Genomic DNA, 55664 nt, shown 5'->3' with positions numbered 1-55664 from the left:
TCGAACGCGGGGTGGTCCGCCGCAACCAGGTTGCGCAGGCGCGAGGGCGGGCGCGGCCCGAGCGCGACTTGGACGACGCGCTCGCGACGCTGCGGAACCTGGCGCGCCAAGGCTGAAGGCCGGGCGGGATCAGCATTCCTCGACGGTGAGCGCCTCCAGCAAGACGTGTAACCGCCCGCGTTCCACGTCCCGGCTCGCGACGTGCAGATCGGCGACCAGATGCCCTCGCAGCGGCAGGTCCAGTTCCGGCAGCGCGGCGAGCCAAGCATAGGCTGCATCGGTCGCCGCCATCTCCAGCGCGATGCGGTGCCGTGCGCCGGTGAAGCTGACGCTGGCCCAGGGTTCCCAAGCTCCCTCCGACACCGCCAATGTGCACCCCTGTGCAGCCGCCGACGCCATCAGCGCATTTTCGAGCTTCGTCCCGACATCGCGCCGCCGCGCCGCCCGGGCTTCCAGGCCGGCGGGGCGGCGAGGAAGGCGCGCAGCCGGGCTGCCAGTACCGGCCCCGGCACGCGCCCCTGCCGCAGATCGCTGACCAGTCGCGGATCCCCCGCCGCCAGGCGACCGAACCGCGTCGCCGGCATCCGCGTCCGCACCAGGAACGCCTCGATTTCCACCTGCAAGGACATCCATGTCCTCCTCCTTCCGACTCGGATGATCACGATATGTTCTCATCTTGGTCTTGCGTAGGAAAAATCCTAAGTGTAGGAAAGAGGGTATGGAAGCCGATGTGCACAGGGCGAATTTCGCCAAGCTTGTGGCGCAGCGCGGGCTGCGGCTGGCGACGCTATCGCGCGTGCTCGGGCGCAACCCTGCCTATCTCCAGCAATATCTGATGCGCGGGTCGCCGCGTGAATTGCCCGAGCGCGATCGCGCGCGGCTGGCCGAATATCTGGGCGTAGACGAGACGGTGCTGGGCGGGCGGGCGCGGGGCGACCTCGTGCCCGTGCCGCGAATCGATCTGGCGGCATCGGCGGGGCCGGGCGGCTGGGCCGAGGAGGAGACGCTGCAGCTGCCCTTCGCCTTTCCGCCTGCGCTGCTGCGGCAGCTGGGTGTCCGGCCCGAAGCGGCGTCGATGGTGCGCGTGGCAGGCGATTCGATGGCACCGACCCTCAATGACGGCGACGAGATCCTGGTGGACCGCGATCGCTGCCGAATCGATCCGCGCGGCATTTTTGTCGTGCGCGTGGAGGGCGAACTGCTGGTAAAGCGGCTGCGAGCAGCGATCGGCGGCGTCGAGATGGTGAGCGACAATCCCCAGCATCCGGTGCGGCACGTGCGGTCGGGCAGCTTCCAGCTGATCGGGCGGGTGGCGTGGCTGGGCCGTGCGCTGTGACCGATCCGGCCGCGCGCGCCGACTTCATCCGCGCGCACCTGCCGGTGACGCCGGTTCCCGGCATCCCGTCGCTTCGGCTGCACAAGGCGGGGCCGGCGAGCGGGGTGGGGCGGCTTGGCGACGCGGCGCCCTATTGGGCTTATTGGTGGGCAGGCGGGCTGGTGCTCGCGCGCTATCTGCTGGCGCATCCGGAGCAGGTGGCCGGACGCCGAGTCTTCGATCTCGGGGCCGGCTCCGGCCTGGTTGGGATCGCCGCCGCGCGCGCCGGGGCGACACGCGTGGTTGCCTCGGAGATCGACCCGCATGCGCAGGTGGCGATCGCACTCAATGCGGCGCTGAACGACGTGCACGTCGCCGCGATCGAGGGTGACTGTACCGGCGGGGACGTGCCGCCGGTCGATCTGGTGCTGGTCGGCGACGTCTTCTATGCGCCGGACGTGGCCGCCCGCGTGACGGCCTTTCTCGATCGCTGCGTGGCGGCCGGGGTGACGGTGCTCGTCGGGGACCCAGGGCGGGCGCCGCTGCCGGTCGCGCGGCTAACCCTGCTTGCGCAGGACGCGGTGGCGGAAACCGGGACGGCCAGACCCGCCGCGGTCTACGCCTATCATGCGCCGTGAGGTGGCTGCAGGGGGCGCGCGGCCCCCTGCCTGTGCTTACCAGACGTGCACCCGCGCTTCGGGCGCGAGATACAGCGCGTCGCCCGGCTTTACCCCGAACGCGGCATACCAGGCATCCATGTTCCGGACGATGCCGTTGACGCGATACTTGTCCGGGCTGTGCGGATCGGAGAGCAGCTGCGCCCGCACCGCGCCCTCGCGGCCCTTGCCCTGCCAGCTCGCGGCGTAAGCGAGGAAGAAGCGCTGGTCCCCGGTGAGGCCATCGAGCACCTTGGGCTCGCCGTGCCGGGCGACATAGCGGCGATAGGCGGCATAGGCGACTTCCAGGCCGCCCAGATCGGCAAGGTTCTCGCCGAGGGTCAGCTGGCCCTTGATGTGGACGCCGGGGATCGGCTCATACGCGTCGAACTGCTTGACCAGTGCCTGGGCATGGGCGGTGTAGCGTTCGGCGGCCTGTGGGGTCCACCAGTCGCGCAGCTTGCCGCTGGCGTCGAACTGGCGCCCCTCGTCGTCGAAGCCATGGCCCATTTCGTGGCCGATCGTCGCACCGGTCTCGCCATAGTTCACCGCCGGATCGGCGGCGGGATCGAAGAAGGGCGGCTGGAGCTGGGCGGCCGGGAAGGTCACCTGGTTCATCACCGGATCGTAATAGGCGTTCACGGTCTGCGGGGTCATTTCCCACAGCGTGCGATCGACCGGCTTGCCGAGCCGCGACAGCTGCAGCTTCCACTCGAAGTCGTCCGAGGCGAGATCGTTGGCGAGCGGATCGGTGGCGCTGACCGGCATCGAGGCATAGTCGATATACTTGTCCGGATGGCCGATGCGCGGATCGAAGGCGGCGAGCTTGGCGAGGGCTTCCTTGCGGGTGGGTTCGTCCATCCAGGTCGCGCCCTTGATCTTGTCGGCATAGGCGGCGCGGAGATCCTCGACCAGTTCCTTGGACAGCGCCTCGGCCGCCGGGCCCCAGTGGCGCTCGGCGTAGATCTTGCCGATCGCTTCGCCCAGCGCGCCGTTCACGACGCGAACGCCGCGCTTCCAGCGCTCCGACTGCGCCTGCACGTCGCGCAGGGTGTGGCTGTAGAAATCGAACTGTGCGGCGTCGAACGCCTTGGGCAGGAAGGCGGCATGGTCGCTGACGAAGCGGAAGCGCAGCCAGTCCTTCCAGGTTGCGAGCGGCACGTCGCCAAGCCGCTTGGCGGCGGCAGTGACGGCGGTGGTCTCGCGCACGACGACGATCGGCATCTTGGCGAGGCCCTGATGGGCGAGCACCGCATCCCAGTCGAACTCGGGGGCCAGCTTGGCGAGCTGGGCCCGGTTCATCGGATTGTAGGTCTTTTGCGGGTCGCGCCGCGCCTCGGGCGTCCACTGGTCCTTGGCGAGGCTGGTCTCGAGCGTGAGGATCGCATCGGCCTTGGCCTCGGCATCGGGGATGCCGGCAAGCTGCTGGATCTTCACGATATAGGCGCGATAGGCCTTGCGGATCGTCTCGTACTTCTCGCCGGGCAGCAGATAATAATCGCGGGTCGGCAGGCCCAGGCCCGCTTGGCCCGCCATCACGGTGTAGCGGGTCGGATCCTTCTCGTCGGCCGAAATGCCGATGCCGATCGGGCTGGCATAGCCATGGTCGGCCATCAGCAGTTCAAGCCCGCGGCGGTCCTGCACCGCGTCGATGCGGGCGAGATAGGGCTTCAGCGGCGCCGTGCCGCGCGCCTCGATGCCGGCCTGGTCCATGAACGCGTGGTAGAAGGTCGCGACCTGGCGCAGCACCGGATCGCTGGGCGCCGGGCCCGCATCCTCGATCAGCTTGCGGATCTCGACTTCGGTCTCGTCGGGCAGGTCGTAATTATAGCCGATGCGTGCCTTGTCGGCCGGGATCGGCGCGTCGCGGAGCCAGCTGCCCAGCGCATAGCCGTAAAAGTCGTCGCCCGGCTTCACGCTGCGATCCATGGTCGTGAGATCGACGCCCCAAGGGCCGTACTTCGCTTGGGCAGTAGTCTGGGCGAGGGCAGGGGAGGCGAGCAGGGAAGTGCCGAGCAGCAGGGCTGCGAGACGCGCGATACGCATGGAGGGCGGGGTCCTTACTGGGTGATGTAGCTGGCTAGCACGGTGATCGGGCGCGCTCAATCGCCTCTCGCGACGTTGCGACTATCGAGAAACGAGAGCCTTCAAACACCATCGTCATCCCCGCGGAGGCGGGGATGACGGCATGATGGCAATGTTCTCGCAGCGGCGCTGCCGCACGCGCAACGGAAAAGGGCGCCCGGATCGCTCCGGACGCCCCTTCTTCAGCCGATCCCTATGGGATCAGCTCGAATAGTACATGTCGTATTCGACCGGGCTCGGGGTCATTTCCCAACGGGCCACGTCGGCGCGCTTGATCTCGATATAGGCCTCGATCTGGTCCTTCGAGAACACGTCGCCCTTCAGCAGGAAGTCGAAATCGGCTTCCAGGCTGTCCAGCGCCTCGCGGAGCGAACCGCACACGGTCGGCACTTCGGCCAGCTCGGCCGGGGGCAGATCGTACAGGTTCTTGTCCATCGGGTCGCCCGGGTGGATCTTGTTCTGGATGCCGTCCAGGCCGGCCATCAGCAGCGCCGCATAGGCGAGGTACGGGTTGGCCAGCGCGTCCGGGAAGCGGAACTCGACGCGCTTCGCCTTGCTGCCCGCGCCGTACGGGATGCGGCACGAGGCCGAGCGGTTGCGGCTCGAATAGGCGAGCAGCACCGGCGCTTCATAGCCCGGGACCAGACGCTTGTAGCTGTTGGTCGAGGGGTTGGTGAAGGCGTTGAGCGCCTTGGCGTGCTTGATCACGCCGCCGATGAAGTAGAGGCAGGTGTCGCTCAGGCCCGCATAGCCGTTGCCGGCGAAGAGGGGCTGGCCCTTTTCCCAGATCGACATGTGGGTGTGCATGCCCGAGCCGTTATCTTCCTTGATCGGCTTCGGCATGAAGGTCGCGGTCTTGCCATAGGCCTGGGCGACCTGGTGCACGACATACTTGTAGATCTGCATGCGATCGGCGGTGGTCACCAGCGTGCCGAAGGTCAGGCCCAGTTCGTGCTGCGCGGCGGCGACTTCGTGGTGGTGCTTGTCGCAGGGCAGGCCCATTTCGAGCATGGTCGAAACCATCTCGCCGCGGATGTCGACGGCCGAGTCAACCGGCGCGACGGGGAAATAGCCGCCCTTGGCGCGCGGACGGTGGCCGAGGTTGCCGGCTTCATATTCGCGGCCCGAATTGCCCGGCAGCTCGATGTCGTCGATCTTGTAGTAGCTGGTCGAGTAGCTGTTCTCGAACCGCACGTCGTCGAACATGAAGAACTCGGCTTCGGGGCCGACATAGATGGTATCGCCAATGCCGGTGGTCTTCAGATACGCCTCGGCGCGCTTCGCGGTCGAGCGCGGATCGCGGGCATAGAGTTCGCCGGTCGAGGGCTCGACGATGTCGCACACCAGGATCAGCATCGGGGTGGCCGAGAACGGATCGACCCACACCGCGTCCAGATCCGGCTTCAGGATCATGTCGGACTCGTTGATCGCCTTCCAGCCTTCGATCGACGAACCGTCGAACATCAGGCCGTCGGTCAGCTCGTCCTCGCCGAGGACCGACGCGACCATGGTCAGGTGCTGCCACTTGCCCTTGGGGTCGGTGAAGCGCAGGTCGATCCACTCGATCTCCTGATCCTTCACCATCTTCAGGATGTCACTGGCCGAATTCGCCATTGTAGGTGCCCTTTCGCTCTCTTTCGTCTGCCCGACGAATCGGGTAATAAAATTTCTTTCGCAGGTGCGTCATCGCGCCCGCTTTACGCTGCGTCAAACGGCGTTTTCGTTCCGCTCGCCGGTGCGGATGCGCAGCGCCGTCTCGACCGGGATCACGAAGATCTTTCCGTCGCCGATGCGGCCGGTCTGCGCGGCGGCGGCGATCGCCTCGACCACGCGCTCGGCCAGCGTGTCTTCCACCACCACTTCCAGCTTCACCTTGGGCAGGAAGTCGACGACATATTCGGCGCCGCGATAGAGCTCGGTATGGCCCTTCTGGCGGCCGAAGCCCTTGGCTTCGGTGACGGTGATCCCCGAGACGCCCACCTCGTGCAGCGCCTCCTTCACTTCATCCAGCTTGAACGGCTTGATGATGGCTTCGATCTTTTTCACGTTTTCCCCCAGGCAGCGGAAACGCCCGCGTCAGGTCTGATTCACTGGTGTTTAGCAACCTGCATGCCAGAACGGGAATAGCGAGCGTGGCCACACGCGCCGAACGGATTCCGGCGCGGAAAATTGCCTGATTATCGGGCAGCCGCTGCCCAATCGCGCGGCAGATCAGGCGGCGCGAATTTCGGTTAGAAAGCGGTCGATCCCGTCCGACAGGGCCTCGGCGCCCGAAAGCAGCTCAGCGGAGAGATCAGCGATCGCGCCGGCATTCTCGGATGCCGCATGCGCCGAGAGACGAACCTGCTCGATGTCATGCTGCACTCCCCGAGTGCCGGAGGCGCTTTCATTGACGTTGCGGGCGATCGCATGGGTTGCGCCGTTCTGCGCGCGCACCGCGTCTTCGACGCTGGCGGACACGTCGGCGATGCCGGTGATCGCCTGCTCTACCCGCGCATGGTTGACGGTCACGCGATCCACCACGCTGCGAATGTCGGTGACCTCGATGCCGATGCTCTGCGCGGCGCGGCGGACCTGATCGGCCAGCGTCTTGATCTCGCTGGCGACGACGGTGAAGCCACGCCCCGCCTCGCCGGCGCGCGCTGCCTCGATCGAGGCGTTGAGCGCCAGCAGGTTCACCTGGCCTGCGATCTCGCCGATGACCGAGGTCACGCTGCCGACGGTCTGGGCAAAGGCATCGAGCTCGGCCGTTCCCAAGCGGCTGTCGCCGACCAGCGCGACCGCTTCGGCGGCCGAGGCGCGCGCGGTGACCGTATCGCGGCCGATCGCATCGAGCGTGGTGGCGAGCGCATCGGATTCGCGGGCGATGACGGCAAGATTGTCATGGGTCTGCGCCACCGCGGCGGCCAGTGCCGTGGCCGACGCGCTGTTGGCGGTGGCGCGTTCGGCCGTGGCGGCGGCGCTGGACCGCAAGGTGCTGGCGAGCCCGCGCAACTGTCCGGCGAGCGCGCCGACTTCGGCCTCGATCCGGTCGCTCGCGGCTTCGATGCGCCGGGCCCGCGCCGTCTGGCGCTGCGCTTCGCGGATATGCTCCTCGGCGGCCAGCTGGATGAGCCTTCGGTTGCTGATGGCCGCGAACAGCTGGCCGCCGCGGGTGAGAATCATGCCCTCCTGGCCATCGGCCGCCGCATAGGCGTCCACCAGCGCGCGCGGCGGCTGCGCATAATCGGCGGTGGGGCAGGCGCGGACCATCGATTCCAGCCGCCGGCCATAGGCGGGGTTGCGCAGCAGCGCATGGCCATAGGGATTGAGCAGCAGGCGCCGCACGTCTTTCTCGAATACCGCCCCCAGCGGTCGCTGCGCGGCATCCAGCACCGGCAGCAGCCGCAGCGACGCATCGTCCTGGAAGCAGCGCACGGCCTCGCCCAGCGGCGTGTCGAGCGTGAGCCATGGCGGGTTCCGCTCGGCGGCGGTCAACCAATCGAGGAGGAAGCGAAGATGGGGAGACGTGTCGCGCATCGCCGGCCCCGGTACGACAGCGCGGTAAACGAGCGCTTAGGATTTGGTGACAGCTTTGTTACGCTCGGCGAACGCCGGCGCCCAGATCCCCTGTTATGGGACACCGCGGTTTACCCCGCCCTAGTGCTACTTTCTGGACGCGGGCGCCTTCTGATGGCAGAGGGCCGCCTTTCCTGTTTTTACCCCTGGCCCCGCCCGTGGCGGACCGGGGCGACCAGAGCGTAACGAGGACCCGCTTTCATGACCGTCGACACGCGCGCGCCCGCGCTGCTTCCCGAGCATCCCGCCTTCGCCACGGCCAAGGTGCTATGGGTGCGCCACTGGAACGAGCATCTGTTCAGCTTCGCGATCGAGCGGCCGGCCAGCTTCCGCTTCCGCTCGGGCGAGTTCGTGATGATCGGTCTGGAAGGCGAGGGCGGCAAGCCGCTGATGCGTGCCTATTCGGTCGCCAGCCCGTCCTGGGCCGAGGAGCTCGAATTCCTGTCGATCAAGGTGCAGGACGGTCCGCTGACCTCGAAGCTGCAGAAGATCGTGCCGGGCGACGACATCTATCTCGGCAAGAAATCGACCGGCACGCTGGTCGCCGATGCGCTGCTGCCGGGCCGCCGCCTGTTCCTGCTCTCGACCGGCACCGGCCTCGCGCCGTTCCTCAGCGTCGCGCGCGATCCCGAGATCTATGAGCGGTTCGAGCAGGTGATCGCGGTGCACAGCGTGCGCCGGGTGAGCGACCTCGCCTATCATGACGAGCTTGCCGGCAAGCTGGCCGACGATCCGCTGATCGGCGAGCAGGCCGCGCAGCAGTTCCACTATGTGCCGACGGTGACCCGCGAGCCGTTCCACACCAGCGAGCGGATCGGTGCGCTGATCGAGAACGGCAAGCTGTTCGAGGGCGTGCCGGGCGACCCGGTGCTGCATCCGGAGACCGACCGCGTGATGCTGTGCGGATCGATGGACATGATCCGCGAGTTCGCGGCACTGCTCGAGGGCAAGGGCTTCAAGGAAGGCTCAAACAACGCGCCCGGCGACTTCGTGATCGAGCGCGCCTTCGTCGGTTGAGATGTAGCGCTTCCGCCTCGGCCGGCGTTTCCTCTCCCGCGAATCGGGGGAGGGGGACCGCCGCCGAAGGCGGTGGTGGAGGGGGAACTTCCCTCCGCCACCGAATGCCCCCTCCACCATTTGCTGCGCAAATGGTCCCCCTCCCCCGGAGCTGCGCTCCGAGGGAGGATACGCTCAGGCGGCGAGCGCCGTCCCGCTGCTGACCGCGCGAATGTCCGCGGCCAGTTGGTCCACTCGCGCCGGATCGGCATCCCAGGCGAACATGAAGCGGGCGCCGCCGCCGATGAAGGTGTAGAAGCGCCAGCCGCGCGACCGCAGTCCCTCCAGCACCGCCTCCGGAGCCCGGACGAACACGCCGTTCGCTTCCACCGGGAACATCAGTTCGACGCCCGGCAATCCCTGAATCTGCCCAGCCAGCTGCTGCGCGCAGCCATTGGCGTGGCGTGCGTTGCGCAGCCAGGCGCCGTCCTCCAGCATGCCGACCCAGGGCGCGGCCAGAAACCGCATCTTGGACGCCAGCTGCCCGGCCTGCTTGCAGCGATAGTCGAAGTCCTGCGCCAAAGCGCGATCGAAGAAGAGGACGGCTTCGCCCACCGCCATGCCGTTCTTGGTGCCGCCGAAGCAGAGCACGTCCACCCCCGCGCGCCAGGTGATCTCGGCCGGATCGCAGCCGAGCGTCGCGCAGGCATGGGCGAAGCGCGCGCCGTCCATGTGCAGCTTGAGGCCGAGTTCGCGGCAGACGGCGGACAGCGCCTTCACTTCGTCGACGGTGTAGACCTGCCCGGTCTCGGTCGGCTGGGTGATCGTCACCACGCGCGGCTTGGGGAAGTGGATGTCCGAGCGGCTGGTCGCCACCGCGCGCACCGCGGCCGGCGTCAGCTTGCCGTCCTCGCTCTGCGCGACGAGCAGCTTCGAGCCGTTCGAGAAGAACTCCGGCGCGCCGCATTCGTCGGTCTCGACATGCGCGGCGGCCGAGCAGATCACGCTGTGATAGGATTGGCACAGCGCCGCCAGCGCCAGCGAATTCGCCGCGGTGCCGTTGAACGCGAAGAACACTTCGCAATCGGTTTCGAACAGCGTGCGGAAGGCGTCCGCCGCGGTGTGGGTCCAATGGTCGTCGCCATAGGCCGGCGCGTGGCCGCGATTGGCGGCTTCCATCGCTGCCCATGCCTCGGGGCAGATTCCGGCATAATTGTCGCTGGCGAATTGCTGGGCTTCGGTCGTCACGCTCTACTGCCTTCTTCCTGTTCCAGGAGGCGGGCGACGATCGGAGATGTGGCGTGGACACCGTGTTGCCGGGTTCGGCCACATCCCTCCATTCGCATGGAGGCACCACCTTGCACGGGGCAGGTTGGTGCCGGGCGTCGGCCCGACTCTTGATGCTGGCGCGGCGGATAGCGGAAGTTGCGGGGCGGCGCAAGATTGTTGCGGCGTTCCCCTCCCGCTTGCGGGAGGGGCTAGGGGAGGGGCTGACGTGGAGGTTCCAGCCAGACGGCGCCTCAAGCGACCCGCTGATCCCCTCCCCCGACCCCTCCCGCAAGCGGGAGGGGAGCGCAGAAGGATGGCGACGACCTTCGCTTAGTACGGCGGCTGATGCAGGCCCTTGGGGCTGAGCGTGAAGATCTCGCAGCCGGTTTCGGTGATCCCGATCGAATGCTCGAACTGCGCCGAGAGCGAGCGGTCGCGCGTCACCGCCGTCCAGCCGTCGTCGAGCAGCTTCACGTCGGGGCGGCCGATGTTGATCATCGGCTCGATCGTGAAGAACATGCCGGGCTTGAGCTCCGGCCCGGTGCCGGGGCGGCCGACATGCACCACCTCGGGCGCGTCGTGGAACACCTGGCCGAGCCCGTGGCCGCAGAAGTCGCGCACGACGCCGTAGCGATGCTTCTCGGCGTGGCGCTGGATCGCATGGCTGATGTCGCCGAGATGGTTGCCCGGCTTGGCCTGCTCGATGCCGAGCATCAGGCACTCATAGGTTACGTCGACCAGCCGGCGCGCCTTGATCGGCACGTCGCCGACCAGATACATGCGGCTGGTATCGCCGTGCCAGCCGCCGAGCAGCGGGGTCACGTCGATATTGACGATGTCGCCGTCCTTCAGCGGGCGGTCGCCCGGGATGCCGTGACAGACGACATGGTTGATCGAGATGCAGCAGCTATGGGTATAGCCGCGATAGCCGAGCGTCGCAGGCACGGCGCCCGCCGCGATCGTCAGCTGCCGGACGATGTCGTCCAGCTCCTGCGTCGTCACGCCGGGGACGACGTGCGGCACCAGCGCGTCGAGGATCTCGGCGGCGAGCCGGCCGGCCTTGCGCATCCCTTCGAAGCCTTCGGGGCCATGGAGCTTGATCGCATGGCTGCGCGCCTGCGGCATATCCGCGGTGACGGTCACATATTCGGTCATGCTGCCCATATAGGCGTTTGCACCCGGCTTTGCGAGAGCGTAGCGCTAGCGCCATGCACGAGCGGATCTGGACAGCGGCCCTGGTGGTGATCGGCGACGAAATCCTGTCGGGCCGCACCCAGGACAAGAACATCGCGCAATGCGCCACCTGGCTGAATGCGCAGGGGATCCGGCTCGCCGAGGTGCGGGTGGTGCCCGACAAGCAGGCGGCGATCGTCGAGGCGGTCAACGCGCTGCGTGTCCGCAACGACTATCTGTTCACCACCGGCGGGATCGGGCCGACGCATGACGACATCACCGTCGACGCGATCGCGGCGGCGCTGGACGTTCCCGTGATCGTCCATGCGGAAGCGCGGGCGGCGCTCGACGCCTATTATGCCAGCAAGGGCGGCCTTACCGAGACGCGGCTGCGGATGGCGCGGGTGCCGGAAGGTGCCGAACTGATCGTCAACCGCATGTCCGGCGCGCCGGGCATCCGCTGGGGCAATATCTTCATCCTGGCCGGCGTGCCACACATCGCCGCGGGCATGCTGGATGCCCTGACCGGCACGCTGGAGGGCGGCCGCCCGGTCGTTTCCCGCACGATCGGCTGCTGGGTCGCGGAAAGCGAAATCGCCGACCTGCTGGCGGAGACCGAGCAGGCGTACGAGGGTGTCGCGATCGGCAGCTACCCGTTCTTCCGCGAGGGGCGGGTAGGCGCCAACTTCGTCGTCCGCGCGACCGACGCGGCAGTGGTCGATCGGTGTGTCGCGGTGCTCGCCGAAGGGCTGGAGGCGCGCGGGCTGGAGGCGGTGGACGGGGGGATTTGAGGGGGCACCTCACGAACGTTCTGGAATCCCTCCACCCCAACCCCTCCTAAGGAGGAGGGGCTAAGATCGGAGCCAACGCAAGCCCCTCCCCTTCAGGGCAGGGCTATCGCATTTGGCAAATTTGCTCCGTCATCCCGGCGAAAGCCGGGATCCATTGCCCTCGACGCGGGGGGAAAGAACCGCCATTTCAGCGCGAATGGATCCCGGCTTCCGCCGGGATGACGATTGTTTTGGACGTGCCGTCGTCGCGAGGTTCCAAATGCGATTGCCCTGCCCTTCAGGGGAGGGGTTGGGGTGGGGCCTGACCGATCCGCACCACGACCCGGTCGCAACGTCACCCCTGCGCCAGAATCTCCCGCGCCCGCGCAGCATCCTTGTCCATCTGCACGGTCAGCGCGTCCAGGCTGTCGAACTTCGCCTCGGGGCGCAGATACGCGATCAGGTCCACCTCCAGCATCTGGTCGTAGAGGTCGCCGCTGAAATCGAAGAAGAAGCTTTCGAGCAGTTCGATGGGCGGATCGAAGCTCGGACGGATGCCGAGATTGGCGACGCCGTCGAGCACGCGGCCGTCCGGCAGGCGCCCGCGCACGGCGTAAATGCCGTATTTCGGACGCAGATACTTGCCGAGTCGCATGTTCGCGGTCGGATAGCCGAGCTGGCGGCCGAGCTTCGCACCGCCTTCGACAATCGCGGCGATCGCGAAGGGGCGGGTGAGCAGGGCGGCGGCGGCGCGCGGGTCGCCCGCTGCGAGGAATTCCCGTATGCGGCTGGAAGACACCACGGCACCGTCGAGATCGACCGCCGGCACCGTCTCCGCCGTGAAGCCGAGCTCTGCACCCAGCGCGGCAAGCATCTCGACATTGCCCTCGCGGCCCTTGCCGAAGGTGAAGTCCTCGCCGGTCACCACGCCCGCCGCGCCCACCGTCTCGACCAGCTGCTCGGCGAATTGCCGGGCGGTGAGGCGGGCGAGGGTGGCGTCGAAATGGAAGACCAGCATGCCCGCCGCGCCCGCCGCACCGAACAGCCGCTCGCGCTGGTCGAGCGTGGTAAGGCGGAAGGGCGGGGCGTCGGGCTGGAAGAAGCGGCGCGGATGCGGATCGAAGGTCGCAACGATCGCCGGGCGGCCCTCGGCGCGGGCGCGTTCGACCGCGCGGCCGACCACCGCCTGGTGCCCGAGATGGAAGCCATCGAAATTCCCGAGCGCAACGATCGCGCCCCGGAGAGGAAGCGGAACCGCCGAGCCGCCGTCCAGCCGCTGCATGGGGTGGCTATAGGGATTGGCCGGCGCGATGCCAATGGGGTGAGGTCGTGTCTCACCGGACCAACGGAGGTTCTGGAATCCCTCCACCCCCAACCCCTTCTCCAAGGAGGAGGGGCTACATGCGCTTAGGACCGCGCCGTCATTCCCGCCCGCAGCACCCGTAGCACATTACCCCCCATCACCTTGGCGATCTCCTGCTCGGAAAAGCCGCGATCGACCAGCGCCTGGGTGACCACCGCCAGCTGCGACGCGTCGAATCCGGTCGTCACCGCGCCATCGAAGTCCGAGCCGAGCCCGACATGGTCGATCCCGACCAGGTCGCGGACATGGGCGATCGCCGCCGCCACCGCCGCCGGGCTGGTCGAGCAGACCGCTGCCTCCCAATAGCCGATCCCCACCACGCCGCCGGTCCGCGCGATGCCGCGAATCTCCTCGTCGCTAAGGTTGCGGTTGACCTTGCAGGTCTCCTGCACGCCGCCATGGCTGGAGACGACGGGGCGTCGCGCCGCGGCGAGAATGTCCGCCACCGCATGGTGGCTGGCATGCGCCACGTCGACGATCATCCCCAGCGCCTCCATCCGCCGCAGCACCTGCAGGCCGAACGGCGTCAGTCCGCCTTTCGCCTCGCCGTGCATCGATCCGGCAACGCTGGTGTCGAAGAAATGCGCGAAGCCTGCCATCCGGAATCCCGCGGCGTAAAGCCGATCGACATTGGCGAGCTTGCCGTCGAGCACCTGAAGGCCCTCGATCGAGAGCAGTCCGCCGGTCACCTTCTCTCCGTGTTGGCGGTCGGCGAGCAGCCGGTCGAGATCGGCAGGGGTGCGGATCACGCGCAGCTGGCCGTTCGAGGCAGCGGCGGCGCGCGTCAGTTTCTCCGCATGCCACAGCGAGCGTTCGAGCAGCGACGTCCAGGTGCGCGGCGGCTGGAGCTGGGCGATCACGAGCGGGGTGATGTTGTCGCTGTCCGCGCCATTGGCGTCGTAATTCTGGTGGCGCGGCGTCTTGGTGACCGACGAGAACACTTGCAGCGCGACATTGCCCGCCTGCAGCCGCGGCAGATCGACCTGGCCGCGCTGGGCGCGATCGAGCAGGCTGCGGCGCCACAGCAGCGTGTCCGCGTGCATGTCGGCGATCTGCAGGCTGGCGTGGAGCGCGCGGGTCTGCGCCGTGACCTTGGGCAGGGGTGTCGGGACGACACCGTTCATGCTGCCTTCCACGAAGGCCGGTGCGATCCCGAAAAAGCCGATGGCGCCGATGAGAAGCAGGGCCGCCAGGCCGATCAGGATCGCGCGCTTCACCGGCGACGTTCCAGCGTCACAAAGGCGTAGGCGGGGCGATCGGCCTCCGCAGGGTGCCCCTCGCGCGCCGTTTCGCGCCACTGGTCCGGGTCGAAGGAAGGAACATGCGCGTCGCCCTCGGCATCGACATGGACTTCGGTAAGCTCGATCCGATCGGCGCGGTCGAGGAACAGCGCGAAGATCTCGGCGCCCCCAATCACCGCGGCGTCGTCGCCCGCCAGCGCCAGCGCGGCATCGGGACCATCCGCCACCTCGGCGCCGTCGGCCTGCCAGTGTGGATCCCGGGTCAGCACGATGTGGCGACGGCCGGGCAGGGGGGCGGGGAAGGATTCGAAGGTCTTGCGGCCCATGATCATCGGCCGGCCCATCGTCTGCGCCTTGAAGCGCTTGAGGTCAGCCGGCAGCCGCCACGGCAATTGCCCGTCGCGGCCGATCACGCCGTTGTCGGCGCGGGCCAGGTGGAAGCTGATCATACCGCGACCGGCGCCTTGATATGGGGCTGCGCGACATAGTCGTGGATCGCGAAATCCTCGAATTCGTAGCCGTCGATCGACGGCGCCTTGCGCAGGATTTCCAGCCGCGGCAGCGGACCGGGGGTGCGGGACAGTTGCTCCCGCGCCTGGTCGAGATGGTTGAGGTAAAGGTGGCAGTCGCCGCCCGTCCAGATGAAGTCGCCGACCTCAAGCCCGGCCTGCTGCGCGAGCAGATGCGTGAGCAGGGCATAGCTGGCGATGTTGAACGGCACCCCCAGGAAGATGTCGGCCGAGCGCTGATAGAGCTGCAGGCTCAGCCGGCCGTTCGCGACATGGCACTGGAACAGGCAGTGGCAGGGCGCCAGCGCCATCGCGCCGAGCTCGCCCGGGTTCCAGGCGGAGACGATCATGCGGCGCGAGGCCGGGTTGGTCTTCAGCGTCTCGATCAGTTCGGCGATCTGATCGACATGGCGGCCGTCCGCTGTTTCCCAGTTGCGCCACTGCTTGCCATAGACGGGCCCGAGATCGCCGGCCTCGTCGGCCCACTCATCCCAGATGCTGACCTTGCGCTCCTGCAGCCAGCGAATGTTGGTGTCGCCGCGCAGGAACCACAGCAGCTCGATCAGGATCGACCGGAGGTGCAGCTTCTTGGTGGTGAGCAGAGGAAACCCCGCCCGAAGATCGAAGCGCATCTGCGCGCCGAAGACGCTGCGGGTACCGGTGCCGGTGCGGTCCATCACCTCCACGCCGTCGTTGAGCGCGCGGGCCATCAGATCAAGATATTGACGCATGCCAACAACCTAGCGAGGCTGGGTGGCGGAGTCATCTACCTTCGTCTGAAACGATTCCGAAACGAATCATCTTCCCAGCGCCTTCGCATCGTGTTACCTATATAGTTATGAATATATGCATACATGCGTCGTATATATTGAGTTTCGATGCCGCGCATGCGCTGTTCGGTCCTTTAGCGCGGGCGGAGACGGAAGTTGCGGCGTTTGCCTTTCTGGCAGGGGATGGTCGGCTGCTCGGCATGCGGCACCTGCGCGGGAACTGCATCAGCGCGGTTGACGTGCCGGTGCGGCAGATCGTCGCGGACGCGCTGGCGTTCGACGCGGCCGGGGTGGTGATGGCGCACAACCATCCGAGCGGCGATCCGAGTCCCAGCGCGGCAGACCGGACGATCACGCGACGCCTGCTCGCCGCGCTCGATGCGGTGAACATCCGGCTGGTGGACCATCTCGTTCTCGCGGAAGACCGCGCCGTCAGTTTTCTGGCGCTTGGTTGGCTGTAAAAATGACAACGTTGTCATATTGCTACATACCGGCGGGTTCGCACTCGGCGGGCCGACCGGCGGGGCATGGGCCTGCGATCGGGGCGTCCTGCCGCGGAAGCGGTAGGGGGAGCGGACGCCGACATCCTCCCGTGATTGCAATCCGGGAGAGCGTTTCGGCCGCCAGGAAAATCATGCCCGATCGGTGGTTTAGTGCGGATCCTGGCACGGCCATCGGCAGCGCGTTGGCCGCGGCGCGAGCACGGCTGTCGCAGGTCGGCCGCGCTTCCCGCGGCACCGGAGCCCCCCGTCATGCATAACCCGTTGGCCATGATCCCGCTGGCGATCGTCCTTGCCTGCATCTGCGGCCTGGGGGCGCTCGCGCATCGGTGGCACCGCCATGGGCATCGACCGGGCATCTGCCCCTCGTGCAACATCACGCCCCTCGGGCCCGGGGAGTGCGCATGCGAGGATTGCGGCGATCGATGGGCGTGGTGAACGGGGAGGTTCGCGTCGTTTTGCGCGGGAGCGGCTGGAGCCTGGGTTCGCTACCCTCCAGCATAAGCAGGTATCGACGCATCGCCGCTGGGACGAGCGGTCACGAACCGGATGCCCTGAAAAATGCCGCAGATTTCTGCGATTTACAAAGCGGTATGGGATTTCTTGGGATCGGAAAATGGAGCGGGTGAAGGGAATCGAACCCTCGTCGTAAGCTTGGGAAGCTTCTGCTCTACCATTGAGCTACACCCGCGAAAGCCCAGAAAACCATAGGTTCTAGGTTCCGGCATCGGCCTGGATTGCAGTGCGATTTGCACGGCTCCGTACGATGCGCTCGCCGATTGCCACGACCACACCGCTGCGGTCAACACAAACCCGCCGGATTTGTGCAACCCTGCACCGCGCATGGTGGCAGACTGGGGCGGATGATGATGCCGCACGGAGCATGCGTGCGCTATGTCATGAAAAGTGAAACGTTTCACTAAGCCGTAACACCAGCCTGCGATGTGCGCCTCGACTCAAAAGGGGCAGGGACATGAACATCGGAAAACGGTCGCGCTGGGTGGTTTCGCGTTTCGGGGCAGGGGTGCTTCTCGCCGGCACGGCAATGCCCGCGCTGGCGCAGCAGTCGGGGGCCGGACAAGCGGCAGCGGAGACGGCGTCGCCGTCCGACGATGCCGACATCACCGTCACCGCGCGCCGCCTCGGCGCCGGCAAGGCCCGCGCGACCTTCGAGCTGGAGCGGGCGGACATCGAGGATCGTCCGCTGGGCGCCGACGTGACGCAGAGCCTCGCCAAGGTGCCCGGCGTCAAGGTCTCCACCGGCGATGCGCGCGGTGGCTCCTTCTCGTTCGAGCTCTTCCTGCGCGGGCTCAACAAGGAGCAGGTGGGGCTGACGCTGGACGGCATTCCCACCGGCGATGCCCGATTCAACGGCGGCTCGCCGCCGCAGCGCTTCATCGATTCCAGCAACATCGGCGGCATCATCGTGTCGCAGAGCGCCGGCGATATCGGCGCGCCGTCCCGCTTCGCGCTCGGCGGGTTCATCGACTTCCGCACCGACGATCCGGCAAAGCAAGCCGCGATCACCGCGGAAGCCGGCGTCGGCACCGACAATTTCACCCGCGAGTATGTGCGGGTCGACACCGGTGCTTTGCCCGGCGGCTTCGCGATGTACGGCAGCTATTCGCACCAGTATAACGACATCTGGGCAGGGCCGAAGGCGCGGCGCGCCTACCGCGATCACGGCGAGTTCAAGGCGGTGAAGACCTTTGCCGACGGCTCGTTCCTCAAGGCGCGCGCGTCGTACAACAGCCAGTTCGACAACGACTTCAACCTCGTCACGCTGCCGCAATTCCGCGCCAATCCGCGCAGCGACAACCTCAACGATGCGCTGACCGGCATCCCCAACCAGGATCTCAACTATGGCGGCACCTTCGGGGGCGCCCGCCGCGATTTCCTCGGCTACCTCAACGGCAGGCTGGTGGCGGGCGAGCAGGTGACGATCAGCGTCAATCCCTATTACCAGACGCTCGACGGCTTTTCGACCAGCTACCAGAACCGGCATCGCCAGCTCGCGGGCGGGGACCCGGCCGCGGTGCTGGGCTATACCGCCACCGGGGGCGCGATCCGGCCGTCGCTTGCCACCACGTCGAACCCTAACGTCTTTGGCGGCCCCGCCGACATGCGCGTCACCCCGCGCACGCGCGAACGCTATGGCACGACGGCGGAACTCGCGGTGCGCGACGTGCTCCCGCGCAACAGCTTCCGTCTCGGCATGTGGTATGACGGCGGCACCTCGACCGAGACGCGCAACTTCTACCCGATTGTTCCGTCGACCACGCAGCTGGCATGGAAGGCGGGGCGTCCGTCCTACGTGCTGTATGATCGCTGGACGTCGATCTCGACCGTGGAACTCTACGGGCAGGATTCGATCGACATCATCCCCGACGTGCTGCGGCTCGACGCGGGGCTGACCTGGTACACGATCCGCTACAAGGCGCGCTCGCCGCTCGAATATGCCGCACGCCTGAACTTCCGGCAGAACGCGCCGGTGCAACCCAAGCTGGCGCTCAGCCTCAAGCCCGCTGCGCACCTCGAAATCTTCGGCGGCTATGCGCGCAATTTCTCCGGCATTCCGGAGGACGCCTTTCTCGGATCGACCGCGGTCATCCAGCCCGGCGAGCTGAAGCCGCTCCAGTCGATCAACCTCGATGGCGGCATGCGCTACACGACGACGCACTATGCGTTCTCGTTGCAGGGCTTCCATGTGCATCTCAAGAACGGCGTCGGCATCGTGCCCAACGATCCGACCGTGACCGATCCCGTCGATATCCAGCGCGGCAACGTCGCCACGCGCGCGGCGACGATCCTGGGGCAGACCACCGACGGTGTGGAACTGACCGGGCTCGCCACCTATCCGTGGATCGACCTGTACGCGACCTATGCCTACCAGCGGGCGCGGTACGACGACGCCGTGGCCGGATCGCGCGATCGGCTGAACCTGGCATCGGTGGGCATCATCGCGGGCAGCGACGTTCGCGATATCCCGCGGCACAGCGTCTATGGCGAGATCGGGGTGAAGCCGCTTGCGGGCGTTCGCCTGCAGGGCAATGTCCGCTACGTCAGCAGCCGCGTCGGTGGGGACATCATCGCACCGACCAGCTTCGCCGAAATCGGCATCGAGCGGATCCCCGGCTATGCGCTGTTCGGCCTGTCGGCGCGCTACACGCTGCCGCGGCTCGGGGCGCTGCGCGAGAGCATGGTCCAGCTCAACGTCGATAACCTGTTCGACAAGGCCTATCTCGGATCGGTGAGCAGCGCGACGGCAACGGCCACCGAGACGGGGCTGCCGGGCCGATCGCTCGGGAGATACTTCCTGGGAGCACCGCGCAGCGTCACCGCCTCCTTCCGGGTCAAGTTCTGACGCCTGGGACGTGGATCGGCGCGCCGGCGGGCTTCTCGCTCGCCGCCGCGTAGCGGCTCGCTCGAAGCGCCCACCCTGCACGGATACGCCTTGGCAGACCGGGCCGACGAACCTAACCGACAAAGGATCGAAGAGACGGATGATACGTGGGCAAGTCGGACCGACCTAAGACAGCGACGTTGAAGGATCTGGCGCGGGAAGCGGGCGTATCGCTGACCAGCGCCTCCTACGCGATCAACGGCACCGGCTCGGTCGGCCCCAAGACCCGCGCGCACATTCTGGAAGTTGCCGAGCGGATTGGCTTCCGGCTCAACCTCAACGCCAAGGCGATGCGGTCCGGCCGCTCGGGCATGCTGGCGCTGATCGTCCCCGATCTCGGCAATCCGTTCTTCGCGGCGCTCGTCCAGGCGGTGTTCCGCGAGGCGCGGGCGGCGGGCTACCAGATCTACATGATGAACACCGAAGGCTCGGAGGCGCTGGAGGCGGAGGCGCTGGCGACCGCGGCGGGCCTGCGGGTCGATGGCGTCGTCTGGTTCTCGATCCGCGACAAGGACACCTCGGCCGGCGTTCTGGCGCGCACGCCGACGGTGGTGCTGGACCGGACGATCGACGGCTATGACATGGTGACCGTGGACTATCTCGCCGCCGGCCGGCTGGCGGGGCAGCATCTTTGGGATCATGGGCATCGCCGGATCGGCATCATCGCCGGGCCGCTTGACATCGCGGCGATGCGGGACCGGTGTGCGGGGGTGGAAAGCGTCTTTGCCGGGGGCGGCGAGATCGTCTTCAACCTCGAGAACGCCTTTTCGGTGGATCTGGAGCCGAGCGTGAAGGCGGCGCTGGCCAAGCGCGAGGTAACCGCGGTGTTTGCCGGCGCCGATCTGATCGCGATCGGCGCAATGCGCCATGCGCAGGACCTGGGCCTGGCCGTCCCACGCGATCTCTCGATCCTGGGCTTTGACGATATCGATCTGTCGGCGCTCACCCAGCCGGCGCTGACGACCGTCGAGCTGCCGGTCGAAGAAATGGCGCGCGAGGCAGTGGCGATCCTCGTCTCCCGCATCGGCACCAACAACGGAGACAGACGGCGGCTGTTGCTCGGTACAAGGGTAGTAGGCCGGGCCTCGGTGGGCGACCTGCCGCTCTAGCCTTCACCGGTGTTGTTCGTTCCACGCAGGCTGAAACGGCCAAGCATCGTGTCCCGTCATGCGGTCTGCCGCGGGCATGGCAAAAGATGGCACGCCCGGCGCCGTCGACCGCATGCAATTTCCGCCAGAAACGCTGCGGCATGACGCTGGCACGGGTTGAGAGTCCCTGGCGAAGGCTCTGCGATGGTTGGCGTCTTTGTAGCAACGCGGATGTTTTTCCAGAATCCGCATTGATGGAATTTCCCGTATTATTTCGGCGCCGTGGCGATCCGATAGATAGTCGATCTAATCGGAGAAGAATCCGGTGGCATGCGTGATTGAAATTATGGTACGACAAACGAGTCTTATCTGTCGAGCGCCGGGGGGCGTGGGGGGAAACCATGACGGGAAGCGCGTCTGGCAGTCGCCAGGAAAGTGCCGTTGGGTATCTGAATCAGATTCTCGGCCGGTCGGACAATCCGCTGGAGGAGGCGGTTGCGCTTGAGCCGGGGACTCTGATCCCGGCTTCTGTTGTCGACACGCCGCACCACGAACTGGTTGCGCGGACGGCGGAGAAGATCGCGCAGGGACAGCCGCTCGAAGCCTCGGAAGCGCTCGCGCTCGAGGCGATCATCATTCCGGACAAACGCCCGGCGATCGACATCGCCTCGGGCAACTTCAATGTCACCCATGCCGATTGGCTAGCGTTCAACCAGCCGCCGGTGCACCAGGCGATCACCGGGGCGCTGCCGTCGATCGGACGGATCGAGCTGCCGAGCCATCCCAGCCTGCCCTATGGCGGCACCGGCTTCGTGGTCGGGGACGGGCTGGTGATGACCAACCGCCATGTCGCCGAGCTTTTCGCCGAGGGGGCAGGGGCGGCGAAGCCGAGGATGCGACTGGGGGCGCAGGCGGCGGTCGATTTCCGCCAGGAGGCCGATGGCGGCAGCGCGCCCTTCGTGGTGCGCGACGTGCTGATGATCCATCCCTATTGGGATATGGCGCTGCTGAAGGTGGAGTTCACCAGCGAGGCGCGGCCCCCGCTGCGCATGGGGCTCGGCGACATCGATGCGGCGGCGCGCGAGGTCGCGGTGATCGGCTATCCGGCGTTCGATCCGCGCAACAATGCCGAGGTGCAGAACCAGGTGTTCGGCGGCCGGTACGGAATCAAGCGGCTGCAGCCTGGCCTGCTCGGCCCGCGCTGGACGATCGGGAGCTTCGGCAAGGACGTGTCGGCGATCACGCACGACAGTTCAACGTTGGGAGGCTGTTCTGGCGCGGCGGTGTTCCACCCGGCGACCGGGGCGGTGGTCGCCCTGCATTTCGGCGGCGTCTATCTGGCGCGCAACTACGCGGTGCCGACGGCCGATCTCGCCAAGGACGGGCGGGTGATCGATGCCGGGGTCAACTTCGGCGGCACCCCGCGCCGCCAGTCGGGCGCGTGGGATCAGTGGTGGTCGCCGCGCGAGCAGGTGACGCCGGCCGGTGCCCCTGCAGCGGCGCCTGCGCCCGCACCGACGGGAGCGCCGACGGTCGACGCCGCACCGGTGCCGGTCGACCCTTCGAGCAGGGCCACGCTGCGCCTCCAGATCCCGCTCGATCTCAGCATCACCCTGTCGACGGGCCAGATCGCCGCCGTGCGCGCCGCCGCCGAGAGCGAGAGCCTGGCCGGCGATGTGCTGGAACGCGCCGCCATGCCGCTGCACGACGGCCCGGAGGTGGTGCGGCGCGGCTATCGGTCCGATTTCCTGGGCATCGACGTGCCGCTGCCCGAGCCTGCCGATCCGGCGCTGGTCGCGCGGCTGGAGGATGGCGGCTATGTGATCCCCTATCACCATTTCTCGATCGTGATGGACAAGGCGCGCCGGCTGGCGCTGTTCACCGCCGCCAATGTCGATGCCTCGGCGGCGAAGAAGCGGCCCGAGGCAGGCCATGACTATACCCGCAAGGGGCTCACCGGGCTCGGGTCCGGCGATGTCGAGCGCTGGTTCAACGATCCCCGCCTGCGCGGCACCGAGCAACTGCCCGATCGCTTCTTCGAGAAGGACAACAAGGCGTTCGACAAGGGGCATCTGGTCCGCCGCGACGATGTCGCCTGGGGCGACAGCTTCGACGAGGTACGCGCCGCCAATGGCGATACCTACCATGTCACCAATTGCTCGCCGCAGGTCGCCGGGTTCAACCGATCGGACCATCGCAACAACTGGGGCGCGCTGGAGGACCTGGTGTTCACCCAGGCCAAGCTGGAGCGCTACTGCCTGTTCTCCGGCCCGGTGCTGGCCGGCGACGATCCCTGGTTCGCCGGCGTCGACGATCTCGGCGCGGTGCGCGTGCAGATCCCGCGGCGGTTCTGGAAGGTAGTGGTCGCGGTGAAGGAGGGGCGACTGCAGGCCTTCGCCTTTGTGCTCGAGCAGAATCTGGCAAACACGCCGCTGGAATTCATCGTGCCGGATAGCTGGGCCGACCAGCATGTGCCCTTCGCCCGGCTGCAGGAACTGCTCCCCGCCATCCACTTCCCGCCGGACGTGGTCGCGGCCGACCAGTTTTCCGCCACCGCGACCGCATAATACAGGAGAGGAACCTGCCATGGGGATGTGCCGCATCATCGCCGACGATCTGTTCAAGCCCGCCTGATCGGAGGGGATGATGCTCAGCCGCGACGCCTTCCGTGCCGCCTGCACCGCCGAACTCGGCAAGCCCTATATCTGGGGGGCGAGCGGCCCGGATGCCTATGACTGTTCGGGGCTCGCGCAGGCGATGCTCGCCCGGCTGAACCTCGATCCGCCGGGCGACCAGACCGCCGAGGGGCTGTATCGCTATTTCCTCAAGCCGGGCCGCAGCACGCCGGTGACGCTGGCCGACAGCCAGCTCGGCGACATCGTGTTCTTCGGCAATGCCGCCGCCGTCACCCATATCGCGCTCGCCTGGGGGCAGCAGCAGATGTTCGAGGCCGGGGGCGGCGGCCGCACCACCACCAGCGCGGCGATCGCGCGCAGCCAGCATGCCGAGGTGCGGGTGGCGCCGATCACCCGCCGTCGCGACCGCGTGGCGATCCTGCGCCCGACCGCGCTGGCATGGACGCCGGGCGTCGAGGAATCGGTGCTGGAGGCAGCCGCGGCGGTCGCGGGTTTCGGTAGTTTCGAAGGCACCTTGCTCACCCAGTGGCTGGAAGACGGGCGACACATGCAACTGAAGCTGCCCTATGCCTATCATGCCGAGAACGGCGTGGACTGGCCGGTGCCTTCCGACACGATCGTCGACGGTGCCTCGATCCCGCAGCCCTTCTGGTCGATCATCGGCGGGCCGTTCGAGGGCAAGTATCGCGATGCCTCGGTGGTCCATGACCATTATTGTGACAGGAAGAACCGGCCCTGGCGCGACGTCCACCGCATGTTCTACGAGGCGATGCGCTGCAAGGACGTGGCCCCCCTGAAGGCCAAGGTGATGTACTATGCGGTCTACCGCTTCGGGCCGCGCTGGAACCTTGCCGAGGCGGGGCTGGAACTGCCCGCCGCGCTGGAAGCGGTCGTGGCGGAGGCGCAGCCCCCGGTAGCGATCAAGCCGTTCGAGCCCGCCTCCGCCTCTGCCGATGTGCGCAGGATCGTCGAAACCGATCCGTCGATCGACGAGATCGAAGCGCTGGCCGATGCGCGCGGCTGATCCTCGATGGCGCCGTTCGACATCGCTCCGGAAGACCGCGAGATGCTGATCGAGGCGATCGAGGAACTGGGCGATCAGGTACCGCTGGCGATCATGTTGGCGGCGAACGGCGACACGATCGATCAGGTCTCCGCCTCGGGCAATGCGCTCGATCGGATCGCGCTGGATCTGGTGCCGCGCTATTGCGAGCAGCCCGAGAAGTTGAAGTGCTTCCTCGCCAGGTTCTGCGAGGATCGGCCGGCGATCGAGGCCGCGCCGCAGCTCAAGGCGCTGCTGGCGAAGGTTTCGCAGCACGTCGCCATGGCGCCCGAACTGGCGCTGACCCGGCTTAGCCAGTCGAAGGATCCCGAGGTCCAGAAGCTGATCGCCGGCGCGCATGAGGACTTGCTGAAGGTCGAGGGCCGGCTGCTGACGCTGACCAACTGCAAGCTGCTCCACGACAAGCTGCACAGCGTGCAGACCGAAACCTATGAGGAGATCCAGCGCGCCGCGCTTGCCGCCGACGAGCTCAGCCTGGCCGAGCTGGCCAATGTCGCGACCCAGGCCGATCGCATCGCCGATTTCTATGCCGAGGCGAGTGACCTGCTGCTCGCGCTGGGGCGTGCAACGCAGATCGCCAATCCCGCCTGGCTGGCGAACGTGCAGTCGGTGCTCGATCTGCTCCGCCGCGCCAAGCTGCGCAGCGACGTGCGCGCGGCGCTGTTCCGGCTGCGCACGGTGCTCCGCCAGCAGCTGCCGCGCTTCGACGACGCGATCGTCGAGACGGCGGACAAGGTGCCGTTCGAGCTGGCCGTGAAGCTGCTGCGCCAGGTCGCGAAGCTGCCGCTGGCGCGAAACTTCGCCGCCACCATCGAAGGTGCCGCCACCCAGCTCGACGACGTGACCCGCGAACTCAAGGCGACCATCGCGCTGCATCGCGCCTGGCAGGCGGTGGACGGCGAGGTGTGGGAGCTCGAGCGGCTGCTGCTTTCCACCGGTTCGCAGCTGCCTGCGTCGGAGTCGGCGCAGAACTGGCAGCAGATCGACCTGAGCTGGCCGTGGATCAAGCAATTGCTCGCCGATGCGCGGCAGGGGCAGGCCCAGGCCAATGTCGAGCTCGACGGCGCGCTCGCGGATGTGGATGCGGCGATGGCGGGCAAGGATGCCGATCGCGCGCCGCTGGCGGCGGCGCTGTCTGGCGCGATCCGCAAGATCCGGCTCGGCTTCGTCGCGGTCGACAAGGCGCTGAAGGGGCAGTGCGTGCGGATCAGCGCGTTGCGCGAGCCGATCCTCGCGCTGGTGGAGGACGGCGATGGCAACTGATCCGGAAGCACAGGCGGCCCCGCCGCCGCGTGTGCCCGCACCGTTCACGCCTGCATCGCCGGATCTTGCGGAACTGCGCGAACGGCATTTCCGCCTGCAGCGCGAGCGGCAGGACCTGGCCTCGCTGTTGCGGGACCATCAGGTCGCGGCCTCCGGCGCATCTTCGGCGATGCTCCCCGACGAGGCGACCGACCTGCTGGTCCGCGCCGCCGGGCTGCGGGTTGCCGCCTGCGATGCCGGGCAATGGATCTACGGCCTTGCCGAGCGCGATACCGCGCAGGGCATCGCCGACTATTGGGCATCGGGGATCGCCTCGATTCCGGGCGCGAGCTTTCCCGAACTGCTCACCCTCGCACCGCCGGACCCGGGGTGTCGGGAGCGATTCGTTGCGCATGCCGATGCGGTGATGGCGCGGCTCTCCGAACGGGAGCAGCGACTGGCGGGCGACATCCTGTTCTCGCTTGATCCGCAATGGGGCGCGGACGTGCCACAGCTGGTGCCGCCCGATCGCAATGCGGCATTGGGATCGCCAGAGGCTGCCAATCTCCGGCAGATATTGCAGAAAGCCCATCTGATCCGCGCGATCGAATGCGGGCCGGGCACCGTGCCGGAGCTGGTGTTGCACCACCGCCCGCTGCTCGATCGCTGGGGCGTCTTCGTCACCATGGGTGCCGATGCCGAGCTCGACGCGAACCGGCGCAAATGGCTGGAGACCTATGCCCATAACTGGGCGGAGGACCGAAAGCGCACGTCGATCCTGCTGCGCGGCAAGGCGCTGCGCGAGGCGGTCGAGTTCCAGGGCCGGATGGAGGCTGCGCCGGAAGGGCGCGGGTTGAGCGACGATGCCCATGCCTTTCTGGATGCGAGCTGCCGCGCGCTGCGCCGTCGCCGCCTGTCGGCGGCGCTCTCGGTGCTGATGGTGGTGCTGCTGGCCGTGCTAGCCTGGTTGCTGGTGGTGTGGGCGAAGCAGCAGGCACAAAGCGAGATCGCAAATGCCACGCGGGACGGTGCCGCCGCCGCGCAGAACGCAGCGATCGATACCTTGCAGGATGCCCAGCTGGTCGACCAGTTGGCGCCGAATGCCAGCGCGCCGGCGCAGGACGCGGATCCCAGCCCTGCGACGCGGGCGGCGATGTGGATCGGCAGTTCCGCGCTGCCGCTGCTCCGCGACAAGGCCGGCAACCCGGCCGATCCTGCGACCCTCAAGCCGGGCATCTATCGCGCCCGGCTCGACACCTGGCTGCGCACCGAGGTGCCGGATGGCGACTATGCGTCGCAGCCGTCGATCGGCGTGCTGCCGGCCAATGCGGATGTCTATGTGCTGCGGGTGGCCAAGTCCTATCCCAGGCCGTCGGGCATCCAGTACTGGGCCTATGTGCGGCCGGTCACCACGGTGTTCATCCACTATGCACGGGGGAGCGTCGATCAGGCGCGGGCGGTGCGCGTGCAGCTGGCACAGGCCGGTTTCACCATGCCCGATGTGCAGGAACGGCCGGTCGGGCAGGGCCAGTATGAGGTCCGCTACGCCACGCAGAAGGACCAGCGGCTCGCTGCGCTGGTGATGCAGGCGCTGCTGAAGACCGCGCCGCCCGGCGACGGCGCCCGACCGCGCTGCCAGGCGAACCCCGCCGGCGGCAGGTCCAGCATTTTCGAAATCTGGATCGATCTCTCCGCGGTCGCGCGCGGCAGCGGCGGATCGACCAGTATGCCCGCGTCCTGCACCGAGACCCCCAGCGGTACGGACCCGACCCCGACAGCCGCGCGATGAGCGGCGGCCGTCCATCCCTCAGGCAATCCCGAAGGAGTGCAAGCGATGCAGGATGACGTTCTCGACAACCAGACCATGCCTGCGCAGGAAGCGCCCGGCGATGCGGCCTCGACCGCGGGCGAGGGCGTCGACGAGGTGTCCCGCGCGACCGAAGCGCTGGCGCTCGACATCGCCAAGGCCTCGTCCAGCGTACCCGTGATCGCCCGCCTGACCGCGTTGCGCGAGGGGGCGGACGCGCTGCTGTCGCGGCTGTCCGAGGCACAGCGCGCGTTCGCGACCAGCCCCGAGGACGAGCTTGTCGAGGCGCCCGCGCCCGATTTCGCCACGGCCAAGCCGGTTTATGAGGCGATGTTCGCGGCCTGCACCTTCCCGGCCGCCCATGCCGGCGAAGTCGCCTGGCACCGCCAGATGCTGCAAAAGGGCAAGCCGCGCTACCAGGAAGCTGAGCAGCGTACCGGCGTGCCCTGGTGGTTTATCGGCGTGATCCACGCGCTGGAAGCCAGCTTCAGCTTCAACGCCCATCTCCACAACGGCGATCCGCTGGCGCATAAGACCGTCCATGTCCCCGCCGGGCGCCCGCCCGCGTGGAACCCGCCGAGCGACTGGCTGTCGAGCGCGATCGATGCGCTGCAGTTCCAGGGCTATGCGGGCCGGACCGACTGGAGCCTGGCGCAGGTGCTGTACCGGTGGGAGGCCTATAATGGCTGGGGCTATCGCACACACGGCATCAACTCGCCCTATCTGTGGTCGTTCTCGAACCACTATACCAAGGGCAAGTTCGTCGCAGACGGCAAGTATGATCCCAACGCCGTCTCGAAGCAGTGCGGCACGGCGGTGATGCTGAAGGCGCTGGTCAACGCGGGCGAGATCCAGCTGTGAACCCGCGGGCGCCCGGCCAATGAAGCTCCAGCCGTCCGATACCGGCAAGCTGATGAAGGCGGTGGTTGAATCGTTCGATCAGGACACGCTCGACACGTTGTTCATGGAGCGATTCAACCACACCACCACCCGCTATGCCGGCGGGAATCTCGACGACGAGGCGCGGGCGTTGCGGATCGTGAAGGAGTTCCAGTCGCGCAACGAGATCGAGTTGCTGATCGCCCTGTTGCGCGACGCCCGGCCCAAGGTGCTCGAACTGGCCGATCTCGCCCAGACCGTCGGCCTGTTCACCCCGCCGCCGGACAGCGGAGCGCTGCAGGTGGTGGTGCGGCCCGGCAAGGGCGGCACGATCGGCCATGATCCGCGCCAGTTCCGCAAGGACTTGGCGGCGCGGGAGGACACGATCTGCCGCATCGTGGTGGACGGCACGCGCTTCGGCACCGGCACGCTGGTCGGGCCGGATCTCGTGCTGACCAACTATCATGTCGTGAAGACGGTGCTGCAGGAGCAGGGCGGCCTGGGCGGCACGGTCGTGTGCGAGTTCGACTATCGCCTTGCCGCCAGCGGCTATACCACCCCGGCGACGCGAGTGAAGGCCACCGCCGCGATCGCCAGCAGCATGTTCGCGCCGGAGGATCTCGCCAGCACGCCGGTCAACGCCTCGACCGCGTTCCTCGACTATGCGTTGCTGCGGATCGAGCAGAACCTGGCCGACGCACCGATCATCGGCGGGGGCGACCCGCGCGGCTATACCCGGCTTGCCCCGCCACCGGCGAGCGCGCTGGCGGCGCGGCAGGGGGTGCTGGTGCTGCAGCATCCCGATGCGCAGCCGCTGCGGCTCGATGTCGGCGCGGTCAGCGAGGCGTTCGCGACGCGGATCCGGCATACCGCCGATACGCTGGGGGGATCGTCCGGCGCGCCGGTGTTCGATGGCGACTTGGTGTTCGCAGCGCTGCACCATGCCGGCTATGACTGGCCGCGCTGCGATCCGCCGATCAACCAGGCGATCCCGACAGGCCTGATCGTGGCAGATTTGGCGGCGAAAGGCGTCATATTGTAGCCGGCGCGCAGGGATCGGCGGGGCTATACGCCCCCGCCAGGCTGACGAAAGCAGGATTTCCACCAGTTGGCGGCGCGCCTTTCACGCGATAAGCCTCCCGTCTGCCCTTGCATGGGGCGCTATGCTCTGGAGCATAGCAATGTGAAAATCGGGCGCACGGGGAGAGGGCGTTTTGGAAAAGTTCGACATTCTGATCGTGGGCAGCGGCCATGGCGGCGCGCAATGCGCGATCGCGCTGCGGCAAGCCGGCTTTGCGGGCACGCTTGCCGTGATCGGCGAGGACCCCGAGCTGCCCTATGAGCGGCCGCCGCTCTCAAAGGACTATCTGAAGGGCGAGAAGAGCTTCGATCGCATCCTGATCCGCGCGCCCGGCTTCTGGGAAGAGCGGGAGGTGACGATGCTGCGCGGCCGCCGCGTCGTCGCGGTCGATGCCGAGGCGAAGACGGTCAGCGATGCCGAAGGGGTGCACATCGGCTATGGCGCGCTTGTCTGGGCGGCGGGCGGCAGCGCCCGGCGGCTGGCGTGCAGCGGACATGATCTGGCGGGCATTCACGCGATCCGCACCCGCCGCGATGTCGACCAACTGCTCGCCGAGCTTCCCGCAACCCGCCGCGTCGTGGTGATCGGCGGCGGCTATATCGGGCTCGAGGCGGCCGCGGCGCTGACCAAGGCGGACAAGCAGGTGGTGGTGCTGGAGGCGATGGACCGGGTGCTTGCCCGCGTCGCCGGCGAACCGCTTTCGCGCTTCTATGAGGCCGAGCACCGTGCCCACGGCGTCGAGATCCGCACCGGCGCCCGCGTCGAGTGCCTCGAGGAGCGGGACGGGCGCGTCTGCGGCGTGCGGCTCGCCGATGGCGAGGTGCTGCCGGCCGATATGGTGATCGTCGGCATCGGGATCGTGCCCGAGGTTGCGCCGCTGCTCGACGCGGGTGCTGCGGGCGGCAATGGCGTGGCAGTGGACGCGCAGTGCCGCACCAGCCTGCCGGACGTCTATGCGATCGGCGACTGTGCGCTGCACGTGAACGCCTACGCAGACGGCGCCGAGATCCGGCTGGAATCGGTGCAGAACGCCAATGACCAGGCGAACGTCGTCGCCAAGCTGCTGACCGGGCAGGACGCGCATTACGACGCGGTGCCATGGTTCTGGTCGAACCAGTACGACCTCAAGCTGCAGACCGTCGGCCTGTCGATCGGCCATGACGCGACGGTGCTGCGTGGCGATCCCGCGGCGCGTGCCTTCTCGGTGGTCTACCTCAAGCAGGGCCGGGTGATCGCGCTCGACTGTGTCAACGCCATGCGCGACTATGTGCAGGGCAAGCGGCTGGTGACCGAGCGGATGGTGGTCGATCCGGCGAAGCTCGCGGATCCGGCGGTAGTGCTGAAGGAGCTTTGAGTTGCGCGGGCCCGCGCGCGCGGGCATCCCGTCGTCCAGCCAGAAGGAGAACTGAGGATGTCCGACGCGCCCGTGCTGCTTGCGATGGAAGGCGATGTCGCGGTGGTGCGCCTGAACCGCCCCGATCGGCTCAACGCGTTGACCGCCGACATGCTCGATCTGCTCGCGGCGACGCTGCGGCGCGCGGCGGAGGACGGGGCGCGGGCGGTGCTGCTCACCGGCGAAGGCCGTGCGTTCTGCGCGGGCGCGGACCTCACCGCCAGCGTCGACGTGCGCGATTCGGGCGAGGCGCTGCGGCGGCACTATAACCCGGTGATCGCGACCATGGCCGAACTGCCGATCCCGATCGTCGCCGCGGTCAATGGCGCGGCGGCGGGGGCGGGGGCGTCGATCGCGCTTGCGGCCGACATCGTCGTGATGGCGCAATCGGCCTATCTGTTGCTTGCCTTCGCCAATATCGGGCTGGTGCCCGATGCGGGCGCGACTTGGCTGATCGGCAAGGCCGCGGGGCGCGCGCGGCTGCTCGAAATGGCGCTGCTCGGTGAGCGGATGCCTGCCGAGGAGGCGTTGGATGCCGGCCTGGTGACGCGGGTGGTGGAAGATGGCGGGCTGGTCCAGGTCTCGCACGGGCTTGCCGCCAAGCTGGCCGCGATGCCTACAGTTGCGCTGGGGCTGATCCGCAAACAGGTGGGCGCGGCGCTTTCCGGCACGCTGGCCGAGACGATGGAGATGGAGGCCGACCACCAGAGCATCGCCGCCAAGGCCGAGGATTGCAGGGAAGCGATCGCCGCCTTTCTCGCGAAGCGGGAACCGCATTTCACCGGACGCTGAGGCGACGCCACGAAATCGGTTCTCGGGCGTTACGAGGGCCATGCAGACGCTCTGGTTCATCACCAATCCGAATTCGGGCACCACCTCGCAGGCCAAATGCGAGGCGATGGAGGCGGTGTTCGAGGAACGCGGGCTGCGGCTCGCCGGCCGTACGCGCTTCCCCGAGGATGCACTGCCCGAGGTGGCGATGCTCTACGCGGCGGATGTCGATACGGTGGTGTTGTTCGCGGGTGACGGCACGATCAACGCCGCGTTGCGCGCACTGGCGGATTGGGAGGGCGCGTTCCTGATCCTGCCGGGCGGCACGATGAACCTGCTCGCCAAGGCGCTGCACGACGAGACCGATCCGCACAAGATCATCCATGCCGCGCATGGCTGCGATCGGCGGGTGGCGCTGCCCTATATCGTCGCGGGCGAGCACCGCGCGTTCGTCGGGCTGATCCTCGGCCCGGCGGCGAGCTGGTTCCGGGCGCGAGAAGTGGTGCGCAAGGGCCGGTTCGGGCGCTTGTTCGCGGCGGTGCGCGGCGCGTGGCGTAACACGTTCCACCGCCGTGGCATTCGCGTCGAGGGGGCCCGCAAGCTCGGCGATCGGTACCAGGCGGTGTTCGTCACGCCGACGCTCGACGGACTGGAGGTCGCGGCCGTCGATGCGCGCGACTGGGGCTCGATCGCGCAGCTCGGCTGGGAATGGGTGACCGGCGACTGGGTCGCGGCGCGCGCGGTGACCGAGAGCCGGGCCGAGCACTTGCGGCTCGCCGAGCGCAAGCCGGTACTGGCCTTGTTCGACGGCGAGCCCGAGACGCTCGACTCTGGCACCACCATCCGCGCCGGGCGCAGCCTGGAGACATTCATTGCCACGCGCGCGGAGGCGCCGGCCGCATGACTCGCTTCTTCCATGTCAGCGACGTGCATTTCGGCCGCGAGAACCGCGAGGCTGTCGACTGGTTCAACGCCAAGGTTCGCGACGAGAAGCCCGCCGCGGTGATCATGACCGGTGACCTGACGATGCGTGCGCGGGCCAAGGAGTTCGCCGCCGCAGCCGAATGGCTGGAAAGTCTCGGCGTGCCGGCGACGGTGGAGGTCGGCAACCACGACCTTCCCTATTTCAATCCGTTCGCGCGACTGGCGATGCCGTACCGGCGATATCGTGCGCTCGAGCGGATGATCGAACGTCCGCTCGATATCCGCGGCGTTTCGATTGTGCCGCTCAAGACCACCGCGCGCTTCCAGTTCCGCACCAACTGGTCGAAGGGGCATGTGAGCATGCACGCCCTGCAAAAGTCGCTGGCTCTGGCCGAGGCCGTGCCAGCGGGCGACCTGGTGTTCGTCGCCGCGCATCACCCGCTGGTCGAGGCCGGCACCCGCGCCACCTCCCGCACGCGGGGCGGGCGGCGGGCGCTGGCGGCGCTGGCCCAGGCCGGGGCACATGCGGTCCTGAGCGGCCATGTCCACGATCCGTTCGATATCGAGCATCGCATAGACGACCGTGTCGTGCGGCTGATCGGCGCGGGCACGCTTTCGGAACGTACCCGCGACAAGCCGCCGTCGTTCAACGAGATCACGGTCGAGGGCGCAGGCTTCTCCACCCGCGCCCGCTTTCTTGGCGAGCCGAGTATTCCCCTTTAGCTGCGGAAAAGCCGCAGCGGTCCGCGCCCTGCGGTCGACCAGGTTCTCCAGTTCGGGAATACATAGGGCAGATCGGCGTTGCTCACGCCGTGCCAGCGGGCGATCGCGCCGAGATATTCTTCCTGTGCGATGCCCGGGATAAACCGGCCCTGACTGGTGATGTCGTCGGCGCCGCCCAGCACGGGATCGGGGTAGCGGCCAAAGATGCCGCCCTTCGCCACGTCGCCGCCCACCACCAGATGGTTGTTCCCCCAGGCGTGGTCGGTGCCGAACTGCGCATTGCTCGCATAGGTGCGGCCGAAATCGCTCATCGTGAAGGTGGTGACGTTGGCGCCCAGCCCCAGCGCCTGCATCGCCCGGTGAAACGCCGCCATCGCGTTCGCCAGATCCGCCAGCTGGCCGGCATGGGTTCCAGACGCGGGAATGCCGCCGGCTACCTGGCTGGCGTGATGATCGAATCCGCCCATGCCCACCAGGAACGCCTGCCGGTTGTGGCCAAGGGACCCACGTGCCTCGATCATCCGCGCCACGCCGCGGAGCTGCGCCGCGACGTCGCTGGTGAGCGCATTGCCGTTGCCGTCGACGAAGTAGGCGGTGACGCTGCTCTCGCCGGTCAGCAGCCGGTTGACCAGCACTGTTCGATCATAGGCCTCCGAAAACGTCTTCGCGACACTGTCCATCACCGGGCCGCCATCATTCGTCGCCAGCGCCGCCACCGCAAGGTTCTTCGCGACCTCGTTCGCGCGATAGCCCTCGCGCATCGGCAGCCCCCCGGCGGACATCATCAGCGGCGTCGTCTGCTTGCCGATGACGGCCAGCGTCCCGCCCGACAGCGACATCAGCGGGGGCAATTGCCCGGCCGGCATGCGATCTGCGATGCGGCCGAGGAAGCCGTCGCTGCTCCCTTCGCGCGCGCGCAGGCCCTGCCAATGATCCTGCTCGTCCGAATGGCTCATCAGGTTGCTGGGGCGCAAATCGGGGCGGGTCTGGTAGGTCGCCTTGGTCAGCGGAGCGAACAGCGTGCCGGTATTGAGCACGATCGACAGCGCGCCTTCGTCCCAGATCGGTCGCAGCGCCGCCATCGACGGGTGCAATGCATAGGCCGTGTTGGTCAGCGGGGTCAGCAGGTTGCGGGGGAGCGCCACATTGCCGCGGGCTGCCAGATAGGCCGCGTGCCGGGCGTCGGTGGGGATTACCATGTTCCAGCCGTCGTTGCCGCCGTACAGGAAGATGCCGACCATCGCACGGTAGCTGCCGCTCGGCGCGGCGCTCGCTGCGGTGCGGCCGAGTTGGCCGAGGGTGGCGAGCGCGCCGGTGCCGGCGGTGAGGCGAACGAAATCGCGTCGGGAAAGCGTCATCGGATCGGTTCCTTACCGGTCAACGAGGAACAGGGGGCTGGTCGCGGCGATGTAGAAGAGCAGCTGCGCACGCTTGCGGGCGCGCAACTGGGGATCCTTGTCGGTGATGCTGAGCGCGGCATTGCGCAGCGCGGTCCGCTGGGTCGGCGTGATGCTGTTGCCCAGCAACAAGACGTCGACCGCAGCGATCATCGCGTCGAGATTGTCGCCAAAGGCTTCCCAGCTCGTCCATGTCACCTTGGTGCCCGAGGTGGTGCCAAGGCCGGTGGCGGGCGCGAACTCCGCGTTGGCCGGGTTGCTCAACAGCGTCCAGCCGACGACGAAATTGTGGATGCCGAGTGCCAGGCCGCTGCTCAGCATCTTCGAAACCGGGCTGCGCAGGGTGCTGCTACCGGGCAGCGGATAGTCGATCGGGTAGAAGTTGAAGACCGACGGCGCGCGCATCACCGACTGGCTGAGATATTTGTCGCGAAGGACGAAGACATAGCCGTCTGTCGTCATGCCGATGGCGCGCGCCAGGCCCACCATGACGAGGATCGGCTCCTTGAGCTTGCCGCGATCGGGGCGCGGCGCCGCGCGCGCCTCGGGATCGAGCAGGATGGCCCGCACCACCGCCTTGAGGTCGCCGCGAACGCCGCTGCCATTGTTTGCGAACACCCGGGCGACCCTGCCGACATAGGCGGGGCTGGGGTTGGCGGTCACGAGGTGCACGATCAGGTGCCGCGAGACGAACGGCCCGGTCGAGGGATTATTGAACGCGGCGTCGACGACCGCGTCCACGCTCGCCTCGGGCGTCGCGCCGGCGGGAACGCGGGTGCCGAGAAACACCTTCTCGCCTGCGTCATAGCGATCGGTGGCGGGGATCATCGGATGGACATCGTCGGCGCCATAGCGGTCGAGCGGGGAGGCATTGCCGATCCGCGCCGGGCCCCAGCCGGTGAGCGCCCGCGCCACCCCGCGGATGTCGTCCGCCGAATAATTGGGAATGGTGCCGCCGGTGGCGTCGCGTCGCGGCGTGCCGTCGGCGTTGAGCTGGTTGGGGCCCATCGAGAACAGCTGCAGGAATTCCCGCGCGTAGTTCTCCGACGGCGCCGCCTTGCTGCTGCCGGCCATGTCGAGATAGGCGCCCATATAGGGGTTGAGCGTCACCGCCTTGAGCAGCGTGCGGTAATTGCCGAACGCATTGTCCAGAAACAGCTGGTTGAACCCGGCGATGCCGGCGGCGGAGGGCTCCTCCGCCTCGGATGCGACGATCATCTGCGACAGGGCGAAGGCGACGCGCTGGCGGAGCTGGTCGGCGCCGGACACGGCATTGGCGTAGAAGCGCATCGCCGGCACGGTTCGGGTGAAATAGCGGCGGCTGCAGGCGCCGTCCTTGCAGAAATCCGTTCGCTGCGGCACCGCGAGATCGGCATAGGTGCTGCCGCGCGCGGCAAGCTGCTCGTCGATCCAGCCCGTGGTGCCCACCGTGGCGATCCGCTGCAACACCGCGGGCGTGGGCCCGAACGTGGTCTGCCGGGCAAGCCGGATCGCATCGGTGATCTGCGACTGCCCCGGCGATGTGCCGGCATTCACCACCGACAGGTCGACGAGACCGCTGGTCAGCCGACTGTCTGCAAGGTTCACGTTGCTGGTCCCGCCGTCGCACGCCGAAAGCAGGCCTGCCGCGCCGAGCGCAGCAGACATCCATCTGATTTTCATCTTGATTTCCCCGCCCGCAGGTTTTTGCCGCGTTGCAACCTGTGTGTACGGCCACAAACTTATTTAAGGAAGTGGTGTCCCAGACTGGGATGCCTCAGCAATATTGAAGGAATGGCACAATTCCTAGATCGATACGCATCCGATCTGAAAGTTCCTGCGGTCGGGCGTTGCGGAAGTGCGGCGATTTCGATCCGCTTCTGCCCGTATGCCACCTCGCTCGAAGACCCGTGTAGCGGCAGATACCGGACGAAGGGACGGCTGGCGCGGTGCGTCGTTTTGGCAGATTTAGCTGCGCCGCACCAAATTGGGTAGGAGGAGAATCCGTGTGCTACCGATGATTCCCGTCTCGTTGCTGCTCAACATCGTTGTGCTGGTACCGGTCTGCCTGTCGATGCTGCGGAACTCGGCCTGGGTAGAGGCCGCCTATGGCCCGCCAAGCGCTGCGCGGGGCATCCTCCTCTCCATCTATTTGGCGATCCTTACCGCCTCGATCGCGCTGCTTGCGATGCCGTCGCGCGGCGCAATCCTTTGCCTGCTGGCGTTGCAGTGCGGGTACAAGCTCATGACGCCGTTCACGGTGGGTACGCTGCGGAACCCGGTGGTACTCAGCAACCTTGGCATCGCCGCCGTGCACGCGGTCACGTTGGCGACGGCCTGAGGTGCAGGTCGCCGGAGCGCCACGAAAAAGGGCGGCCCGTTGCCGGACCGCCCCCTTTTCCTTGGCCGAAGCCGAGACGCTTAGCGCTTCGAGAACTGGAAGCTGCGGCGGGCCTTCGCCTTGCCGTACTTCTTACGCTCGACGGCGCGGCTGTCGCGGGTCAGGAAGCCGGCCTTCTTAACCGGGGCGCGCAGCACCGGCTCATACTTGGTCAGCGCCTGCGAGATGCCGTGCTTCACGGCACCGGCCTGGCCCGAGAGACCGCCGCCCTTGACGGTGCAGATCACGTCATACTGGCCCTCACGCTCGGCGACACCGAACGGCTGGTTGATGACGAGACGCAGCGTCGGACGCGCGAAATAGATTTCCTGGTCACGACCGTTGATCGTGATCTTGCCGGTGCCCGGCTTCAGCCACACGCGGGCCACGGCGTCCTTACGACGGCCGGTGGCATAGGCGCGGCCATACTGGTCCAGCTCCTGCGCACGCAGCGGCGTGGTGGGAGCGGCCGGCTCGTCGATCTGGCCGGCGAGATAGGCGTCGGCAGCCGAAGCAGCAGCCGGAGCGGCGGCCTGGCCTTCGGTCGGCGCGGCGGGCTGCTGGCCCAGCGCTGCACCCAGGTCGGAAAGCGACTGGCGGTTGTCAGACATTATGCACCCACCTTGTTCTTGCGGCTCATGCCGGCGATGTCGAGAACCTCGGGGTTCTGAGCTTCATGCGGATGCTCCGAACCGGCGAAGATGCGCAGGTTGCGCATCTGCTGGCGGCCGAGCGGGCCGCGCGGGATCATGCGCTCCACGGCCTTCTCCAGAACGCGCTCCGGGAAGCGGCCTTCGAGAACCTTGGCGGCGGTGACGCCCTTGATGCCGCCCGCATAGCCGGTGTGCTTGTAGTACACCTTCTGGCCGAGCTTCTTGCCGGTGAACCGGATCTTGTCCGCGTTGATCACGATGACATTGTCACCGCAGTCGACGTGCGGGGTGAAGCTGGTCTTGTGCTTGCCGCGCAGGACGTTCGCGATCACCACCGCTGCACGACCGACGACGAGCCCTTCGGCGTCGACGATGTGCCACTTCTTCTCCACCTCGGCCGGCTTGGCCGACTTGGTGGTCTTCATCAGAGCCTTCATGGCCTGTGACCTTTCGCGTTGGAAATGCATACGCGCCACCGTTGCCGGCAGCGCGATCGACGCCCCAATGCCGATAGAGGGGCTGAAAGTCAAGAAATGCGTGGGTTTGCTGACGGGTAAAATGATACCTGTCGGTTCAGCTTGTCTCGTCGGCGATCCAGCGGGCGACGGCGGTGCCTGCCTCGACCGGCCATTGCTCGATCACCGGGAGGTCATAGCCATGGATCGCGGCGATCCGGTCGCGGAGGCGGAGCGCCAGGGCGGGGCGGGTCTTGAACAGGGCGGGGACTTCCTCGCCGCGCTCGATGCCGCCCTGCCAGCGGTAGATCGAGGTGCAGGGGGCGAGAATGTTGACGCAGGCCGCCAGCCGCTCCGCCAGCACCGTCTCCGCCACCCGCTCGGCATCGGCGCGGCTGGCGAAGGTGACGGTGAGCAGCGCGGTGTCGCTCACCGGGGGCGGCCGACGGCGTGGACGCCCCAAACGGTCGCGCAGACCAGCAGCGCGCCGACCAACTGGTGGGTAGCCGCGAGGTGGAGGTTCACGCCGGTCATCACCGTCGCGATGCCGAGCAGGATCTGGATGCCGAATGCCGAGTGGATCGCGATCGAGGCGCGGCGGTCGCCGGCCGCCTTGGCCTTGCGCGCGAGCACGATCAGACTAGCAACGACGACCCAGGCCCACCAGCGATGGATGAAGTGGACGATCGCCGGATCGTAGAGCGCCGCATGGAGCGGGCTCTCGCCGATCTGGCTGACACCGGGGAAGAAGCGGTCGTTCATCAGCGGCCACTGATCGGTGACCAACCCCGCATCGAGGCCCGCGACCAGCGCGCCATAGAAGAGCTGGATCGCCAGCAGCACCAGCACGCCCGCGCCGAGCCCGGTCAGCCGGGCAGGGCGTTCGGCGTGGTTGGCGGCGAGCGTGCGCAGGTCCAGCATCGTCCAGACGATCCCGCCCAGCGTGAACAGCGCGGTCATCAGGTGGGTCGCCAGCCAGAAATGGCTGACCGAGGTGCGGGTGTGGTTGAGGCCGGACTTCACCATCCACCAGCCGAACGCGCCCTGCAGCACGCCGAGCGCCAGCAGCGCCACCAGCCGCCAGCCATAGCCCTGCGGGATCTGCTTGCGGATCCAGAACCACAGCAGCGGCAGCGCGAACACCATGCCGATCAGTCGGCCGAGCAGGCGGTGGATATATTCCCAGAAGAAGATGCTCTTGAACCCGGCGAGCGTCATGCCCTGGTTGAGCTGCTCATACTGGCCGATCTGCTTGTAGTGATCGAACTCGGCCTGCCACTGCGCGTCGTTGAGCGGGGGGATGATCCCCGAGATCGGCTTCCACTCGGTGATCGACAGGCCCGATTCGGTGAGCCGGGTAATGCCCCCGACCACGACCATCGCGACGATCATCGCGGCGACGACAAACAGCCAGTGCGCGAGCGCGCGGGGGCGGGCGGTGAGGGGGAGGATGGTCATTTTCAGCACGTACTGCGATGTACGCGCTCGGGGAAGGGTGCGCTAGCTTCCGGCTTGTGGACTTTCGGGAAGCGCAGGGGGCGCCGGCGGAGCTGCCGGTTGACGCTTCATCGCGATGTCGATCAGCGTCTCCAGCCGGATCACCCGTTCGCGCGTTTCGATCGAGTGGCGGCGTGCTTCCTCGGCGGTAGTCAGCGCCTGCTCGACCTTGTGCTGGAGCAGCGCGACCTGCTGAAGGGCGCGCAACGCATCGGTCCAGAAGCTCACTGGCGCGCCCAGCCCGACAGGGCGGTGGACAGTGCATCCCAGTCGATCGAGGAATCGGCCAGCAGCTGTTCGCGGACCTCGGCCCGATACGCTTCCTCGTCGAACGCGGCGGCCGCGGTGCGCGCGGCTTCGAGTTGGGCAAAGGCCGCGTCCGTACGGGCATTGGCCGCTTCGAGCTGGGCGAGCAGGTCGCGCATCAGCGTCATCTCGGCATCGGTGGGTTCGGTATAGCGTTCGGCAGCGGTGCGCATGAAGTCGCTCACCGTCATGTCCGCCGCTTCCGCATTGGCGGAAATGCGACGCTTTTCCTCGGGCGAAACCAGCACGACGACACGGCTGGAGCGAGTCTGGGAAAGCTGTGTGGCCATGTGCATGTACATGGCATGTGCATGTTCGGGATTCAAGGTGGAGGAGATTTAGATCCCCCGGAACGGGGAGGGGGACCCCCGCCGAAGGCGGTGGTGGAGGGGCCGCCGCGGCACGCGGCGGTGTACCCACGCTGACCGCTTTCCGCGCCTTGCGGCGCGGCCCCTCCACCATGTGCTGGCGCACATGGTCCCCCTCCCCGTTCCGGGGAGGAGCTTGGAAGTGGCTTACGCCCGCACGCCGCCGGGGAGTTCCGCCTCGTTGTAGCGCAGTGCCTTCAGCACCGTATCGACGATGTGCGCGGCGTTCAGCCCGGCTTCGTCATACTGCTTCTCGGGCTTGTCCTGATCCTGGAACAGGTCCGGCAGGCGCATCGTGCGCAGCTTGAGACCGGCGTCGATCAGCCCGGTGTCGCTGGCCAGCGTCAGCACATGCGCGCCGAGGCCGCCGATCGCGCCTTCCTCGATCGTCACCGCCACTTCATGGGTGGTGAGCAGGCGGCGGATCAGATCCTCGTCGAGCGGCTTGGCGAAGCGCAGGTCTGCGACCGTCGTCGAAAGCCCCTTGGCCTCGAGCGTGTCGGCGGCCTTGAGCGCCTCGGCGAGACGCGTGCCGAGCGACAGGATCGCGACCTTCTTGCCCTCGCGCACGACGCGGCCCTTGCCGATTTCCAGCCGCTGCGGAACCTTGGGAAGCTCCAGCCCGACGCCGTTGCCGCGCGGATAGCGGAGCGCGATCGGGCCGCTGTCGTGCATGGCGGCGGTGTGGGTCATGTGGACGAGCTCGACTTCGTCCGCCGCTGCCATCACCACGAAATTGGGCAGGCTGGCGAGATAGGTCACGTCGAAGCTGCCGGCATGTGTCGCGCCGTCGGCACCGACCAGGCCCGCGCGATCGATCGCGAAGCGGACCGGCAGGTTCTGGATCGCGACGTCGTGGACCACCTGGTCATAGGCGCGCTGCAGGAAGGTCGAGTAGATCGCGCAGAACGGCCGCATCCCCTGCGCAGCAAGGCCCGCGGCGAAGGTGACGGCATGCTGCTCGGCAATGCCCACGTCGAAGGTGCGATCCGGGAACATCGCCTGGAACTTGTCGAGCCCGGTGCCAGAGGGCATTGCCGCGGTAATCGCGCAGATGGACGCATCGCGTTCCGCTTCGGCGAGCAGCGCGTCGGCAAAGACCTTGGTGTAGGCCGGCGGGCCTGGGGGCGCCTTGGCCTGGGCGCCGGTGATCACGTCGAACTTCTGGACGCCGTGATATTTGTCGGCTGCCGCTTCGGCCGGGGCATAGCCCTTGCCCTTCTTGGTCACGACATGGATCAGGATCGGGCCCTGCTCGCTGTCGCGGACATTCTCCAGCACTGGGATCAGATGCTCGAGATTGTGACCGTCGATCGGGCCGACATAATAGAAGCCCAGCTCCTCGAACAGCGTGCCGCCGGTCGCCATGCCGCGGGCAAACTCCTCCGCCTTGCCGGCCGCCGCGGTGAGGCGGCGCGACAGCTTGCGGGTGAAGCGCTTGGCCAGCTCGCGCAGGCCGAGATATTCGGACGACGAGATCAGCCGCGCCAGATAGGCCGAAAGCCCGCCCACCGGCGGCGCGATCGACATGTCGTTGTCGTTGAGGATTACCACCAGCCGGTTGCCGGCGGCCTCGGCGTTGTTCATCGCCTCATAGGCCATGCCGGCGCTCATCGCGCCGTCGCCGATCACCGCGATCGCCTTGCCGGGCGCGCCCTTCAGCTTGTTCGCCGTGGCGAAGCCGAGCGCCGCCGAGATCGAGGTCGAGGAGTGCGCGGCGCCGAACGGGTCGTACTCGCTCTCGCTGCGCTTGGTGAAGCCGGACAGGCCGCCGCCCTGGCGGATCGTGCGGATCCGGTCGCGGCGGCCGGTGAGGATCTTGTGCGGATAGCATTGGTGCCCGACGTCCCAGATCAGCCGATCGTCGGGGGTGTTGAACACATAGTGGATCGCCACCGTCAGCTCGACGACGCCGAGGCCGGAGCCGAGGTGCCCGCCGGTGGAACCCACCGCACTGATGGTTTCGGCGCGGAGCTCGTCGGCCAGCTGGCGCAGCTGGGCGGGGGCGAGCTTCCGGAGGTCCTGCGGCGTGTCGACCGTGTCGAGCAGCGGCGTCTTGGGTAGGTCAGCCATGGGGTTTGTTAGCGCAGTGTTAGGCCCAAGTCGAACGGTCAAATGGGCAGGTCAGTCGCACTTGCCGCACTTGCCGCGCACTTCGATCACCGGGCGAACCGGTGAGAAACCAGCATGTTGCGCTGCGGAACGGACGTTCCGGGTGATCGTATCATCATCGATATGGGTGGTCTGGCCGCAGCTGTCGCACACCAGGAAGATGCAGTCGTGCAGGCATTCCGGATGCGCATTGGCGACATAGGCATTCGCGCTTTCCACCCGCCGGGCGAGGTTCGAACCGACGAACAGATCGAGGATCCGGTAGACGCTGTTGGCCGCGACGCGGCGGCCTTCGGCCTTCGATACCGCCTCGGCGATGTCATAGGCGGACGCGGGCTTGTCGAACCCGGCCAGCGCCTCGAACACGCGCTCGCGCATCGCCGTCCACTGCTCGCCGGCCTCTTCCAGCCGGGTGCGGGCCGCCTTGGTGAGATCGGCCCCGTGGTGCTCGTGATGATGATGCGCGGACATGATGGCGATTTAGGCGTTGCTGCGGGTTCCGGCAAGCATCGGCCGCCCTACGCTCAATGGCTGGCGCGGTGGTTGAGGTCGTGGCCGAGCGCGACGAGCGACACGCCGATCAGGGTCCAGAGCGTCTCGAACCCGCCATGCGGCAGGGTGAGCGCGCCGCTCATGATCCCGAGCCCGAACGCACCGACCACCGCCGGCGCCATATAGCCGTGATGCAGAATGCCGCGGCCGAGCGCGAAGACGCCGAAGCCGATCGCGAGCATCAGTCCGACCTCGTGGATGTGCGGATTGAGCAGCCCGCCGGCCGTGGAGGCCAGCGTCAGCAGCACGGTCGTCGCGATGCAGTGGATCAGGCACAGTCCGCTGATCCCGATCGCGATCCGATCAAAGGCGCCATCCAGGCCCGCCCACCAGCGGGCTATGGGGGTACTCAGCGACATGGGCGGCATATAGACCCATGCCGGTGGCGGTACAACATATCATCGTGCAAAATTTACGCGCTGGTATGGCTGTCGGCGCAATATCTTCCGTTCAGTGAATGTTTACCGCCCCCGCCGATGGTGCCGGTGGAGGTGAAACATGCCGCCTGATTTTGATGAATTTGTAAATGAAACTATGGAGTCGCTTCGCCCTCTTGCTAATGCAAGGGGCGATCTCGGAGGGCTTGAGGTAAGGTTTCAGAAGCTGCTTGATGCCCAACTTGCCGCGCGCTACGGGCGGGATGCCGCTGTACGCGAACATGCTGTGCTAACGGCTCGGACTCTCAATAAAAGGGTAATCAGGCCGGACCATCTTATCCGATACGCCGGTTGCATACATGCGCTCGAACTGAAGTGTGTAAAAAATAGTAGGTCTAGTGGTGTGCCAAAAAATGCGCCGGCATTTGGGTATGACCTTATAAAAGACTGCGCGAAGATCGAGATTCTTGTTGGACAACACGTCGAAGCGGGCAAGTTGACGGGTTCGGTAGTGGGAGGTGTTGTCCTTGGCCTTACCGACCACACGCCTTATTGGCACGGTAGGACGTCTATCGACTGGGCGCTGGAATTCAACTTTCCCGACAAGGGTGGTTGGGCCAAGTTGGGGCGCAGTTTTGGGCCGCATGCGACTAATCGCGCCCTCTGTATTCACCCAAAATACTATATGCACAAGCGCTACCGGATCGTGTTGCGCAATCAATGGGAATATCGATGGTACGACTTCAAAGGAGATTTTCGTTATATTATGCTTCGTCGTAAGAGCGTCGTCGAGCAGGGGCTCGAGATTTTGCCGCAGGACCGTAATATCACGTTGCCGTTCGCCGATGCAGTGCACCGGGAAGCCGCCAATAAAGAGCGGCTCGAATACAATCGGCAATACCGAGAATCAGGCAACGCCATATGCCCGATCTGCGGGGCAAGCCGACCCTGATACGATCAACGGCAAAGGGTAGGCCGGGTGACGCTCTAGGGTTACGTCACCCGACCATTCCCATGCCCATTACTATAGTCGTTTCTCCCTCATTTTACCAGCGTGCATCGGCCAATTTGGAAGCGTTTTGTGCGGCGCGTACCCGCGGCTGGCCGAGATAATGGGCCTGCGCCGCGTCGGTGGCATGCACGGCAAGCAGCGAGCGCGCATCGGCAGTGGTGCGCACCGATCCGCTGCGCTCCGCGGCAGTGTCGAGCAGCCGGTCGAGCAGCGCCTGGCCTTCTTCCCACCAGCCGATACCGCTGGCGGCGTTGAGGTGGCCCTGCGGCCCCGCATCGACGAACAGACTGCCCCAGCTGCGGGCGAGATCCTCGGAGCGCTCGATCGACATCCAGGGATCGTCGCTGCTCGCCACCACCACGCTGGGGAAGGGCAGGAGTGTCGCCGGTGTCGGGCGGAAGGCGTGGAGTTCGGCAGGCGCCGAGTCGCGGTCGACATCGGCGGGGGCCACCAGCAGCGCACCGGCGACCGGCGTGCCGAAGGTCTGCCCGGCCAGTGTCGCCCACCAGGCGACCGCGAGACAGCCCAGGCTGTGCGCGGCGAGCACCACCGGCGCCTGCGCGGTGCGGATCGCCTGGTCGAGCTTGGTCACCCAGGCGTTGCGATGCGGCGTTTCCCACATGCCGAGTTCGACTCGGTGCGTGTCCGGGCGGGATTGCTCCCACAAGGTCTGCCAGTGCGACGGCCCGGAGCCGCCGAGACCGGGAACGGTAAGGATGATCGGCGAGCGATCATCGATCGGCGAAAAGATCGTCATAAAATCCTCTCCTCGGAGGGATTGGCCGGACTCAAGATATAATCCCTACCGGATTAGTGGGCAATAAGCCCTGCGCCGAATGGAGGAGCGGTTGCGCCGAGGCGTTGGCCGAGCCTAAAGGGCGGCATGGCAAAGCTTCGCGCCGATCAACTGCTCGTCGACCGCGGGCTCGCCGAGAGCCGTACGCGGGCGCAGGCGCTCATCATGGCGGGCCTCGCCTTCACCGGCGAGCGCAAGATCGAAAAGGCGGGCCAGATGCTCGCGGAAGACGCAGCGATCGAGGTGCGCGGGCGCGACCATCCCTGGGTCTCGCGCGGTGGCATCAAGCTCGCCCATGCGCTCGAGCATTTCGGCTGGGACGTGGGCGGCGCTGTGGGGATCGACGTCGGCTCCTCGACCGGCGGCTTCACCGATGTGCTGCTGACGAACGGCGCGGCGCGCGTCTATGCGGTGGACAGCGGCACCAACCAGCTCGCCTGGAAGCTGCGGCAGGACGAGCGGGTGATCGTCCACGAACAGACCAGCGCGCGCATTCTCACGCCTACACACATCCCCGAGCCGATCGACCTGGTCGTATGCGACGCGAGCTTCATCGGTCTCGCCAAGGTGCTCGACGTGCCCTTGGGTTTCACCCGTCCGGGCGCGCGGCTGGCGGCGCTGATCAAGCCGCAGTTCGAAGCGGGGCGCGAGGAAGTCGGCAAGGGCGGGGTGGTGCGCGATCCGGCCGTGCACGCGCGGGTCTGCGCCGAGGTGGCGGCCTGGCTGGACGGCAAGGGCTGGCAGGTCCTGGGCGTGACGCGTAGCCCGATCACCGGGCCGGAGGGGAATGTGGAGTTCCTGATCGGCGCGGTACGGGCGTAACAGCGTACCCGGCCCGATGCGTCGAGCCGTCGCGATCTAAACGATCCGTTGATGGTCGCGCCAGGCCGCGCTGCGCATACCGCTCCCGGTAATCAGGGAGTGGGTGATGCTCAACCAGATGCTTTCCAGTGCCGCGGCCGGTTCCGCCAGCATCGCCTTTGCACGGTTCGCCGGCGCCGGAGGGCTGGGAGTCGACGGGCAGCAGGCGACGGGCCTTGCTGTTCCTTCAGCGCATGCGCGCGTGGGTGTCCGGATCGATCTTACTCCCGTAGAGCGCGGTGAGCGCGCGGCTGCGGAGGATGCGGCCTACCGTGCCGGCGGAGCGGGGCGCTCGCCGGAGGAAACCCGCCAGATCGGCGAGGCCTTTCGTCGCGAACTCGACAATGCCAGCCCGGCGCTATCCTCCGCTGCCGGGGCCGCCGATCAAGCACGATATGCCGATCTCAAGCAGGCAGGCACCTTTGCGCTGCTGGCCAGCGACGTCTATCAGGACCGAAGCAATCCCGCGCTGCTGCCGCGCGGGTTCAGTGCGCTCAGCGATGCCCAGGCGCAACGCCAATTCCCGGGATTTACGCCGCGCGACGATCAGTCCGGCTTCTATTCGCGGATTTATCATGATCGGGCGACCGACAGCTATGTCGTCGTCAATCGTGGCACCAATGATGCCTCGGCACCGATCGGGATCCTCCGCCAGACTCCCGATGGCCAGACCAACGGCGCGCTGATTACCGGGTTCACGACGCGGCAGGCCGATCTTGCGCTCGCCAATGCGCGGCAAGTGTCGGCGGCGACCGGCGGTCGTGTCCAGTTCGCCGGTCACTCGCTGGGTGGCGCGCTCGCCTCGCTGCAGGCGATGTCCACGGGCAAGCCGGCGACCGTGTTCAATCCGCTGGGCATCAATCCGAAAACGGCCGCGCGCTACCATCTCGACATGGGCGCCTTGAACAGCCGGGTACGTTCCTACCAGGTGGAAGGCGAGCCGGTTGCCAAGGCCAACCACTTCCTCGGACTGCGGACCAGCAGCAACACGATCCGCCTCGACTCGCGCGACCTAAGCTGGTCTGCTAACGACGGTTTCAAGGTGCATGCGGGATCGTCGGATCCGCACAGCATGACCGCGGTCCTCGCTGGAGTGCTGGACGGAATGGTTGCGGCGAAGTCGGCGAGGCGATGAGGCTTTTGGGGCGAATAGGTTTTGCCGCGGTGGCGCTGGCGCTCGCCGCCTGCGGTGGCGGTACGGCCGGGTCGACGACAAAGAACGGGGAATGTCGGGTGGCGGACGTGCAGGATCGGGATCGGATCGTCGATGCACTCGGTTATTTCCCCGATCGCCTGTCGCCGCTGGGGGCTGCCGTGCTGTGCAACGATGCGGCGGGCGTGGAAACGGCATTGAAGGCGGGTGCAAGCCCCAATGCCCGAGAACCGGGCGGGGAGACGCCGCTGCTGATCGCCGCGGCCATTCCGCGCGCGGATCTGCTGAAGCGATTGCTCGCCGCGGGTGGCGATCCGAACAGCTGGGAAAAGGACGCGCGGACGCTCGCGCTGCACTATGCGCTGTCTGCGGGTGTCCAGCATGATGATTGGAGTGCCTGGGACCTGCTACTGGCCAGCCATGCCGACATCAACTTCAGGCCCCCTGGCGGCGCAACGATCGCCGAGGACGCGGTGAGCCTGGGCGCGGTGGACAAGCTGTTGCAACTGCTGGACCGCGGTTATCGCGCCGACCCCGCACGGCTCGTCCGCGAGCTGGAAGCGGTGCACTATGATGCCAAGACCGAAGCCCTGCGGTTGAAAGCCCTGGAGCGCGCACGCGCGCTGGTGCGATAGGCGCACGGCTTTGCAGCTGCCGCATGATCGCCTAGGCGTGCGGTAACAGCAACGGGGAAACGGCACGTGAACGCACTGGCATCGAAGGCGCAACTGCGGCGCAGCTTCTGGCTGCGCGCGCTGGTGACGGTGCCGCTGGTGGTGCTGCTCGGCTTCGGATCGGCGATGGTCGCGCCCGCCGGCGACCAGAACCCGTGGTTCACCGCACTCGCCAAGCCCGCGATCCAGCCGCCCAACATCGCCTTTCCGGTCGTCTGGACGATCCTCTACATTCTGATGGGGCTGGCGCTCGCGCTGGTGCTGAGCGCGCGCGGGGCGCGGGGGCGGGCGGCGGCGGTGGTGCTGTTCGTAACCCAGCTCGCGGTGAATCTCGCCTGGTCGCCGATCTTCTTCTGCTTCCATATGCTCGACCTCGCGCTGATCGTGATCGTGGCGCTGGCGGTGCTCGTCGCGGTGACGATGGTCGCCTTCTGGCGCGTCCGCACGCTGGCCGGGCTGATGCTGCTGCCCTATCTCGCCTGGGTGTGCTTCGCGAGCGTGCTCTTCTCGCAGGTCCGCGATCTCAATCCGAATGCGGAAAAGATTGCGTCGGCGGCGTCGAACGCCCACATCCACCCCGAAACGCTTTGAGTGGGGTTTTTTGACATGCAGACCGACAACCGCCTGTTCGACGATCTGGTGAAGATGGTGAACGGCGCCGCCGGCACCTTTGCCGGCGTGGCCCGCGAGGCCGAGGCCGGCGCCCGCGAGCGCGCCCGCGAATGGATCGGCGGGCTCGATTTCGTCAGCCGCGACGAGTTCGAAGCGGTGAAGGCAATGGCCGCCGCTGCGCGCGACGAGGCCGATGCGCTGAAGGCGCGCCTCGATGCGCTCGAGGCGAAGCTCAACCCGCAAGGAAATGCGTGACGCTAGCTAGGCTTTCCTTGTCCACAGCTTTTGGCGGCGGGGCGCAGGCACAAGCTTGTGCCCCGTCCGCGTGCTTGGCACTAGCGGGCATGGCTACACGACCGGGGGCGACATGGGCATGCTAGACGAAGCGGAATTCGACCGCGACGCGGCCGCGCCCATCGACATGCTCGAGACCTATTTCGCCGCGCATGGCTGGACCCATGAGCGCGAGGACGACGAGATCGTCGCCAAGGTGAAGGGCAGCTGGACCCAGTATGAACTTCGCGCGATCTGGCGCGAGGACGACGGCGTGCTGCAGTTCATGGGCTTTCCCGACGTCCGCGTCCCCGAGGAGCGGCGCGGGCTGGTCTATGAGACGATCGGGCTGGTCAACGAGCAATTGTGGATCGGCCATTTCGAGCTCTGGTCGTCGACCGGCATCCTCTTGTTCCGCCACGCCGCGCTGATCGACGGCGACGAGGGCGCGTCGCTGACGCTCGCCCAGGCCGAACTGCTGGTGGAAAGCGCGATCGACGAGTGCGAGCGCTTCTATCCCGTCTTCCAGTTCGTCCTGTGGGGCGGCAAGACGCCGAGCGAGGCGATCGCCGCAGCACTGATCGAGACCCAGGGCGAGGCCTGAGATGGCACTGCTGGATCGGATCTGGCTGGTCGGTGCCGGCAATATGGGCGGGGCGATGCTGCGCCGCTGGGCCGGGGCGGGGATCGACGCGTCCGCGATCACCGTCATCGATCCGGGCAGCCCTTCCATTCCCGAGGGCGTGCGGCATGTGACCGCGCCGCCGGAGGGCGAGCGGCCGACCGCGCTGGTGCTCGCGGTGAAGCCGCAGCAACTCCACCAGGTTGCGCCGGTGCTCGCGCCGTTCGTTACCGGCGTGCCGCTGCTCGTGTCGATCCTGGCGGGGGTCGAGGTCGCAACGCTGGCCGACGCACTCGGCGCAAGGACGGTGGTTCGCGCGATGCCGAACCTGCCGGTGGCGATCGGCAAGGGTGTCGTCGGGCTTACCACCCCGAGCGCCGATGCCGAGGCGCGCGCCGCCGCCGAGACGCTGATGGCGCCGCTCGGGCTGGTCGAATGGGTGCCGAGCGAGACCATGCTCGACGCGCTGACCGCGCTTGCCGGCTGTGGCCCCGGCTTCGTCTTCCGCTTCGTCGACGCGCTTGCCGAGGCCGGTGCCGCACTGGGCCTGCCCGCTGACCAGGCGCAGCGTCTGGCGCTCGCGACGGTGGAAGGCTCGGGCCTGATGGCAGCGGCGGCCAGCGAAAGCCCGGGCGTATTGGCGGACCGCGTCGCCAGCCCTGGCGGCTCGACCCGCGAAGGCCTGAACGTGCTCGATCGCGACGCAGCGCTGAAGACCTTGCTGCGCGACACGCTCGCCGCTTCCGCCCGTCGCAATGCCGAAATGGCAGCCGAAGCGCGCAAATAGCGCGATCCTCTACGGAACGCGTAGTATTCCCAGCGGTTAAGCCTCCGATCCCACGTATCGACGGAGGCTATCATGGCTACGACGACCGAACCCAAGCGGAATACCAAGACCGACGCCAAGGACACGGCCAAGACGAGCAGCACCGGTGCCAGCCTGGGCGTGATCGCCGGCGCGGCGGCGGGTGGCGCGGCGCTGGGCCTGCTGGCAATGCTCGGCCGCAAGGCGGCGGTGCAGGCGCCGAGCGCGCTTGCCGGCAATTGGGACGACGCGCTCAAGGCCGAGCACAAGGCGGTGCTCAAGGTGTTCGACACGCTCGAGGCGACCGACGACAAGGCGACGATCCGCCGCAACATGCTGCTTGCGCACATCAAGCACGCGCTGATGAAGCATGCGATCGAGGAAGAGAATGTCATCTACCCGGCGCTGCGCGAAGCGGGCAAGACCGAGCAGGCGGACGAGCTCAATGCCGAGCATGGCTATGTGAAGCAGTTCCTCTACGAGCTCGAGAACATGCCGAGCACCTCGCCCAAGTGGCTGGAGAAGGTGAAGGAATTCCGCGCCGCGCTGGAGAAGCACATCCGCGAGGAAGAAGACACGCTGTTCCCCGAACTCCGTGCCCAGCTGAGCGAGGAAAAGAACAAGGCGCTGACCCTTGCGATGAACAAGGAAGGCTTCAAGGTCGCCTGACCTCTCCGTCCTTCCGGCGGAAGCCGGAATCCATTGCGGCCTCCGTTTCGGCTTCTGCTGTGATCGCGTGGCGAATGGATCCCGGCTTCCGCCGGCACTCCGGTTTTCCGGAGTGCCAGAGCCTAGCGCCCCAGCGTCGCCACCCGGCCGCGTTCGTCCTCGGGCATCAGCCCTTCGAGCACGGCCCAGAATCCTCCGACGGCACCCTGGCCGGCGCTCGAATAGGCGCCGGCCATTTTTTCGCGCAGCGCCTCGAACAGCTCCGATTCCAGCGCCGCGCCTGCTTCGGTGAGGCGCAGCAGCCGCTGCCGCCGGTCGCGCGTTCCCGCGCGTGTCTCCACCAGCCCGCGTTCGGCCAGTTCGCCCAGCACCCGGCCCAGCGACTGTTTGGTGATCGCCAGCAGCGAGAGCAGCTCGCTCACCGTCAGGTCCGGCTTGCGGGCGATGAAATACAGCGCGCGGTGGTGCGCCCGGCCCAGCCCCTGGCGTGCCAGCCCGTCGTCGATCGAGCGGGTGAGGTGCGAATAGCCGAAATAGAGCAGCTCGATGCCGCGCCGGATTTCGGGTTCGCGCAGGAAGAGGGGAGAGGCAGGAATTGGGGCAGCCATGTTGACCGTTTCTGCCACCGCGCCTAGTCCTGCGCAACCCGAGCCTCTGGGGACGAGAAAGACCGAGTGATGGAAGACGCGACGATCCTGGATTTCGAATTCGAAGCCCACACCAACCCGCGGACCGGCGACGACCGCGCGACGATCCTCGCGAACCCCGGCTTCGGCAAGGTATTCACCGATCACATGGCGGTGATCCGCTATTCGGCCGACAAGGGTTGGCACGATGCCCGCATCCAGCCCTATGCGCCGCTCCAGATCGATCCGGCCTGCGCGGTGCTCCATTATGCGCAGGAGATTTTCGAAGGCCTCAAGGCCTATCGCCTTCCCGATGGCGGTGCGGGGCTGTTCCGCCCGGAGGAAAATGCCCGTCGTTTCCGCGAATCGGCCGAGCGCATGGCGATGGCGCCGCTGCCCGAGGAGCTGTTCCTTGCCTCGATCCGTGAACTGGTGAAGGCCGATCGCGACTGGATCCCGGAAGGCGAGGGCGCTTCGCTGTATCTGCGCCCCTTCATGTTCGCGAGCGAGACCTTCCTGGGGGTCAAGCCGGCGAGCGAATATCTCTATCTGGTGATCGCCTCGCCGGCGGGTGCCTATTTCAAGGGCGGCGCGCCGTCGGTCACGCTGTGGGTGTCCGACCATTATACCCGTGCGGCGCCGGGCGGCACCGGTGCGGCCAAGTGCGGCGGCAACTATGCCGCGAGCCTGGTCGCCCAGGCCGAGGCGATCCGCCAGGGCTGCGACCAAGTGGTGTTCCTCGACGCGGTCGAGAACCGATATGTCGAGGAACTGGGCGGCATGAACGTGTTCTTCGTGTTCGACGACGGCTCAATCGCGACCCCGCCGCTCTCGGGCACGATCCTGCCGGGTATCACCCGCGAATCGCTGATCACGCTCGCGCGCGGCGCCGGCATCGAGGTGCGCGAGGAGCGCTATTCGATCGACCAGTGGCGCGAGGACGCCAAGAGCGGCCGCCTGCGCGAGGCCTTCGCCTGCGGCACCGCCGCAGTGGTGACGCCGATCGGCGCGGTGCGTGGATCCGGCTTCGAGTTCCAGATCGGCAATGGCGGCCCGGGCCTGCTTACGGAGAAGCTCCGCGAGCAGCTGGTGGGAATTCAGCGGGGCGTGACGCCGGATCCGCACGGATGGCTTGAACGTCTGTTCTGAGGCTCTATAAGCCCGCTTCCCGTTGGGGCGTCGCCAAGTGGTAAGGCAACGGTTTTTGGTACCGTCATTCGGAGGTTCGAATCCTCCCGCCCCAGCCAGGTTTTTCCCAAGTGCCTGACATGTCCTGGTTTTTCGGTCGATGCCGGAACCTAGGTGGGGCTTTGCTACAATGCCCTGCTACAGAGCAGGGGTTCTGGAAGCATGGCTGCCATTCCGAACACGGTTCGGCGGGAGGGTGTTTATCATTTCCGGCGGGCAGTGCCGCTGGCATTGCGAGCGCGGTTCGGTCGAGCCGAATTGACTTGCAGCCTTCGGACACGGGAAGCAGGGGTCGCGCGTTCGCTTTCGCGCTGGCTTTATCTGCTGTCGGAGGATCTTTTCGTGGCTGTCGAAAGCTCACCGATGCTGAGTGATGACGATGTCGCCGCACTCGTGAGGGATTTCTACCGTACGATCCTAGCGCACGACCAAGATCGCCGCCTGATCAGCGACGTTCCGGATGCATTTCGCGCTGAGCGGGCGGAGCATTATCGGCAGCTGGCCAGCAGAGCGCGCGAAGATCTTGGCAGTAACGCGTTCGGCTCGGTCAGGCAGATCAGTGCCGTGATGTTGGCGCGGCGATTTGGCCAGGATGCCAGGTTCGATACGCTAAGTGTACGGAAGGTCCAGCAAGCGATGCTCCGCGCGGGCCTTGAAGTGGCAGAGACGCTTGCCGCGCGGGCTGAGGGCGACTTCAACTACGAGCCCCGAGATAAGCTTCTGGCAGCCGCATTGCAGGAGGCTTCGGCTGCCCCGGCTTCCGCAGTCCCACCTAAGCCAACTCCTGGACCGGAAGCGGAAGAGGCGCAAGGAGCGCTCTTTTCGGTCGAAGCTGACGAGTTTCGCGAGACGCAGGTTCGGCGCAAGGTTTGGGAAAATCAGTCGGCATTGCAGGCGCGCAAGACCTACACGCTGTTCCTCGAGCATTTTGGCGACAGGCCCCTTACAAGTTTCACCCGGCGGGATGCGGCTGCGTTCAAGAGCGTGCTCGAGGACCTGCCCGCTAATTATGGCAAGGCTGCCGAGTTCCGGGGGATGACAGCTTCCGCGATCGTGGCTGCTACCAAAGATAGCGAGATCGAACGGCTGTCTTCCCGCACGGTACAGCGTCATTTCGCGGCACTGGCATCGTTGTGGGACGCTGCCGTCGAACAGGGAAGGTTGGCCGACAACATCTTCAAGGGCTGGAAATTCCCGCTCGCCAAGAGGGCGCGCGATCAACGAGCTCACTGGACTCGCGAGGAATTGGCGCAGTTGTTCGAAACGCCGCTTTGGACGGGGTGCCAATCACCGCATCGGCGGTCAAAGCCAGGTGAATTTATCATTCGGGATGAGAAATTCTGGCTGCCTCTCATCGCACTTTTTTCCGGGATGCGGCAGGAGGAGATCTGTCAGCTCAGACTTGCAGATGTGCGGCAGGAGGAAGATGTTTGGGTCTTTGACCTAAACGCACGAGACGGGCAGCAGCTGAAGAATGCAAAGTCTGTTCGTTTAGTTCCAATTCATGAGGAATTGATAAGGCTGGGCCTGCTTTCCTATGCTGAAGGGCAGCGAAATTTAAAAGCTAGGATGCTCTTTTCTAACTTACAGCCCGGCGGAGCCGACGATAGATTTGGTCATAACTATTCGAAATGGTTCAGCCGTTACAGGCAGGAGGTTAAACTTTTCGTGCCGGGACGAGATTTCCACTCGTTCAGGCATAGTGCAACGACATTTCTGCGGCAGCAAGGCGTTGACGCGGCGACGATTGATGAACTGACTGGCCATGCGACGGCAGGGGAGACGGCTCGTTACAGTAAAGGCTTGACGGTAGAAAATCTCAAGGCTGCGGTTGATAAGATATCAATCGGTGTAGATTTTTCCCGACTTTATTCGGCGAATATTTGACGCTAACGATAGGTGATTTGTTGTCTATTTGACTAGGCAAATATATTTAACAGGTGTAAATATTTTATGCGCGCTGCGCCTAATTACCCCTTATCACCTATCACCTATCACCTATCACCTATCACCTATCACCTATCACCTATTATCTATTATCTATTATCTATTATCTATTATCTATTATCTATTATCTATTATATCATCAGTAGTTAGTAGAGTTAGTAGAGTATTTGCTTTTTTGGGGGTGGTATAATCATCTCTCCGTCAATATTATTGCGCTCTACATGAACTTTCATGGCTTTCGAAGCCGTAGGCTTCCTTGAGGAGATGCCGTGAAAGTCGAGCTTAGAGCGCCTGATGCGCCCCTTCCAATTGTGCCGGCCGAGGTACTCAAGCGATTTCATGTACACGAGCGCCACGATAGCAGACTGCGCGCTTGCGCCCGGCTGTTGCAGGCTCTGTGGCTTTCGGACCGCTGCATTCCCATAGGCTTTCATCGAAGCCGGCGGGGCCGTCGCCGCCTAGGGTCGCGGTTAAGCGTTGCAGCCGCCGTGGCAGGGCGCAATTTCCTATCACCCGAGATCGCCAATCTCGCGCATCAAGTTATGGCGTATCGGGAGCATGGCGCCTTGCTTGACGCAGAGCGCGTGCTCGGTAACGCGCTGGGATCAACAGCGACCTGCCTCAACTTCATGGGGCCTTTGGCTCTGGACCTAAACCTGGCCACACGGGTGCTCCGACGGTTGCTTCCTGATCTTGGAATCGACCGTGTCGATAGCATCCGATTCGAGCACTCGCCGGGAAGGCTCGACCCGACACTCACCGCCGACAGGTCCGCATTCGACGCTTGTGCATTCGTGAAGCTGGGAGGCAGGCCTGGACGCCCGGCGCGCAGCTGCGTCCTGGCGCTGGAGTTCAAATACACCGAAAGCCTCCACGACTCCGCCCCCTGTCCACCGGGCCGCTATGACGACCTCGCCGAGGCATCGGGCTTGTTTCAGGAGTCCAGTCATCAAAGCCTGCGTATGAACCCGTTGCAGCAGCTATTCCGCGAGCATCTACTCGCCCAGGCGGCGGTGATGCGAGGCGACTGGCCCGACGCCCTATTCATCAGCGTCGCTCCGGCTGTTCACCTGCAAGCTGGGCGGCAGGCGGAGCATTATGGGAGCTTTCTTAAGCCGGCGGTGAAGGGGCAAGA

56 protein-coding genes, 2 tRNA genes and 1 riboswitch (1 of these 59 running past the window's edge) are annotated in these 55664 nt (G+C 66.6%); of the genes, 32 read left to right on the top strand and 26 right to left on the bottom strand.

The genetic code is table 11. From position 1 onward, the window contains the following. On the top strand, window positions 1-116 hold the end of the coding sequence (locus SAZ01S_RS10035) for a hypothetical protein (protein WP_084582137.1). It extends 613 nt beyond the left edge of the window; only the last 116 of its 729 coding nucleotides appear in the window; its start codon lies off the left edge, out of view; it ends in the stop codon at window positions 114-116. Window positions 117-129: 13 nt separating this feature from the next. Here the strand turns inward: SAZ01S_RS10035 and SAZ01S_RS10030 are convergent, their stop codons facing one another. Both SAZ01S_RS10030 and SAZ01S_RS10025 read right to left on the bottom strand, forming a co-directional pair. Next, entirely contained in the window at window positions 130-363 is a 234-nt protein-coding gene (locus tag SAZ01S_RS10030) for a hypothetical protein (RefSeq protein ID WP_139810020.1), read from the bottom strand. A 35-nt stretch (window positions 364-398) separates the two neighbouring features. Further along, window positions 399-629 carry a hypothetical protein gene (locus SAZ01S_RS10025; protein ID WP_084582135.1) on the bottom strand — a complete coding sequence of 77 codons (231 nt, stop codon included), beginning with the start codon at window positions 627-629 and terminating at the stop codon, window positions 399-401. An 89-nt stretch (window positions 630-718) separates the two neighbouring features. Between SAZ01S_RS10025 and SAZ01S_RS10020 the strand changes: the two genes are divergently transcribed. Both SAZ01S_RS10020 and SAZ01S_RS10015 read left to right on the top strand, forming a co-directional pair. Then, window positions 719-1336: a S24 family peptidase gene (locus tag SAZ01S_RS10020; RefSeq protein ID WP_084582134.1), complete on the top strand. Its 618-nt coding sequence runs from the start codon at window positions 719-721 to the stop codon at window positions 1334-1336. After that, window positions 1333-1953, top strand: a complete 621-nt coding sequence (locus SAZ01S_RS10015; RefSeq protein WP_084582133.1) for a class I SAM-dependent methyltransferase — start codon at window positions 1333-1335, stop codon at window positions 1951-1953. Before SAZ01S_RS10020 ends, SAZ01S_RS10015 begins: the two co-directional genes overlap by 4 nt. A 36-nt stretch (window positions 1954-1989) precedes the next feature. On the opposite strand, the gene SAZ01S_RS10010 is transcribed toward SAZ01S_RS10015, so the two are convergent. From SAZ01S_RS10010 to SAZ01S_RS09995, 4 genes are all read right to left on the bottom strand, one after another. After that, the gene (locus SAZ01S_RS10010) at window positions 1990-4017 is read right to left on the bottom strand and encodes a M13 family metallopeptidase (protein ID WP_084582132.1); all 2028 of its coding nucleotides are present in this window, start codon (window positions 4015-4017) and stop codon (window positions 1990-1992) included. A 240-nt stretch (window positions 4018-4257) separates the two neighbouring features. Next, window positions 4258-5670, bottom strand: a complete 1413-nt coding sequence (gene glnA, locus SAZ01S_RS10005; protein ID WP_084582131.1) for a type I glutamate--ammonia ligase — start codon at window positions 5668-5670, stop codon at window positions 4258-4260. Between the two features lie 93 nt (window positions 5671-5763). Continuing rightward, a complete protein-coding gene (locus tag SAZ01S_RS10000) occupies window positions 5764-6102 on the bottom strand; it encodes a P-II family nitrogen regulator (RefSeq protein WP_010544265.1) in 339 nt (112 codons plus the stop codon). Window positions 6103-6267: 165 nt separating this feature from the next. Beyond that, the gene (locus tag SAZ01S_RS09995) at window positions 6268-7575 is read right to left on the bottom strand and encodes a methyl-accepting chemotaxis protein (protein ID WP_139810019.1); all 1308 of its coding nucleotides are present in this window, start codon (window positions 7573-7575) and stop codon (window positions 6268-6270) included. 240 nt (window positions 7576-7815) lie between these two features. On the opposite strand from SAZ01S_RS09995, the gene SAZ01S_RS09990 reads away from it, so the two are divergent. Further along, on the top strand, window positions 7816-8631 hold the full coding sequence (locus SAZ01S_RS09990; protein WP_084582129.1) for a ferredoxin--NADP reductase: 816 nt from the start codon (window positions 7816-7818) through the stop codon (window positions 8629-8631). 174 nt (window positions 8632-8805) lie between these two features. Here the strand turns inward: SAZ01S_RS09990 and SAZ01S_RS09985 are convergent, their stop codons facing one another. Both SAZ01S_RS09985 and map read right to left on the bottom strand, forming a co-directional pair. Further along, on the bottom strand, window positions 8806-9858 hold the full coding sequence (locus tag SAZ01S_RS09985) for a threonine aldolase family protein (protein WP_084582128.1): 1053 nt from the start codon (window positions 9856-9858) through the stop codon (window positions 8806-8808). 51 nt (window positions 9859-9909) lie between these two features. Beyond that, window positions 9910-10019, bottom strand: a riboswitch (SAM-I-IV-variant riboswitch). A 190-nt stretch (window positions 10020-10209) separates the two neighbouring features. Next, on the bottom strand, window positions 10210-11034 hold the full coding sequence (gene map, locus SAZ01S_RS09980) for a type I methionyl aminopeptidase (protein WP_084582150.1): 825 nt from the start codon (window positions 11032-11034) through the stop codon (window positions 10210-10212). Window positions 11035-11087: 53 nt separating this feature from the next. On the opposite strand from map, the gene SAZ01S_RS09975 reads away from it, so the two are divergent. Continuing rightward, window positions 11088-11843, top strand: a complete 756-nt coding sequence (locus tag SAZ01S_RS09975; RefSeq protein WP_084582127.1) for a competence/damage-inducible protein A — start codon at window positions 11088-11090, stop codon at window positions 11841-11843. A 334-nt stretch (window positions 11844-12177) separates the two neighbouring features. On the opposite strand, the gene SAZ01S_RS09970 is transcribed toward SAZ01S_RS09975, so the two are convergent. The 4 genes from SAZ01S_RS09970 to SAZ01S_RS09955 form a co-directional block, all read right to left on the bottom strand. Then, on the bottom strand, window positions 12178-13104 hold the full coding sequence (locus tag SAZ01S_RS09970) for a bifunctional riboflavin kinase/FAD synthetase (RefSeq protein WP_084582126.1): 927 nt from the start codon (window positions 13102-13104) through the stop codon (window positions 12178-12180). A 125-nt stretch (window positions 13105-13229) separates the two neighbouring features. Further along, on the bottom strand, window positions 13230-14402 hold the full coding sequence (locus SAZ01S_RS09965; RefSeq protein WP_084582125.1) for a dipeptidase: 1173 nt from the start codon (window positions 14400-14402) through the stop codon (window positions 13230-13232). After that, a complete protein-coding gene (locus SAZ01S_RS09960; RefSeq protein ID WP_084582124.1) occupies window positions 14399-14875 on the bottom strand; it encodes a dihydrofolate reductase in 477 nt (158 codons plus the stop codon). Before SAZ01S_RS09960 ends, SAZ01S_RS09965 begins: the two co-directional genes overlap by 4 nt. After that, window positions 14872-15666, bottom strand: a complete 795-nt coding sequence (locus SAZ01S_RS09955; protein WP_084582123.1) for a thymidylate synthase — start codon at window positions 15664-15666, stop codon at window positions 14872-14874. The genes SAZ01S_RS09960 and SAZ01S_RS09955 overlap by 4 nt, the downstream gene beginning before the upstream one ends. A 137-nt stretch (window positions 15667-15803) precedes the next feature. On the opposite strand from SAZ01S_RS09955, the gene SAZ01S_RS09950 reads away from it, so the two are divergent. Continuing rightward, window positions 15804-16166 carry a JAB domain-containing protein gene (locus SAZ01S_RS09950; RefSeq protein WP_245824751.1) on the top strand — a complete coding sequence of 121 codons (363 nt, stop codon included), beginning with the start codon at window positions 15804-15806 and terminating at the stop codon, window positions 16164-16166. A gap of 656 nt (window positions 16167-16822) precedes the next feature. Here the strand turns inward: SAZ01S_RS09950 and SAZ01S_RS09945 are convergent. After that, a tRNA-Gly gene (locus SAZ01S_RS09945) sits at window positions 16823-16896 on the bottom strand. Between the two features lie 282 nt (window positions 16897-17178). On the opposite strand from SAZ01S_RS09945, the gene SAZ01S_RS09940 reads away from it, so the two are divergent. From SAZ01S_RS09940 to SAZ01S_RS09885, 12 genes are all read left to right on the top strand, one after another. Beyond that, window positions 17179-19569, top strand: coding sequence for a TonB-dependent receptor (locus SAZ01S_RS09940; RefSeq protein ID WP_084582121.1), 2391 nt, complete (start codon window positions 17179-17181; stop codon window positions 19567-19569). 179 nt (window positions 19570-19748) lie between these two features. Then, entirely contained in the window at window positions 19749-20717 is a 969-nt protein-coding gene (locus SAZ01S_RS09935) for a LacI family DNA-binding transcriptional regulator (RefSeq protein WP_218018053.1), read from the top strand. Window positions 20718-21097: 380 nt separating this feature from the next. Next, the gene (locus SAZ01S_RS09930) at window positions 21098-23263 is read left to right on the top strand and encodes a DNA/RNA non-specific endonuclease (RefSeq protein WP_084582119.1); all 2166 of its coding nucleotides are present in this window, start codon (window positions 21098-21100) and stop codon (window positions 23261-23263) included. Between the two features lie 76 nt (window positions 23264-23339). Continuing rightward, window positions 23340-24356: a DUF1353 domain-containing protein gene (locus SAZ01S_RS09925; RefSeq protein WP_084582118.1), complete on the top strand. Its 1017-nt coding sequence runs from the start codon at window positions 23340-23342 to the stop codon at window positions 24354-24356. Window positions 24357-24362: 6 nt separating this feature from the next. Further along, window positions 24363-25658 (top strand): hypothetical protein, encoded by a 1296-nt coding sequence (locus tag SAZ01S_RS09920; protein ID WP_084582117.1) that lies wholly within the window; start codon window positions 24363-24365, stop codon window positions 25656-25658. Then, a complete protein-coding gene (locus tag SAZ01S_RS09915; RefSeq protein WP_084582116.1) occupies window positions 25648-27426 on the top strand; it encodes a hypothetical protein in 1779 nt (592 codons plus the stop codon). Before SAZ01S_RS09920 ends, SAZ01S_RS09915 begins: the two co-directional genes overlap by 11 nt. Before the next feature lie 45 nt (window positions 27427-27471). Further along, window positions 27472-28305 carry a hypothetical protein gene (locus tag SAZ01S_RS09910; RefSeq protein WP_084582115.1) on the top strand — a complete coding sequence of 278 codons (834 nt, stop codon included), beginning with the start codon at window positions 27472-27474 and terminating at the stop codon, window positions 28303-28305. A gap of 19 nt (window positions 28306-28324) precedes the next feature. After that, complete coding sequence (locus tag SAZ01S_RS09905; protein WP_084582114.1) at window positions 28325-29365, top strand: trypsin-like serine peptidase; 1041 nt, start codon at window positions 28325-28327, stop codon at window positions 29363-29365. A gap of 172 nt (window positions 29366-29537) precedes the next feature. Beyond that, window positions 29538-30758 carry an NAD(P)/FAD-dependent oxidoreductase gene (locus SAZ01S_RS09900; protein ID WP_084582113.1) on the top strand — a complete coding sequence of 407 codons (1221 nt, stop codon included), beginning with the start codon at window positions 29538-29540 and terminating at the stop codon, window positions 30756-30758. Window positions 30759-30815: 57 nt separating this feature from the next. Beyond that, window positions 30816-31589, top strand: coding sequence for an enoyl-CoA hydratase-related protein (locus SAZ01S_RS09895; protein ID WP_084582112.1), 774 nt, complete (start codon window positions 30816-30818; stop codon window positions 31587-31589). A gap of 40 nt (window positions 31590-31629) precedes the next feature. Next, on the top strand, window positions 31630-32472 hold the full coding sequence (locus SAZ01S_RS09890; protein WP_084582111.1) for a diacylglycerol/lipid kinase family protein: 843 nt from the start codon (window positions 31630-31632) through the stop codon (window positions 32470-32472). Next, window positions 32469-33215, top strand: a complete 747-nt coding sequence (locus tag SAZ01S_RS09885) for a metallophosphoesterase family protein (protein ID WP_084582110.1) — start codon at window positions 32469-32471, stop codon at window positions 33213-33215. Before SAZ01S_RS09890 ends, SAZ01S_RS09885 begins: the two co-directional genes overlap by 4 nt. On the opposite strand, the gene SAZ01S_RS09880 is transcribed toward SAZ01S_RS09885, so the two are convergent. Further along, the gene (locus SAZ01S_RS09880; RefSeq protein ID WP_084582109.1) at window positions 33212-34573 is read right to left on the bottom strand and encodes a DUF1501 domain-containing protein; all 1362 of its coding nucleotides are present in this window, start codon (window positions 34571-34573) and stop codon (window positions 33212-33214) included. The genes SAZ01S_RS09885 and SAZ01S_RS09880 overlap by 4 nt on opposite strands. A 12-nt stretch (window positions 34574-34585) precedes the next feature. Next, complete coding sequence (locus SAZ01S_RS09875; protein ID WP_084582108.1) at window positions 34586-36274, bottom strand: DUF1800 domain-containing protein; 1689 nt, start codon at window positions 36272-36274, stop codon at window positions 34586-34588. A gap of 334 nt (window positions 36275-36608) precedes the next feature. Between SAZ01S_RS09875 and SAZ01S_RS09870 the strand changes: the two genes are divergently transcribed. Beyond that, window positions 36609-36932: a hypothetical protein gene (locus tag SAZ01S_RS09870; protein WP_084582107.1), complete on the top strand. Its 324-nt coding sequence runs from the start codon at window positions 36609-36611 to the stop codon at window positions 36930-36932. 80 nt (window positions 36933-37012) lie between these two features. On the opposite strand, the gene rpsI is transcribed toward SAZ01S_RS09870, so the two are convergent. The 9 genes from rpsI to SAZ01S_RS09825 form a co-directional block, all read right to left on the bottom strand. Further along, window positions 37013-37582: a 30S ribosomal protein S9 gene (gene rpsI, locus SAZ01S_RS09865; protein ID WP_084582106.1), complete on the bottom strand. Its 570-nt coding sequence runs from the start codon at window positions 37580-37582 to the stop codon at window positions 37013-37015. Beyond that, complete coding sequence (gene rplM / locus SAZ01S_RS09860) at window positions 37582-38061, bottom strand: 50S ribosomal protein L13 (RefSeq protein WP_084253420.1); 480 nt, start codon at window positions 38059-38061, stop codon at window positions 37582-37584. Before rplM ends, rpsI begins: the two co-directional genes overlap by 1 nt. A 136-nt stretch (window positions 38062-38197) precedes the next feature. Beyond that, window positions 38198-38512 carry a divalent-cation tolerance protein CutA gene (gene cutA, locus SAZ01S_RS09855; RefSeq protein ID WP_084582105.1) on the bottom strand — a complete coding sequence of 105 codons (315 nt, stop codon included), beginning with the start codon at window positions 38510-38512 and terminating at the stop codon, window positions 38198-38200. Beyond that, window positions 38509-39537 (bottom strand): COX15/CtaA family protein, encoded by a 1029-nt coding sequence (locus tag SAZ01S_RS09850; RefSeq protein WP_084582104.1) that lies wholly within the window; start codon window positions 39535-39537, stop codon window positions 38509-38511. The genes cutA and SAZ01S_RS09850 overlap by 4 nt, the downstream gene beginning before the upstream one ends. A gap of 42 nt (window positions 39538-39579) precedes the next feature. Further along, window positions 39580-39804, bottom strand: a complete 225-nt coding sequence (locus SAZ01S_RS09845; RefSeq protein WP_084582103.1) for a hypothetical protein — start codon at window positions 39802-39804, stop codon at window positions 39580-39582. Continuing rightward, window positions 39801-40172 (bottom strand): plasmid mobilization protein, encoded by a 372-nt coding sequence (locus SAZ01S_RS09840; RefSeq protein ID WP_084582149.1) that lies wholly within the window; start codon window positions 40170-40172, stop codon window positions 39801-39803. Before SAZ01S_RS09840 ends, SAZ01S_RS09845 begins: the two co-directional genes overlap by 4 nt. 225 nt (window positions 40173-40397) lie before the next feature. Continuing rightward, window positions 40398-42323: a 1-deoxy-D-xylulose-5-phosphate synthase gene (gene dxs, locus SAZ01S_RS09835; protein WP_084582102.1), complete on the bottom strand. Its 1926-nt coding sequence runs from the start codon at window positions 42321-42323 to the stop codon at window positions 40398-40400. 51 nt (window positions 42324-42374) lie between these two features. Then, on the bottom strand, window positions 42375-42833 hold the full coding sequence (locus SAZ01S_RS09830; protein ID WP_084582101.1) for a Fur family transcriptional regulator: 459 nt from the start codon (window positions 42831-42833) through the stop codon (window positions 42375-42377). A 53-nt stretch (window positions 42834-42886) separates the two neighbouring features. Then, window positions 42887-43282 (bottom strand): MerC domain-containing protein, encoded by a 396-nt coding sequence (locus tag SAZ01S_RS09825; RefSeq protein WP_139810017.1) that lies wholly within the window; start codon window positions 43280-43282, stop codon window positions 42887-42889. 130 nt (window positions 43283-43412) lie between these two features. Here SAZ01S_RS09825 and SAZ01S_RS23630 point away from each other — a divergent pair, with 130 nt between their 5' ends. Beyond that, window positions 43413-44243, top strand: a complete 831-nt coding sequence (locus SAZ01S_RS23630) for a hypothetical protein (protein ID WP_139810016.1) — start codon at window positions 43413-43415, stop codon at window positions 44241-44243. Between the two features lie 94 nt (window positions 44244-44337). Here the strand turns inward: SAZ01S_RS23630 and SAZ01S_RS09820 are convergent, their stop codons facing one another. Beyond that, window positions 44338-45060, bottom strand: a complete 723-nt coding sequence (locus SAZ01S_RS09820; RefSeq protein WP_084582099.1) for an RBBP9/YdeN family alpha/beta hydrolase — start codon at window positions 45058-45060, stop codon at window positions 44338-44340. A gap of 126 nt (window positions 45061-45186) precedes the next feature. Between SAZ01S_RS09820 and SAZ01S_RS09815 the strand changes: the two genes are divergently transcribed. The 8 genes from SAZ01S_RS09815 (at window position 45187) to SAZ01S_RS09780 (ending at window position 50768) form a co-directional block, all read left to right on the top strand. Beyond that, the gene (locus SAZ01S_RS09815) at window positions 45187-45921 is read left to right on the top strand and encodes a TlyA family RNA methyltransferase (protein ID WP_084582098.1); all 735 of its coding nucleotides are present in this window, start codon (window positions 45187-45189) and stop codon (window positions 45919-45921) included. A gap of 106 nt (window positions 45922-46027) precedes the next feature. Then, window positions 46028-47095, top strand: a complete 1068-nt coding sequence (locus tag SAZ01S_RS09810) for a Tle-like phospholipase domain-containing protein (RefSeq protein ID WP_084582097.1) — start codon at window positions 46028-46030, stop codon at window positions 47093-47095. Window positions 47096-47124: 29 nt separating this feature from the next. Continuing rightward, a complete protein-coding gene (locus SAZ01S_RS09805) occupies window positions 47125-47748 on the top strand; it encodes an ankyrin repeat domain-containing protein (protein ID WP_139810015.1) in 624 nt (207 codons plus the stop codon). A 66-nt stretch (window positions 47749-47814) separates the two neighbouring features. Further along, window positions 47815-48378 (top strand): TspO/MBR family protein, encoded by a 564-nt coding sequence (locus SAZ01S_RS09800; RefSeq protein WP_084582095.1) that lies wholly within the window; start codon window positions 47815-47817, stop codon window positions 48376-48378. Window positions 48379-48393: 15 nt separating this feature from the next. Continuing rightward, a complete protein-coding gene (locus tag SAZ01S_RS09795; protein WP_064310044.1) occupies window positions 48394-48654 on the top strand; it encodes an accessory factor UbiK family protein in 261 nt (86 codons plus the stop codon). A 112-nt stretch (window positions 48655-48766) separates the two neighbouring features. Then, a complete protein-coding gene (locus SAZ01S_RS09790; protein ID WP_010544228.1) occupies window positions 48767-49276 on the top strand; it encodes a type III secretion system chaperone family protein in 510 nt (169 codons plus the stop codon). 1 nt (window position 49277) lies between these two features. Continuing rightward, window positions 49278-50081, top strand: a complete 804-nt coding sequence (proC, locus tag SAZ01S_RS09785) for a pyrroline-5-carboxylate reductase (protein WP_084582094.1) — start codon at window positions 49278-49280, stop codon at window positions 50079-50081. Window positions 50082-50153: 72 nt separating this feature from the next. After that, window positions 50154-50768 (top strand): hemerythrin domain-containing protein, encoded by a 615-nt coding sequence (locus SAZ01S_RS09780; protein WP_084582093.1) that lies wholly within the window; start codon window positions 50154-50156, stop codon window positions 50766-50768. A gap of 122 nt (window positions 50769-50890) precedes the next feature. On the opposite strand, the gene SAZ01S_RS09775 is transcribed toward SAZ01S_RS09780, so the two are convergent. Continuing rightward, a complete protein-coding gene (locus SAZ01S_RS09775; RefSeq protein ID WP_010544225.1) occupies window positions 50891-51376 on the bottom strand; it encodes a MarR family transcriptional regulator in 486 nt (161 codons plus the stop codon). Between the two features lie 69 nt (window positions 51377-51445). Here SAZ01S_RS09775 and SAZ01S_RS09770 point away from each other — a divergent pair, with 69 nt between their 5' ends. The 4 genes from SAZ01S_RS09770 to SAZ01S_RS09755 all read left to right on the top strand — a co-directional run. Beyond that, window positions 51446-52543, top strand: a complete 1098-nt coding sequence (locus tag SAZ01S_RS09770; protein ID WP_084582092.1) for a branched-chain amino acid aminotransferase — start codon at window positions 51446-51448, stop codon at window positions 52541-52543. A 23-nt stretch (window positions 52544-52566) separates the two neighbouring features. Beyond that, a tRNA-Gln gene (locus tag SAZ01S_RS09765) sits at window positions 52567-52641 on the top strand. Window positions 52642-52744: 103 nt separating this feature from the next. Next, window positions 52745-54469 (top strand): site-specific integrase, encoded by a 1725-nt coding sequence (locus SAZ01S_RS09760; protein ID WP_084582091.1) that lies wholly within the window; start codon window positions 52745-52747, stop codon window positions 54467-54469. A gap of 329 nt (window positions 54470-54798) precedes the next feature. Next, window positions 54799-55664, top strand: an 866-nt coding sequence (locus SAZ01S_RS09755) for a PGN_0703 family putative restriction endonuclease (protein ID WP_369688874.1), incomplete at its 3' end; no start/stop codon positions are given.

This window comes from Sphingomonas azotifigens NBRC 15497 (genome assembly GCF_002091475.1).
Taxonomy (GTDB): domain Bacteria; phylum Pseudomonadota; class Alphaproteobacteria; order Sphingomonadales; family Sphingomonadaceae; genus Sphingomonas; species Sphingomonas azotifigens.
This window is presented reverse-complemented; position numbering and strand designations above follow the sequence as displayed.

Excerpts from the sequence above, each read along its gene's own strand:
- SAZ01S_RS10025 (WP_084582135.1), bottom strand. The coding sequence starts at position 629 with ATGTCCTTGCAGGTGGAAATCGAGGCGTTCCTGGTGCGGACGCGGATG.
- SAZ01S_RS10020 (WP_084582134.1), top strand. The coding sequence starts at position 719 with ATGGAAGCCGATGTGCACAGGGCGAATTTCGCCAAGCTTGTGGCGCAG.
- SAZ01S_RS10010 (WP_084582132.1), bottom strand. The coding sequence starts at position 4,017 with ATGCGTATCGCGCGTCTCGCAGCCCTGCTGCTCGGCACTTCCCTGCTC.
- glnA (WP_084582131.1), bottom strand. The coding sequence starts at position 5,670 with ATGGCGAATTCGGCCAGTGACATCCTGAAGATGGTGAAGGATCAGGAG.
- SAZ01S_RS09995 (WP_139810019.1), bottom strand. The coding sequence starts at position 7,575 with ATGCGCGACACGTCTCCCCATCTTCGCTTCCTCCTCGATTGGTTGACC.
- SAZ01S_RS09990 (WP_084582129.1), top strand. The coding sequence starts at position 7,816 with ATGACCGTCGACACGCGCGCGCCCGCGCTGCTTCCCGAGCATCCCGCC.
- map (WP_084582150.1), bottom strand. The coding sequence starts at position 11,034 with ATGACCGAATATGTGACCGTCACCGCGGATATGCCGCAGGCGCGCAGC.
- SAZ01S_RS09975 (WP_084582127.1), top strand. The coding sequence starts at position 11,088 with ATGCACGAGCGGATCTGGACAGCGGCCCTGGTGGTGATCGGCGACGAA.
- SAZ01S_RS09970 (WP_084582126.1), bottom strand. The coding sequence starts at position 13,104 with ATGCAGCGGCTGGACGGCGGCTCGGCGGTTCCGCTTCCTCTCCGGGGC.
- SAZ01S_RS09960 (WP_084582124.1), bottom strand. The coding sequence starts at position 14,875 with ATGATCAGCTTCCACCTGGCCCGCGCCGACAACGGCGTGATCGGCCGC.
- SAZ01S_RS09955 (WP_084582123.1), bottom strand. The coding sequence starts at position 15,666 with ATGCGTCAATATCTTGATCTGATGGCCCGCGCGCTCAACGACGGCGTG.
- SAZ01S_RS09940 (WP_084582121.1), top strand. The coding sequence starts at position 17,179 with ATGAACATCGGAAAACGGTCGCGCTGGGTGGTTTCGCGTTTCGGGGCA.
- SAZ01S_RS09930 (WP_084582119.1), top strand. The coding sequence starts at position 21,098 with ATGACGGGAAGCGCGTCTGGCAGTCGCCAGGAAAGTGCCGTTGGGTAT.
- SAZ01S_RS09925 (WP_084582118.1), top strand. The coding sequence starts at position 23,340 with ATGATGCTCAGCCGCGACGCCTTCCGTGCCGCCTGCACCGCCGAACTC.
- SAZ01S_RS09920 (WP_084582117.1), top strand. The coding sequence starts at position 24,363 with ATGGCGCCGTTCGACATCGCTCCGGAAGACCGCGAGATGCTGATCGAG.
- SAZ01S_RS09915 (WP_084582116.1), top strand. The coding sequence starts at position 25,648 with ATGGCAACTGATCCGGAAGCACAGGCGGCCCCGCCGCCGCGTGTGCCC.
- SAZ01S_RS09910 (WP_084582115.1), top strand. The coding sequence starts at position 27,472 with ATGCAGGATGACGTTCTCGACAACCAGACCATGCCTGCGCAGGAAGCG.
- SAZ01S_RS09905 (WP_084582114.1), top strand. The coding sequence starts at position 28,325 with ATGAAGCTCCAGCCGTCCGATACCGGCAAGCTGATGAAGGCGGTGGTT.
- SAZ01S_RS09895 (WP_084582112.1), top strand. The coding sequence starts at position 30,816 with ATGTCCGACGCGCCCGTGCTGCTTGCGATGGAAGGCGATGTCGCGGTG.
- SAZ01S_RS09890 (WP_084582111.1), top strand. The coding sequence starts at position 31,630 with ATGCAGACGCTCTGGTTCATCACCAATCCGAATTCGGGCACCACCTCG.
- SAZ01S_RS09885 (WP_084582110.1), top strand. The coding sequence starts at position 32,469 with ATGACTCGCTTCTTCCATGTCAGCGACGTGCATTTCGGCCGCGAGAAC.
- SAZ01S_RS09880 (WP_084582109.1), bottom strand. The coding sequence starts at position 34,573 with ATGACGCTTTCCCGACGCGATTTCGTTCGCCTCACCGCCGGCACCGGC.
- SAZ01S_RS09875 (WP_084582108.1), bottom strand. The coding sequence starts at position 36,274 with ATGAAAATCAGATGGATGTCTGCTGCGCTCGGCGCGGCAGGCCTGCTT.
- SAZ01S_RS09870 (WP_084582107.1), top strand. The coding sequence starts at position 36,609 with ATGATTCCCGTCTCGTTGCTGCTCAACATCGTTGTGCTGGTACCGGTC.
- rpsI (WP_084582106.1), bottom strand. The coding sequence starts at position 37,582 with ATGTCTGACAACCGCCAGTCGCTTTCCGACCTGGGTGCAGCGCTGGGC.
- rplM (WP_084253420.1), bottom strand. The coding sequence starts at position 38,061 with ATGAAGGCTCTGATGAAGACCACCAAGTCGGCCAAGCCGGCCGAGGTG.
- SAZ01S_RS09850 (WP_084582104.1), bottom strand. The coding sequence starts at position 39,537 with ATGACCATCCTCCCCCTCACCGCCCGCCCCCGCGCGCTCGCGCACTGG.
- SAZ01S_RS09840 (WP_084582149.1), bottom strand. The coding sequence starts at position 40,172 with ATGGCCACACAGCTTTCCCAGACTCGCTCCAGCCGTGTCGTCGTGCTG.
- dxs (WP_084582102.1), bottom strand. The coding sequence starts at position 42,323 with ATGGCTGACCTACCCAAGACGCCGCTGCTCGACACGGTCGACACGCCG.
- SAZ01S_RS09830 (WP_084582101.1), bottom strand. The coding sequence starts at position 42,833 with ATGTCCGCGCATCATCATCACGAGCACCACGGGGCCGATCTCACCAAG.
- SAZ01S_RS09825 (WP_139810017.1), bottom strand. The coding sequence starts at position 43,282 with ATGCCGCCCATGTCGCTGAGTACCCCCATAGCCCGCTGGTGGGCGGGC.
- SAZ01S_RS23630 (WP_139810016.1), top strand. The coding sequence starts at position 43,413 with ATGCCGCCTGATTTTGATGAATTTGTAAATGAAACTATGGAGTCGCTT.
- SAZ01S_RS09820 (WP_084582099.1), bottom strand. The coding sequence starts at position 45,060 with ATGACGATCTTTTCGCCGATCGATGATCGCTCGCCGATCATCCTTACC.
- SAZ01S_RS09815 (WP_084582098.1), top strand. The coding sequence starts at position 45,187 with ATGGCAAAGCTTCGCGCCGATCAACTGCTCGTCGACCGCGGGCTCGCC.
- SAZ01S_RS09810 (WP_084582097.1), top strand. The coding sequence starts at position 46,028 with ATGCTCAACCAGATGCTTTCCAGTGCCGCGGCCGGTTCCGCCAGCATC.
- SAZ01S_RS09795 (WP_064310044.1), top strand. The coding sequence starts at position 48,394 with ATGCAGACCGACAACCGCCTGTTCGACGATCTGGTGAAGATGGTGAAC.
- SAZ01S_RS09790 (WP_010544228.1), top strand. The coding sequence starts at position 48,767 with ATGGGCATGCTAGACGAAGCGGAATTCGACCGCGACGCGGCCGCGCCC.
- proC (WP_084582094.1), top strand. The coding sequence starts at position 49,278 with ATGGCACTGCTGGATCGGATCTGGCTGGTCGGTGCCGGCAATATGGGC.
- SAZ01S_RS09780 (WP_084582093.1), top strand. The coding sequence starts at position 50,154 with ATGGCTACGACGACCGAACCCAAGCGGAATACCAAGACCGACGCCAAG.
- SAZ01S_RS09775 (WP_010544225.1), bottom strand. The coding sequence starts at position 51,376 with ATGGCTGCCCCAATTCCTGCCTCTCCCCTCTTCCTGCGCGAACCCGAA.
- SAZ01S_RS09770 (WP_084582092.1), top strand. The coding sequence starts at position 51,446 with ATGGAAGACGCGACGATCCTGGATTTCGAATTCGAAGCCCACACCAAC.
- SAZ01S_RS09760 (WP_084582091.1), top strand. The coding sequence starts at position 52,745 with ATGGCTGCCATTCCGAACACGGTTCGGCGGGAGGGTGTTTATCATTTC.